The following is a 55,163-nucleotide window of genomic DNA, read 5'->3' on the forward strand; positions in this document are numbered from 1 at the left end:
TGCTGCCAAATGCGCAGCCGCTTCCAGATAGCCATAGCCAGCTTTTGGCTTCATTTTGTAGGCAACCAGAATGTGCCCACCACCTGCGATCAGGTCTTCTTCTTTCAGGCTCAGATCCGCGTAACGTCCAGATTGGTCCATGACTCTCTCCTCGATTGAATAAAAAGGTTTCAATAACTCTCAATGGGCGCAAGTATAAGCGATGCTTAACATAATGGAAACTCATTTATTCTTACTTAAACATCAGGTTTGGTTATGTTATGATGTTGGCAATAAACCCTGAATTTCCGAATGGATTAGTCAACATGCACATCTCATTCCGCCAGATCCAGATCTTCCAAACCGTCGCTCAAACGGAAAACTTCACCCGCGCCGCCGAAGTGTTGCACATGACCCAGCCTGCCATCTCGATGCAGGTCAAGCAACTCGAAGAAAACGTGGGTTTGTCATTATTTGAGCGACAGGGTAAGCGCATTGTGCTGACGGCAGCGGGGCGGGCAATGCATACCTACACGTGCGAAATTGCAGCGAAATATCAGGGCATGGTGGAAACGCTGGAAGAGCTGAAAAATGTGCATCAGGGCTATATCAAAGTATCGGCGGCGAATACCTCGATTTACTTCATTACGCGGATGTTGGCGGGATTTTCGCAGCAGAATGAGGGAATTACGGTTTCCCTGAATATTACCAACCGTAAGACATTGGTGGAACAGTTGCAGAATTATGAGGCAGATTTGGTGGTAATGGGTGAACCACCCGCCAATCTGGATTTGCATTCGCAACGCTTGATGTGTAATCCGCTGGTGTTGATTGCGCCTGCCAATCATCCGCTGGCAGGGCAAAAAGACATTCCGGTATCCGCGATTATTGGCGAAAAGTTTGTGGTGCGCGAACCGGGGTCGGGAACACGGGCGGCGATTGAGCGGTTCTTTGCCGAACACGGGCATACCTTTTCGAGTACGCTGGAAATGGGCAGCAATGAGTCGATCAAGTATTCGGTGATTGCAGGGCTGGGGTTGGGGATTGTGTCCTTGCACAGCATCCAGTTGGAAATAGAAACGCACTCGCTGGCGATCTTGGATGTGGTCGGTTTCCCCATCCAGCGCTATTGGCATATCGTGACGCGGGAGGGGAAATGGCTTTCCCCAGCGGCGCAGGCGTTTAAGGAGTATGTGATTGCGGAAGCGGCGACGTATTCGCAGGATTATCAGCAGTTGTTGTTGGCTTGATTTTGATGATCCATCGTGAGCGACATATCGCTTGCACTCCACCCAGCCTATACTTACACTGGCGTTATTACATTCGTACTAACGGACGACTACATCATGCTCCAAGTCAAACTCACCGCTATCGGCAACTCTGTTGGCATTGTCCTTCCCAAGGAAGCCTTGGCAAAACTGAAAGTGGGCAAAGGCGATAACCTGTATCTGGTGGAAAGCCCGGAAGGTTTCACCCTGACCCCCTATCAGCAGGATTTCGATGAGCAAATGCAGATCGCCGAAAAAGTGCTGAAGAAATACCGCAATGCTTTCCATGAGTTGGCAAAATGACTGAACCGAGATGGGTGTTGGCAGAGGTTACGCTGGCAGTGCATCAACTGTTGCTGGCAGAACACGGCGGTAGTCCGGGCATCCGTGACAAGTCGCTGCTGGATTCTGCCCTCGCCCGCCCCCAGCAACGGTTAGCTTACGAACCGGATTCAACATTGTTTGAACTTGCCGCTGCCTACAGCTTCGGCATTGCTAAAAATCACCCGTTCATTGATGGCAACAAGCGGGTAGCCTTGGCAGTGGGGGCGGTTTTTCTGGAACTCAACGGCGTTAAGCTGGATGCTCCCGAACCCGAAGCAGTCATCATGTTTGAGCAATTAGCAGCGGGAAATATTGCAGAGGCAGCACTTGCTGAGTGGTTTGAGCGATCATGTGTAGTTGAGTAATGATATTTGTTGCCTGAACCGTCCGTTTAATGATCAATCTTAAGACCGTAGAACTAAAGCATGAACGCACACGTAATGACTCTTAATGAAATCCGTCGGGTGGACATCAAAGTTCTCATTCAGGGCTTGGGCGCGGTTGGCATGGTGCGCTTTCTCCAGCAAAGCGAAACAGGTTGGGGGGACTACACTAAAGAACGCAGTCAATGGTTGGGCAATCCGACACTGGCAGAAGTCAGGGCGGATATTCTCAGGTTGAAGCAAGACCCAAGCAACCCCTTGCGGCAGCGAGTTAAATAAACACTTGCACGGGGACGCCGAAACGTTCGCTCAACGCTCGAACTTGCAAGGTATTGGCGGCAGATGAGCTTCTTCGTATTGGGCAACCAATTCACCCATGTGATCCGCCAGTGCAGCCAGAGGATGGGTTTCATCCGCTCCGCCTGCATCCAGCACGGTATCTAAGGCTTCAACCAGTGCGTTGTAGTCATCTTCGGTTTGGGGCAACAGTAGCAGCGGCGCAACATAGCACCAGTGTTCCATTGCAGTTTTAACGGCGATTGCACCCATGAGATTAGTCCTTTCAGTTGTCTTGATCGTATTCATTGATGATCAACCAGCCACTAACTCATCTCCCTCACACGGCTCTTGCCCACCTTGGCGAGTCAGAATGCGCTTGAACGCATCCGTATCGGCTCTTTGTTGACGTTCAGTGAAAAAACGGGCGGTTTTCATTGCAGCCAGCTTTTCCGCTACGGCGATAGCGATAAATTGATTGATGCTCACACCGTCATTGTTTGCCGCTTCATTGACCGCCTCTTTGAGAGAGCGGGGTAGGCGCAGAGGGTAAGTTGCAGTTTGTTGTTTCATATGCGAATTCTCCTAATGGCATCAGCGGGACGCATGGCTTGGATACCGAAACGGGCGGGGGCATCGCCATAATCGCGCAGATTGAAGGTAACAAGTATGTCTGCCCTGCCATTGATAGCGGTTTCTAGCACCATTTCATCGGCTGGGTCATGCAATTGTGGTCGCCACAAAAAGTCCATGTGGACGGGTTCGACTAATGCGATCACACCATCGACAAAAATGCTGGCTTCTTCCTTGCTCAACTGGGCTTCTGTCCAATGGCGAGTTTCCAGACATTTAGCTTCATATTCCAGTGCTAACGGAACGCTTGCCAGCAAACGGACTTGTGATGTATCCGCTGCGATTTGCAAAATAGCCGCAGAAGCTCCCGTTGGGCTACGCATGGCAGCGATGATCACATCTGTATCCAAAACACAGCGAAGCATAACATTCCTTGTTGTTTTCATCTTATATGACATCTTATATAATATCTAAGATTATGGCAAAGAGAGTTTTTGAGCAGTGAAGGGGGTGGAAGAAAAAGACATCGTGCTGGCGTTTTTGGGATAGCCGGAAATGGTAGCCGCAGCTTGACGAAAATGAATACATTAATGCACGAATTTTATCTTTATGCTAATATTTTCTATTGTTTTTATCGGATTAATTGTGGGGGTTTTATGAGGAAGGCTATATTAAGCATATTTTTGCTAATTATTTCGGCTAATAATATGTGTTTCGCGAATAAATTTAATGACCTGAAAAGTAGTTATAAAACACAACTAACAAAGTTAGGGGAGTCACCGCAAGCATATACAAATGATACTCCATCTTCTGGAGTAGAAGCTATTCAATATGATTCCAATGGGTTGAAGTTAAAAGCTTGGTTTGCGCGACCAGATAAAAAAACTAGTGAAACAGTTCCGGCAGTTATTTATCTACATGGCGGCTTCTCTTTTGGGAAGCAGGATTTTGACGATACAAAAGAGTTTTTAGATAATGGTTTCGCCGTGATGACTCCGATTTTTCGTGGAGAAAATGGCAATATGGGTAGTTTTGAATTATTTTATGGCGAAGTTGATGATGCTTTAGCGGCAGTAGATTGGCTTCAGAAACAAGATGGTATTGATAAAGATAGAATATTTATTTTTGGGCATAGTACTGGTGGTGCGATTTCAGAACTAACATCACTCTCAGATAAAAAAGGTGTTCTTCTTTCAGGAAGTTCAGGGGCTCTTTATCCGCCTCAAGTGTTTACCTCTTGGGGTGATATTATTCCATTTGATTTAAATAATAAAAGAGAGGTTTTCTTAAGAACTTTTATGTTAAATACGAAGTATATGGAGAGAAAACACATTGCCTATTTAGGGAAGGACGATATTGATAATCAACTTGTGAGTACCTATCAGAAAATAATAAGTGAAGATAAAGCTCCTTTGGAAATAAAAATGATGGATGGGGATCATTTTAGTAGCCTGCATGACTCAATTAAACAGTTTATTGTAGAAGCTAATAAGTTCTAACTACGTTAAAATCAAGGAGACTGTAAACTGAACTGTGTAACTGCTATATAACAGCGGAAACACCCGCCAAGGAGCAGTCACATGGAACCCCTGAATCCCGTCCTGATGGATGAGCTATTAACCGATTGCAAAACGCCTGCTGATGTAAAGAACCTTTACAGCCAGCTCCTGCAACGAGACTGTAAACTGAACTGTGTAACTGCTATATAACAGCGGAAACACCCGCCAAGGAGCAGTCACATGGAACCCCTGAATCCCGTCCTGATGGATGAGCTATTAACCGATTGCAAAACGCCTGCTGATGTAAAGAACCTTTACAGCCAGCTCCTGCAACGGATGATCAACCGCAGCCTCGAAGCCGAACTGGACGCGCACCTGAAATACGACAAGGGTGAGCGTAGCGATATAGGGCAACGGCGCAGCAACACCCGCAACGGTAAAGGCAACAAGACCATCAAAGGCGAGTTTGGCGAGTTGCAGGTGGAAACACCGCGTGACCGTGACGGCAGCTTTGAGCCAAAGCTGGTGCAGAAACGCCAGATACGGCTGGCAGGGATGGAAGAACACATCCTGACACTGTATGCCAAAGGCATGACCACCCGCGACATTGAAGACACGGTTAAACGGCTGTACGGGGTCGACATCTCGCACACGCTGATTAGCGAAGTGACTGAAGCCGTCCAAGGCGAAGCCAAAGCTTGGCAATCACGGGCATTAGACAACATCTACCCGATTGTCTGGCTTGATGGGATTATCGTTAAAGTTCAACAAGATAAGCAGGTCATCAACAAAGCGGCGCATGTGGTGCTGGCGGTCAACCTACGCGGTGAAAAGGACGTGTTGGGCATCTGGTTAGCAGAAAATGAAGGGGCGAAGTTCTGGCTGTCGGTGTTGACTGAACTACGCCACCGGGGCGTGCAGGACATCTATGTGGCTTGCATGGATGGCTTAAACGGCTTGCCGGAAGCGGTCAATGCCGTCTTCCCCAAAACATTGACCCAGTTGTGCATGGTACACATGGTTCGCGCCAGCTTGCGCTACGTCACTGCCAAAGACACCAAAGGTGTGGTGGCAGCCCTCAAACGCATTTACCAATCCAGTACCGCTGAAGAAGCGGAACGCGAACTGGAAGCACTGGAGACTGAATGGGGCGACAAATACAAAGCGGTCGTGCGTCTATGGCGCGGCAACTGGGCGAATGTCATCCCCTTCTTCCAGTTCCAACCCGAAATCCGCAAGGTGATTTACACCACCAATGCGATTGAGTCCCTGAACATGAGTTTGCGCAAGTTCACCCGCAATCGGCGCATCTTCCCCAGTGACAGTTCAGCCCTCAAAAGCCTGTATTTGGCGGTGCGCGAAGCCTCGCAAAAGTGGTCGGTTATCCACCACTGGAAGCCTGCTTTGCAGACCTTTTTACTGATGTTCGGCGAAGAGCGCGTCCCGCTCTCCGCCCTATGAAAATTTGTTACACAGTTTATTTGACAGACTCCCTGCAACGGATGATCAACCGCAGCCTCGAAGCCGAACTGGACGCGCACCTGAAATACGACAAGGGTGAGCGTAGCGATATAGGGCAACGGCGCAGCAACACCCGCAACGGTAAAGGCAACAAGACCATCAAAGGCGAGTTTGGCGAGTTGCAGGTGGAAACACCGCGTGACCGTGACGGCAGCTTTGAGCCAAAGCTGGTGCAGAAACGCCAGATACGGCTGGCAGGGATGGAAGAACACATCCTGACACTGTATGCCAAAGGCATGACCACCCGCGACATTGAAGACACGGTTAAACGGCTGTACGGGGTCGACATCTCGCACACGCTGATTAGCGAAGTGACTGAAGCCGTCCAAGGCGAAGCCAAAGCTTGGCAATCACGGGCATTAGACAACATCTACCCGATTGTCTGGCTTGATGGGATTATCGTTAAAGTTCAACAAGATAAGCAGGTCATCAACAAAGCGGCGCATGTGGTGCTGGCGGTCAACCTACGCGGTGAAAAGGACGTGTTGGGCATCTGGTTAGCAGAAAATGAAGGGGCGAAGTTCTGGCTGTCGGTGTTGACTGAACTACGCCACCGGGGCGTGCAGGACATCTATGTGGCTTGCATGGATGGCTTAAACGGCTTGCCGGAAGCGGTCAATGCCGTCTTCCCCAAAACATTGACCCAGTTGTGCATGGTACACATGGTTCGCGCCAGCTTGCGCTACGTCACTGCCAAAGACACCAAAGGTGTGGTGGCAGCCCTCAAACGCATTTACCAATCCAGTACCGCTGAAGAAGCGGAACGCGAACTGGAAGCACTGGAGACTGAATGGGGCGACAAATACAAAGCGGTCGTGCGTCTATGGCGCGGCAACTGGGCGAATGTCATCCCCTTCTTCCAGTTCCAACCCGAAATCCGCAAGGTGATTTACACCACCAATGCGATTGAGTCCCTGAACATGAGTTTGCGCAAGTTCACCCGCAATCGGCGCATCTTCCCCAGTGACAGTTCAGCCCTCAAAAGCCTGTATTTGGCGGTGCGCGAAGCCTCGCAAAAGTGGTCGGTTATCCACCACTGGAAGCCTGCTTTGCAGACCTTTTTACTGATGTTCGGCGAAGAGCGCGTCCCGCTCTCCGCCCTATGAAAATTTGTTACACAGTTTATTTGACAGACTCAAATCAAGGTACATGCTCGATTTGATGGGGCGTTTAGGTATAGTCTAAACGCCTATTTTAACTGTAAATGTCTCTCTAATCCAATTCCTTGCAAAACTCAAGCAACAGCATCACCACAATATTGCGCCCACGTTTACTTCGTCAAACTCGCAAACAACACCGGCAACTGCTCCGGCAACCGATCCACATGGTCAATCACCGTGTAATTATTCTGCCCGAAAATCCGCTTTACATAATCATCGGCGTGCGGGTCAAGCGTCAAACAATACGTCTGCACCCCTTGGCTATACAATTCTTCCACCGCCTTTTTCGCATCGAAGCGCAAATGCTGCGGGTCGCGCTCGTCAATATCCGCCGGTTCGCCATCCGTCACCAACAAAATCAGCTTGCGGCGTTCCGGTTGCTTGTGCAAATGGTACGCGGAATGGCGCAACGCTGCCCCCATGCGCGTGGAAAGCCCCCCCTTCATCCCCGCCAACCGCGATTTTGCTTCATCATCAAAATGCTGATTAAAATCCTTCAAGCGGAAATACTGCACATCATGCCGCCCATCCGACGCAAAGCCGTGAATCGCATACGGGTCGCCAATCCCCTCAATCGCCGTCGCCACCAGCGTGGAGGCTTCACGGGTCAATTGCAGCACCGTTTTGTCCGAACCCTTCATCGCCTCATTGGTGGATTGCGACAAATCCAGCAACACCACCACCGCCAAGTCACGGTTTTTAATCACATTACGCATGGTAATACGCGGGTTCGGCTGTTCGCCCATGCGGATCGAAATCATCGCATCCACCGCCGCATTAATGTCGATTTCGTCGCCATCTTCCAAGCCGCGTTGGCGTTGCACCCCATCGGGAGTCAGCAAGTCGATAATCTGCTTGATGCGATGCGCCACCGGACGGTAAGCGTCAATAATTGCCCGAATATCATCAGGATCACCGCGTTGCTGGCGGCGTTCGTACACCGTCACCCAATCGGGGCGATGCAACTGAATGTGGTAATCCCATTCGTGATAATGGAATGGCTCAGAAACCGGCTCTTTGCCCCACATTTCATTGAAAGTTTTGGTGTTATCGGTCAAATCGTCTTCATATGGGCGCATTTCGGTGGAACACGTCCAGATTTCCTGCGCGTCATCGCCCGCGAGTTCGCAATCAACCTCGTTCGCCATCATCATCACATTGACCTGACGACGCACCTGTCGCTGGCTGGCGGGGACGTATTCAAACCCAACATCCCACGTCATTTCTTCCATCGTCCAAACGTAGCGGTTGTCATCGCGGTACGGGATGCGGATGCGCTCCAGAATCCGCAAACTCGGCACTTCCCGCCGCCCCGCAAACAGGTTGTAAAGCTCCACGCCCATTAACCACGAGAACTGCCCATCATCCTGTTTTTCCGCGATATTGGCGTGGAATTTCGCCACGAATGCACCAATCGCCTCGTCACCCTTGCCCGTAACCTGCTCATCCAGCAACATCAACGCAATGTTTTCCAGCAAACGCATGGTCGGGTGTTCCACCGCCCCGTCATAATTCGCCGTCAGCAGCCGACTCCACAAGGTTTTCAACCCCGGAAAGGCTTGCGTGGCTTTGTATTCGACCCGCGCATCTTCCATAAAGCCAATGAAAAACAATTGCGCAGGGCTAAGCTGTTCCGCCGACAACGCCTTGCGGGTATACATCAAATGCGCTGCCATGTGCGCGGCGGTAGCGCGGTACAACTCCAGCCCCGGAATATCGCCGATGTCATCCACCGCATCCGGCATGTGGAAAATTCGGTGTTCGATGTAGGGGCGAAAATCGGTGTAATCCGCACCCGTCGGACGCAGGAAAAAGTCACGCGCCCACAACGCCCGCAGGTAGAAATTCAGTTTGCGCTGGGTTTTGACGAATAACACCCCACGCCGTTCTTTCTGCAAAGTAGCGCGACTGTCCGCCGATTCCAGATCAAAATATTTGGTTAAATTATTGAAATCACGCCGGTAGGCTTGCGCCCCAAAATTCGCCCAACGCCGCAAGCCGCTTAACGTGAGTTTGGAAAGCAATTCATCCATGTGATTCAGCATCGGGCGCAAGCCGCGTGCCGCCGTCGAGGCAAACTGGTGAATAAACGTCAGGTAGCCGCGCACCAGTTCCGCATCCCCCAAATGCCGCGACGCGGTAGGCAGGCTGGAAATCATCAGCGTAATCACTTCGCCCGACACCATCGACGACAGTTTCATCGCGGACGTGACTACATCGGGGATAATGTCTTCGCCGCATTCTTTGGCAACGGCAGGCATTTCCTGCAAATAGGTAATGATCAGCTCTTTGCCGCGCCCCAGCTTCTGGATGGCTTTCGCACCGTCCAGATAATCCTGCAATCCGGCTGGCGACATTACCCGTGTGGCTTCCTGATACGAACCATCCAGTACGTCATGAACTTCTGGGGTCAGTTTTTCCAGAAACTCGCGGTATTCCTCAAGATGAATTGCCATAGTTGCTACCTGTTGATACTTGCACTCCGAACCTTTCCCCCCATCCCCAGCCCTTCCCCCGCAAGGGGTGAAGGGAGCAAGATGGAAGAGGGGCGTGCTTCTTGTCCCTTCCCCCCTTGCGGGGGAAGGTTAGGATGGGGGTCTTCTTCTTTTTTACCCAAAGAACGTCTGCACCGCCGCATTCAGCGTATCCCGCATATCGGGATCGTCGGTCAACGGTGTCACCATCGTCATCGAGCAGGCAGCCAGCGGCGTAACGCCCTTGCTAATCAATTGTCCTGCGTACACCAGCAAACGGGTGGAAATCCCTTCATCCAGCCCGTGACCTTTGAGGTTACGCGCCCGATGGGCAATTTGTACCAGCTTGGCGGCAGTCTTTTCATCCACGCCCGATTCTTTGGCAACAATCGCTACTTCAATCGCTTCACGCGGGTAATCAAAATCCAGCGCACCGAAACGTTGCTTGGTCGATTGCTTCAAATCCTTCATCAAGCTCTGGTAGCCGGGGTTGTAGGAAATCACCAACTGGAAATCAGGGTGCGCTTCGATCAACTCGCCTTTTTTATCCAGTGGTAAACTGCGGCGGTGGTCGGTCAGTGGGTGGATGACGACCGTGGTATCTTGCCGCGCTTCCACGACCTCATCCAGATAGCAAATCGCACCAATGCGGGCTGCGGTTGCCAATGGGCCGTCTTGCCATTTCGTGCCATCTTTGTCGAGCAAGAAACGCCCCACCAAGTCGGAGGCGGTCATGTCTTCGTTACACGCCACGGTGATCAGTGGGCGTTTCAGCCGCCATGCCATGTGTTCGACGAAACGCGATTTGCCGCAACCCGTGGGGCCTTTGAGCATCATCGGCATCCGTGCGCTGTACGCGGCTTCGTAAAGCGCGATTTCATCGCCGACGGCTTCGTAGTATGGCTCGTGTTTTACGATGTACTGGTTTGGGTCAACGGATGCAGACATGGCTAATCCTCTTATTTGTCGTCTTCGAGTTCGTGTTCGCCGCACCAGCCTTCCGCACGGGCTTGTTCGATGGCAGCACCGTGAATGCGTTGATGGCGTTCGGCTAAATCGGGTGGTAAGTGGCTGACTAAACAACCGTATTTGTCCCACTCGGCATTGACCTTCTGTAACACGGAGTCAATCCCGGCTAGGTTCCAGCCTTCACAGGTTTGCGTTTCTGGCAAAATGCCAAAGACCCAAGCGTCGCGGATAATCTTGCCGATGGTGGTCATGCCACCTTGCAGATCCTTGTCGATACCGATGTAAGTGTTGGGTTTGTTCATGATTGCCTTTCTGTATTTTGTAGATGGGGCGTAGGGGCAGACCCCCGTGTCTGCCCTGATTAGGGCGCACACAGGGGTGCGCCCCTACGGGAAATTACCTAGACGGTTTTACCCCGGAAGATAACCATCGAAGCACCCGCACATTGTGCGTAGTTGTCCAAACCGAGCAAACGAACGTGGTTGTTCGGGTGCGCCGCATGGCAGTTTTCGAGTTCTGCCAGAATGGTATCGACGTTGGTTTCACCGAACATTGGCAGCTTCCACATATACCAGTAGCTGCCAAACGCATTTTCTGGCTCAGTGTGTTCGATGGACGGGTTCCAGCCTTTGTTAACGATGTACTGGATTTGCTTGCGCGTTTGCTCCGCACTCATCGCTGGCAGGTAAGAGAAAGTTTCAAACTTGCGGCTGTCTGTATTGCTCAAGCTTGATTTGTAATCTTGCATATCACTCATGTGATGTACTCCAAAATAAGGGTTAAATAATCAATTACTTGTGAGCAACGTCAAGTTTGTCAACGGTGTCGAACTCGAACTTGATTTCCTTCCAGGTTTCCATCGCGATTTTCAGCTCTGGGCTTGATTTTGCCGCGTTGGTGAGGATGTCCTTACCTTCTTTTTCCAGTTCACGCCCGCAGTTACGCGCTTCGACGCACGCCTCAACCGCAACACGGTTGGCCGCAGCACCAGCCGCATTGCCCCACGGATGCCCTAATGTGCCGCCGCCGAATTGCAGTACCGAATCATCGCCGAAGATGTTAACCAGCGCAGGCATGTGCCAGACGTGGATACCACCCGATGCAACAGGGATGACACCCGGCATTGAACCCCAATCTTGGTCGAAGAAAATACCGCGTGAACGGTCTTCTTTGATGAAGGAATCACGCATGATGTCGATCCAGCCCAAGGTGGCTTCGCGGTCGCCTTCCAGCTTGCCGACAACCGTGCCGGAGTGCAGGTGGTCGCCGCCGGACAAACGCAATACTTTAGTCAGTACGCGGAAGTGGATGCCGTGGTGCGGGTTGCGGTCGAGTACCGCGTGCATTGCACGGTGGATGTGCAACAACATGCCGTTGTTTTGGCACCATTGCGCCAATTGGGTGTTCGCTGACAGACCGCCGGTCAGGTAGTCGTGCATGATGATGGGTGCACCGATTTCTTTCGCGTATTCGGCACGGCGCATCATTTCATCAGACGTAGGCGCAGTAACGTTCAGGTAGTGACCTTTGCGCTCGCCGGTTTCCGCTTCCGCTTTGTGGATCGCTTCCATTACGAAGTCAAAACGGTGTCTCCAGCGCATGAATGGCTGTGAGTTTACGTTTTCGTCGTCTTTGGTGAAGTCCAAACCACCGCGCAGACCTTCGTAGCACGCACGACCGTAGTTCTTCGCAGACAGACCCAACTTCGGCTTGATGGTGCAACCCAACAGTGGACGACCGTATTTGTTCATAATGTCGCGTTCGACTTGGATACCTTGCGGTGGACCATTACACGTCATGACGTAAGCGATGGGGAAGCGGATGTCTTCCAAACGCAGCGCACGCAGGGCTTTGAAACCAAACACGTTACCCACCAAGGAAGTCAGTACGTTAACCACTGAACCTTCTTCAAACAGGTCAATCGGGTATGCCACGAATGCGTAGAAGCACGTGTCATCGCCGGGTACGTCTTCAATCGCGTAAGCACGCCCTTTGTAGTAGTCCAGATCGGTTAACAGGTCAGTCCAAACCGTTGTCCATGTACCTGTGGAAGATTCTGCCGCCACCGCTGCTGCCACTTCTTCACGCGGTACGCCCGCCTGAGGAGTGATTTTGAAGCAAGCGAGGATGTCGGTGTCTTTCGGGGTGTAATCCGGCATCCAGTAAGTTTCGCGGTATTCTTTAACACCTGCGCTGTAATTCTTTGCCATGAAGTAAGTGCCTCCAACGAGCGTGATTAACAAGGTTTCTGTGTAAACAACAAGCAAATACTGTTGATGGATTTAGTATGGCAAACAGTAGGTATAATTGAAACTCAATAATGAAACTGTTAAATATAAGCAATGCTGATGTTTTTTAGGAGGGACAGATGCCGTACTCATTAAGCCAAATCCGCATTTTTGAAGCGGTAGCACAATACGAAAGCTACACCCGTGCGGCGGAAAAGCTGTTCATGACCCAACCTGCGGTTTCCATGCAAATCAAGCAGTTGGAAGACGATAGCGGGCTGGCATTGTTTGAACGCCAAGGCAAAAAAATGTGCCTGACCCCGATAGGCAAGGAAATGTTGCACTACGCCAGCCGCGTATTACAGGCGCACGGCGACATGCTCGGCGCGATGAAGGAACTTAAAGGCACGAAGGGTGGACACTTGATTGTGTCGGTCGCCACCACGGCTAATTATTTCGTCACACAGTTGCTGGCAGAGTTTTCGCGCTTGCACGAGGGCATCAATATTACGCTGGATGTGACCAACCGCCACACCTTGCTGGATCAGTTGGAAAACCACGAGCCGGATATGGTGATCATGGGAGAACCGCCCAAAGGACATGGTTTGCAATCCGAGCGTTTGATGGCAAATCCGTTGGTGGTGATTGCCGCGCCGACGCATCCGCTGGTAAGCATTGGTCGCCCGCTGTTGCTAAGTGATGTGTTGGCGGAACGGTTTATTGTGCGCGAAAAAGGGTCGGGGACGCGCAGCGCGATTGAGCGGCATCTGCATAAACACAATGCCAGTTGTAAAAATTCGCTGGAAATGCGCAGCAATGAAACCATCAAACATGCGGTAGAAGCGGGTTTGGGTCTGGGGATTGTGTCGATGCACACTATCCAGCCGGAACTGGATAGCGGGCGGTTGGTGGTTTTACAGGTGGAAAATTTCCCGATTCATCGCCATTGGCACGTGGTGATGCGCAAAGGCAAACGCTTGTCGCCGATTGCGCGGGAGTTTAAGCGCTTTGTAATGGCGGAAGCGCCGCGTTTCGTGAAGAACAGCGGTGATTAATGGGCAATGAGGTTACGCAGCTCTACCATCGAATCAATGACCGCATCTGGCGCATAGTGGCGAATATCTTCACCGTGGTTGTAACCATACGTCATGCAAATGATTGTAAACCCCGCCGCGCGTGCGGCTTTCACATCGGACTTGGAATCGCCGATCATCACCGCATCTTCCGGCTTCACCCCCAACGCCTCTGCTGCATGGAGTAAAGGCAGGGGATGTGGCTTCTTTTCCGCCAAGGTATCACCACTAATGATGATCTCAAAACGGTCAACAATGCCTAAATCCGTGAGCAAGGGGAGGGTAAATTGCGCGGCTTTATTAGTCACGCAGCCGATTTTCAAACCTGTGCAGCTTTGTAGAAAATCCAGCCCTTCCAGCACACCAGCGTATAAACGGCTGCGTTTCGAGGTGTTTTCCGCATACAGCTCCATGAAAATTGGCATGGCACGCGCAAACAGTTCGGCATCGGGGTAGCCATCCAAATCATTGGTCAAGGCGCGTTCGACCAAACGTTGCACGCCATTGCCAACCCACTGGCGCACGATTGCTTCGCCGCGTACTGGCATAGCCAGTTGCTTCATCATTGCATCGACACAAAACGCTAGATCGGGAACACTGTCAACCAGCGTCCCGTCCACGTCGATCAATACCATTTTGGGATTGAACATACGTATTTAAACCTTTGCCGCTGCCAATTCCTTACGGAACTCCGCAATAATGCTGTTGTAATGGTTCGGGTCAGCCTTGTTGGCGACGTTGAAAATCGCTGAACCAGCCACGAATGCATCCGCACCCGCTTCTTTGATTTCACGGATATTGTTGGCTTTAACACCGCCATCCACTTCCAAACGAATATCCAGACCGGAATCGTCGATCATCTTACGCACTTGGCGCAATTTGGTCAGCGTAGACGGGATGAAGCTCTGACCGCCAAAGCCGGGGTTGACCGACATCAGCAGGATCATGTCTACCTTGTCCATCAAATATTCCAGAATATTCAGTGGGGTAGCAGGGTTGAATACCAAGCCAGCCTTACAACCTTCGTTGCGGATCAGTTGCAGGGTACGGTCAACGTGTTCAGAGGCTTCGGGGTGGAAGGTGATGTAAGACGCGCCTGCTGCGGCAAAGTCAGGGATAATGCGGTCGACGGGTTTAACCATCAAATGTACATCAATCGGTGCAGTCACGCCGTGCTTGCGCAGGGCTTCACACACCAAGGGGCCAATAGTCAGGTTAGGCACATAATGGTTATCCATGACATCGAAATGCACGATGTCCGCGCCAGAGGTCAGGACGTTAACCACTTCCTCACCCAAACGGGCAAAGTCAGCGGATAGGATAGACGGTGCGATGAAATCAGTTTGACGTGCCATAAACATTCTCCTCAAAACGTGGTGCACAAAACACAAAAGTGCGCCCACTTTACCGGAAAGGCTGTAGCAATACAGCCCTGCCGAGGGAGATAGGTTTACAGGGTGGAATAGCCCAAACCGAGGGAATACAAGTCCGCATCGGTTTCGTAAGCGGAGTCCGCGCCGATGTTAAAAACGTGTTCCCATTCGCCGCGCACATGCAAATTGCTGTTGAGTTTGAACTGTGCACCGCCGCCGACCAAAGCGCTCGTACCGCTGGCGGTTGCCGTTTCGGTGCGCGTGCCGGAGGTTTTGCTGGTCTTATTCTCCCAAGCGATTGCGCCCGCTTTGCCGAAGGCTTCGACTTGCGAAGACAAGGGGACATAGCCCACGCCCATCACCGCGCTGCCCGTTGTGCTGCTGTCGAGTTTAGCGACGCTACCGCCCGTCGTGCCCTTCATGCTGCTGTCGCCGAGGGCGTAGTAACCCAGCTCCACCCCCATCATTGGGTTGAAGCGTGCGCCACCGAAGGCTTTCCACGCCAAGTCTTCATTGTTGCATTCGCCGCTGAAAAACGGGTCATTGCAGGTATCGCCTTGCTTGGAACTGCCTGCACTGCCACCAACATACAATTTCGGACCGTAGCTGAAATCCCCGCCCACCATTGCATTATCGGCTTGCGCCGTGCCGATTAAGCCCCATAACAGGCATAACGTCAGTTTGCTCTTCATGTCTGCCGCCTAGTCGTCGTATTAGTAGGTGGAAAAAACTGCGCCGACGCTGAGTAAATCTGCATCCGATTCGTAAGCGGTATCCGCCGCCGTGCCTAAAATGCGTTCGTATTCACCGCGTACTGCGAGGTTAGGCGTGACGTTAACTTGTGCACCACCGCCCAATAAGACACTCACGCCGCTGTTGCTGGATGAGGTGTTGAAGTCAGCATCTTCCGTGACGGTTTTGCTGCCATTCTGTTTCCAGTAGGCTGCGCCGACTTTGCCGAGCAATTCGGTACGCGGTGCAACGGGTACGTAAGCGACCCCTGACAGGTAATTAGCCGATAATTCGCTGCGTAACTTACTGTCAAAGCCACCGGGTGCAGCGCGACCGACGTGCCCTTTAGCGGTGTTTTCACCCAGATCCATGTGACCGAATTCCACGCCGATTGTGGGTAACGATGAGGCAGGAATAACGCCAGTAGGTGTCGCTAAAAAGCCTTGGTTATTGGGTGTGGCGCGTACCCCTGCAAAATATTTGCTACCCGTTGGGCTATCTTCACAATCCGTCGAAGTGACATCCGCAAGGCACGCGCCTTCATTCGTTGCCATGCCCGCACTCGCGCCACCATAGACGGAGATATTGGAAGGAATGCCATAGCCTTCCATGCCGCCTGCAAATACCGTGTTCGCCAATAGCGCCAAGCCTGCTAATGAGCAGGAAATAATGATTTTCATACAAGCCCTTTTCTAGAATATCCCCCCGCTAAGCGGGGTGTTGTTATAACGATGAGAAAATAAACCCTAAACTCAGCAAATCAATATCGTTGTTGTGAGTGGCATCGCTGCCTACGTCTTTATAGCGTTCCCATTCTGCCCGCACGCCCATATTATTGCCAAAGTCGTAATCAGCACCTGCGCCAATCAGCACATCTGTGCCAGTGGTTTCCGTCGTCGCCGTGGCGGTGTTTTCGACACTCCAACGGGCGATGCCTGCTTTGCCAAACGCTTCGATTTGGTCATTGACGGGAACACCGGCGAGTGCGGTGGCGGTAAAGGCGCTGGCTTGCTGGCTGATGGTAACGCCGTTTGCCATGCCGGATTGTGTGCCGAAATCGACGTAGCCACTTTCCAACACAATATTGTCGTTCATGCGTACCCCAGCAAAGGCTTTCCAGCTTTTGTCGGTGCTTTCACACGCTGCCAAGCCATTGCAAAAGCCGTCGGTCGTGGTTGAGCCGATACTTGCGCCTAAATAATTGGGTGCTTTGGCATTGTTTTGCCCACCATTAATGGCTGCCATGGGTGCGCTTTTGGCAAAGGCAGAATTGGCGGAGGCTTCCACGAAGACATTGCCGGTCAACACCAGTAAAGTGTATCCGGCAAGATAACGCGCCTTATAACTGACCTTAGAAATCGTCATGATGTGTAGCCCCGATATATTATTATTGTGGTGGGATAGCTTTTAACATGACTGTAAATGACTGGCAGGCAACCTGCCAGTATTAACCGATAATCGGGAGGCGGGAATTAACGCAATTGCGCTTTGAGGGCAGCAGCACGCTCAGGGAAGTTCAATTCCAGCACGCGCAAATTATCTGCCGCAAGGTCTGATTTGCCAAGATTATGTGCCGCTTTAATCTTGACTTCCAGCGCATCCACAATCGCAGGTGAGCCTTGGTAATGCTTAACGGCGTATTCGGCACGGTTAAAGGCTGCCAGCCATGCGCCCCGCATCATGTAATATTGTGCTACGTTTAGCTCAGATTGTGCCAAACTGTTGCGCAAGTGTTGGATGCGTTCTTTCGCATCGGGCGCGTATTTGCTGTTCGGATGGCGCGTCAACAAGTGCGAAAAGTCTTGGAAAGACTCTTTTTGACGCACTGTGTCCAAATCCGCAATGCTACGCGGGAAGACTTTATCCACGATGCTATGACCACGGTTAAAGTTTACCAATCCACGCAGATAGAGTGCATAATCCGCATCCGCACTGGTTGGGTTCATGCGCAAAAAGCGGTCAATCGCATCCAGCGCAGAATCGGGTTCGTCGTACTTGTAGTACGCATACGCCGTTTCCAATTGCGCTTGCTGGGCAAAATTCCCCAGTGGGTAACGTGCCTCAAGGGATTCGTACAAGCTAATGGCGCGTTCGTAGTCGCCTGCCGTCATCGCTTCCCGCGCCGTTGTGTAAATTTTATTGGCTGACCAGCCCTCTGTCAGGTCTTTTTCCGTCTGGGAAAAGATCGAACAGCCGCTGACACTAGCAGAAACTGCCAGTACGCCCGCCAGATACACACTGGCTTTGAGTCTTTTTGTACTTATCGACATTTGCTTAACAACACATGATGATAGAATGAGTTTGCAAGTATAGCGTATTCAACCGGATTAAGAATGTCTCTAAACCAACAGATCGTCAGCAGAGTCCCACTCAATATGGAAGGTCAGCGCCTAGATCAGGCTGTTGCCAACCTGTACCCGCAATATTCCCGCAGCCAGATTCAGAAATGGATCAAGGCAGGGTGCGTGTTAGTGGATGATAAAATCCTCAAACCCAAGGAACGCTTAATCGGCGGTGAGGAATTAACCCTAAATACGGTGCATGAGCCGCAAACCGAATTTGAACCGGAAGATATTCCGCTCAATATCGTCTACGAAGATGATGACATTATCATTATCAACAAACCCGCTGGGCTGGTCGTCCACCCCGGTGCGGGCAATTGGTCAGGCACACTGGTCAACGGTTTGTTGCACCATGACCGTTCGTTGGAAATGTTGCCGCGTGCGGGAATCGTGCATCGCCTCGACAAAGACACTACCGGCTTAATGGTCGTCGCCAAAACCTTGGACGCGCACAGCAAACTGGTCGAACAGTTGCAGGAACGCGATGTCAGCCGCGAATACCTCGCGTTGGTTGCCGCACCCGTGGTGGCGGGAACAACGATTGAAGGCAATATCGGGCGGCATCACATCGACCGCAAGCGCCAAGCGGTGCACGATGGCGGCAAAGAGGCGATTACGCATTACCGAGTGGAAGAGCGTTTCCCGCACCACACGCTGTTGCGCGTGTCGCTGGAAACGGGGCGTACTCATCAGATTCGTGTGCACCTGAGCTGGAAGCACATGCCGATTGTGGGCGATCAAACCTATGGCGGTCGTCCGCGTGTGCCTGCGGGAGTGAGGGAGGAATTGCGCACAGCGATTCAGACGTTCCCGCGTCAGGCGTTGCACGCGACGAAGCTGGGGTTGACGCATCCAGCAACGGGTGAGGCGATGGCGTGGGAAGCGCCAGTGCCGGAAGATATGGGGGCGTTGTTGGCATTATTCCGCGAGGCAGCCCCGCGTGAATCCTAATTGGCTTATCCCCGCATGGCCTGCCCCCGCCAACATTCGTGCCGTTTGCACCACCCGCCACGGCGGAGTGAGCACAGCACCGTTTGATAGCCTCAACCTCGGCGATCATGTCGGCGATAACCCTTATGCCGTTGCTCGCAATCGCATGATTGTCGGCGATACCCTGCAACTGCCTTCCGAACCGTTGTGGCTCAAGCAAGTTCACGGTGTCGATGTGTGCGGGATGGATGTGGGAACGTGTTACCCAACCGGCGATGCCTCCAGCGCGTTCGGCAAGGGGCAAGTGTGCGTCATCATGACCGCCGATTGCTTGCCCGTGCTGTTTTGCGATAAAGCGGGGACGCGAGTAGCGGCTGCTCATGCCGGATGGCGTGGGTTGGAAGCAGGGGTGTTGGAGCGCACGGTCGAATCCCTGCAATGTCCGCCCGCCGATGTGCTGGCGTGGCTGGGGCCTGCGATTGGCGCGACTGCGTTTGAAGTGGGCGAGGAAGTCCGCGAGGCTTTCATGCAACATGACCCCGCTGCCGCCAGCGCTTTTCAACCTTCTGGCAATGCGGGCAAGTGGTTGGCAGACATCTACCTGCTGGCGCGGCAACGTTTGAATGCGGTCGGTGTTCACGCTATTTACGGTGGCGATCTTTGCACGTATACGGATGCGGAGCGCTTTTTCTCCTATCGTCGTGACGGGCAAACCGGGCGCATGGCTTCGCTGATTTGGATAGCGGAATGAGCGTGCCGCTACTGGCAGTACGCAATCTCAGCGTGCGTTTTCGTCTCAAAACCGGGCAGACCTTACAGGCACTCACCGACGTTTCTTTTGAAGTGCCTGCTGGTGAAACCTTGGGGATTGTCGGTGAATCGGGTTGTGGCAAATCCACGCTTGCCCGCACGATTTTGCAATTAGTGACACCGACGCAAGGCACGGTCGAATGGCAAGGACAAACGCTGAATCCGCACGACAAATCCAGCATGAAAGCCTATCGCCGTGCGGTGCAATGTATTTTCCAAGACCCGCTGGATGCGCTGAATCCGCGCATGACGGTGGGCGATATTGTGCAAGAACCGCTATTGGCATTACGCCCAGAATTGGGTAAAGCGGCGATTCGCCAGCGTGCGACTGAATTGTTGCAGGCCGTGGGCTTGGAGAGTGGGATGCACAATCGTTACCCGCACGAGTTTTCCGGTGGGCAATGCCAACGTATCGGGATTGCACGAGCGTTGAGCGTGGAGCCGCAATTAATCTTGTGCGACGAGCCAGTGAGTGCGTTGGATGTGTCGATTCAGGGGCAAATTGTGAAATTGCTGGCGGATTTGCAGCGTGAACGCCACCTGACGCTGTTGTTCATTTCGCATGATTTGAGCGTGGTGAAAGCCTTGAGCCAGCGTGTGCTGGTGCTGTATTTGGGGCGGATTATGGAGGTGGCGGATACGGCACGTTTGTATGCAAAGCCGCTGCATCCGTATACGCGCATGTTGTTGGCGGCGATTCCGTTGGCTGATCCGTTGCAGGAGCGGGCGCGGTTGGCGAAGATTACGGTGGGGGCGGGGGAGTTGCCTTCGCCGCTGAATCCGCCGTCGGGGTGCGTGTTTCATACGCGCTGTCCGCAGGTAGCGGCGGTGTGTCGGGAGAAAGTGCCAGCGTTGCGGGAGATCGGTGACAGACAGGTTGCCTGCCATTACGCCGCTTTCTGAATTTTGGGGGTGGTATTCTCCAATGTATCAAACAAGCTGTCAATCACGTTATCCTTACCCGCAAACAGTGCATCGGGGCTGCCGGAGTAAAAGTCGATGAGCCGTGTATACTCTTCCAGTAACCAGTAACACGATGGATACTTAAAATGGACAAAAAAAATCATTCCATGCAACCGGAAGCAACCCTCGACACCGACTTAATGGCGCGTATCCGTGACATCTGGGAAGCATCACGCCAACAAGCCATCCGTTCCGTCAACTCGGCTCATGTGTGTGCCAACTGGCTAATCGGCAAACAGATTGTCGAAGCCGAACAAGGTGGCGAACAGCGGGCAACCTATGGCAAAGCCCTGTTGAAATCCCTCTCCCAACAACTAACGGACGAATACGGCAGCGGATTTTCAGAGTCTTCCCTGAAATACATGCGGCTGTTTTTTCTAACCTATCCCGACTTACTCGAAAAAAGTCACGCACTGCGTGACCAATCTTGCCTGAAGCCCCGCAATGGCAGGAAAGCCAACTGGAGCAAGCCCTATTGTCGCAATTGCAGGATTTCTTGCTGGAACTGGGCAGTGGTTTTGCTTTTGTCGGGCGGCAAGTACGCCTAACGCTGGATGGCGACCATTTCTACCCCGATATGGTGTTTTACCACGTCAAACTGAAATGCTATGTTGTCATTGACCTGAAGCTGGGCAAGTTAAATCACGCAGACCTAGGGCAGATGCAGCTCTACGTGAATTATTACGACCATGACATTGCCAATGCGGATGATAACCCCACAATTGGTTTGATTCTGTGCAGTGAGAAAAATGATGCCGTGGTGCGCTATGTATTGGGGGATCACAACCAGCAAATCTTCGCTAGCCGCTATCAATTGCATCTGCCCACGGAAGAACAGTTGCAGCAAGAGTTACGCCGTGAATTGGATAAGTTGGCTTTGCCAAAGCCACCTCTGAAATGACAGAGGCGGCTTTTTAAGTTATCAGGCGATCACGCCTTTTTCACGCAACAACGCCTCAATCTCCGGCATAATCGTCACGTCATCAATGGTGGAAGGCACCACATACGGCTGCCCATTCACCATCTGCCGCAAGCTCTTCCGCAAAGTCTTACCCGAACGGGTTTTCGGCAAACGCTTAACGATGTGCGTTTCTTTGTAGCAAGCAATCGCGCCAATGCTGCTGCGGATCATCTGCGTCAGTTCCTTCGACAAGGTTTCCTCGTCGATGTCCGCACCCGTTTTCAGCACGACCAGACCCATTGGCACTTGTCCTTTCAGGTCATCATCGCGTGCAATCACCGCGCACTCAGCAACAGACGGATGCCCGCCCACGACTTCTTCCATCTCGCCAGTAGACAAACGATGCCCCGCCACGTTCATCACGTCATCCACGCGACCCATGACGAATACATAGCCGTCTTCGTCGATGTAGCCGCCGTCGCCGCTAGCATAATAACCATCAAAGGTTTGCAGATAGCTGGATTTGAACTTCTCGACATCGCCCCAAATCGTTGCCAAACAGCTTGGTGGCAATGGCAATTTCAGCGCAATGAAGCCTTGTTCATTTCTGCCCAACACTTGCCCGTTTTCGTCCAAAATCTGCACGTTGAAACCGGGGGTCGGCATGGTGGAAGAACCCAGCTTGACGGGCATTGGCTCAACCCCTTGCAGGTTGGCAGTAATGCCCCAACCCGTTTCGGTTTGCCACCAATGGTCGATCACTGGCTTGCCGGTTTTTTCCATCATCCACTCTTGAGTCGGTGGGTCAAGGCGTTCGCCCGCCGAGAAGATGGTCAGCAAGCTGCTGATGTCGTAGTTGTTGATCAGATCAGCATTCGGGTCATCTTTCTTGATGGCACGGAACGCGGTTGGTGCTGAGAACAAGCCTTTCACGCCGTACTCTTCAGTAATACGCCAGAATGCACCCGCATCCGGTGTCATAACCGGCTTGCCTTCGTACACAATCGTGGTGCAACCGCGCAGCAGCGGCGCGTACACGATATACGAGTGACCGACTACCCAGCCCACGTCAGACGCAGCCCAGAACACATCGCCGGGGTTCATATTGTAAATCGCCTGCATACTGTAATTCAGCGCGACAGCATGACCGCCATTCTCACGCACCACGCCCTTAGGCTTGCCAGTTGTGCCAGACGTGTAAAGGATGTACAGCGGGTCAGTGCCTTTTACCGGAACGCAATCCGCCGGAGTAGCCGTTGCCATCAACGCATCCCAATCGTAGTCACGCCCTTCAATCAAGGGTGAAATGGCTTGCGGACGTTGGAAAATAATGCAGCTTTGCGGCTTGTGTGCTGACAAATCAATCGCTTTGTCGAGCAACGGTTTGTACTCAATCACGCGCTTGATTTCGATCCCGCAAGAGGCAGAAATCATCACTTTCGGTTGCGCGTCTTCGATCCGCTGTGCCAATTCAGGGGCGGCAAACCCACCAAATACCACGGAATGGATAGCACCCAAACGCGCAGTTGCCAACATGCTGATCACTGCTTCGGGGATCATTGGCATGTAAATGATAACGCGGTCGCCTTTTTCCACGCCCAAACCCGCCAACATACCCGCCGCTTTAGCGACTTCATCGCGCAATTCGGTATAGGTGTAGGTTTTCTTGGTGTCGGTAACTGGCGAGTCGTAAATGATCGCGACTTGATCGCCACGCCCATTTTCAACATGGTAATCCAGCGCCATGTACGCGGTGTTCATTTCACCATCGGCAAACCAGTGGTAAATGCCGTGTTCGTCTTGCGACAGGATTTTCTCGGGGGCTTTGAACCACTTCAGATTGTCAGCTTTCTCTTTCCAGAAACCTTCTGGATCGTTCATCGAGCGGTCGTATTCTGCTTGGTAACTCATTGTAAACTCCTCCTCCTAACTATTAAAAACTGTCGCCCGGAATGCGTACCCAGCCTTCCATCAACACCCGCGCACTGCGGCTCATCACCACTTTTTCCACTTTCCAATCGCCGTTGGTTGCGCTAGCAGCCGCACCCACTTTCAAGGTACCGGAAGGGTGTCCGAAGGTCACAACACTACGATCACCACCGCCAGCGGCGAGATTAACCAAGGTGCCGGGAATCGCAGCCGCCGTGCCAATCGCCACCGCCGCCGTACCCATCATCGCGTGGTGCAATTTGCCCATCGACAAGGCGCGTACATTCAGGTCGATGTCAGTGGTATTAATCTGTTTGCCGCTGGATGACACGTAGGCGTGGGGTTTGCCAACAAACGCGACTTTAGGCGTGTGTTGACGACCTGCCGCTTCTGCAACGTCCGCAATCAGCCCCATTTTTACCGCACCGTAAGCACGGATGGTTTCAAACATCGCCAGTGCTTTTGCATCGCCATTGATAGCTTCCTGCAATTCGCAGCCGGTGTAACCAATGTCTGCCGCATTCAGGAATACGGTGGGGATACCCGCATTGATCATGGTGGCTTGGAATGTGCCAACACCCGGTACTTCCAGCTCGTCCACCAGATTGCCAGTGGGGAACATTGCGTCGGTAGCATCCACCGGGCTGATGAATTCCACCTGCACTTCTGCCGCCGGGAAGGTCACGCCATCCAGCTCGAAATCGCCAGTTTCCTGCACTTCGCCGTTGGTCATCGGCACGTTGGCGATGATGGTTTTCTGGATGTTTTTCTGCCAGATACGCACCACGGCAATGCCGTTTTGCGGTAAGCGTTCGGCATCCACCAAGCCGTTATTGATGGCGAAAGAGCCGACCGCAGCGGTTAAATTGCCGCAGTTGCCGCTCCAATCCACGAACGCTTTGTCGATGGCAACCTGCCCAAACAGGTAATCGACATCGTGGTCGGGTTGCTCGCTTTTCGCCAGAATCACGGTCTTGCTGGTGCTGGAAGTCGCGCCACCCATGCCGTCGGTTTGTTTGCCGTAAGGGTCGGGGCTGCCGATCACGCGCAACAGGATTGCGTCACGCGCTGCACCGGGGACTTGCGCCACTTCTGGCAAGTCGGTCAGTTTGAAAAACACACCCTTGGATGTGCCGCCACGCATATACGTAGCGGGGATTTTGATTTGGGGGACATGGGACATTACGCTGCTGCTCCTTCGAGGAAGTCCTGCGCGAAACGTTGCAATACACCGCCTGCGTTGTAGACGCGCACTTCCGCCGCAGTATCCAGACGGCAAGTCACCGGAATACGCACAGTTTCACCGTTTCTGCGATGCATCACCACGGTCAGCTCAGCACGCGGCGCGAGTTCGCCTTCCACGTCATAGCTTTCGGTGCCGTCGATGGCGTAAGTCTTGCGCGTTTCGCCCGCTTTAAACTCCAGTGGCAGCACGCCCATTCCAACGAGGTTGGTACGGTGGATGCGCTCGAAACCTTCCGCAACGATGGCTTCGACACCTGCCAGACGCACGCCCTTAGCTGCCCAGTCACGGCTGGAGCCTTGACCGTAATCCGCGCCCGCCACAATGATCAGCGGTTGCTTGCGTTCCATGTAGGTTTCGATGGCTTCCCACATACGCATGACTTGGCCTTCTGGCTCGACACGTGCTAAAGAACCTTGCTTCACGTTGCCATCCACCACCGCCATTTCATTGATCAGCTTGGGGTTGGCGAAGGTGGCACGTTGCGCCGTCAAATGGTCACCACGGTGGGTGGCGTAAGAGTTGAAGTCTTCTTCCGGCAAGCCCATTTTGTGCAGGTATTCACCCGCTGCACTGTTCATCATGATCGCGTTGGAAGGCGACAAGTGGTCAGTGGTGATGTTGTCGGGCAACACCGCTAACGGCAGCATCCCTTTCAGCGTGCGCTCACCTGCTAATGCACCTTCCCAGTAAGGCGGGCGGCGGATGTAGGTGGACATAGGCCGCCAGTCGTACAGCGGGCTTTTCGCCTGTTCGATCACGCCGAGGTCAAACATGGGGATGTAGATTTGCTTGAACTGTTCCGGCTTAACGGAGGCGGCAACGATTGCATCGATTTCTTCGTCAGCAGGCCAGATGTCTTTCAACGTGATGGGGTTGCCATCTTTGTCCGTGCCCAGCACATCTTTTTCGATGTCGAAACGGATTGTGCCAGCAATTGCGTAAGCCACCACCAATGGAGGCGAGGCGAGGAACGCTTGTTTGGCATACGGGTGGATACGCCCGTCAAAGTTACGGTTGCCAGACAATACAGCGGTCGCGTACAGGTCGCGGTCGATGATTTCTTGCTGGATAACCGGGTCGAGTGCGCCTGACATACCGTTACAGGTGGTGCAAGCAAAGCCGACGATACCGAAACCCAGTTGTTCCAGTTCCGTCAGCAAACCCGCTTCTTTCAGGTACAGCTCAGCAACTTTAGAACCCGGTGCAAACGAGGATTTGACCCACGGTTTGCGTACCAGACCCAGCTTGTTGGCATTGCGTGCCAGCAAGGCAGCGGCAACCACGTTGCGTGGGTTGGAGGTGTTGGTGCAAGAGGTGATTGCAGCGATGATGACTGCGCCGTCTGGCATTTTGCCTTCAGCTTCTTCGGCAAGGGCTTTATCCAGATCAACCGCAATACCGCGTTCTGCCAAGTCAGACGTTGGCAAACGACGGTGTGGGTTGGAAGGGCCTGCCATATTGCGCACCACGGTCGACAGGTCGAATTCCAGTACACGCGGGTATTTGGCGTTAACCAGTGCATCCGCCCACAAGCCGGTGGTTTTGGCGTAGTTTTCTACCAGCGCCACTTGCTCAGGTTCACGACCAGTCAGTTTCAGGTAGTCGATGGTTTGTTCGTCGATGTAGAACATGCCCGCAGATGCACCGAATTCCGGGGTCATGTTGGAGATGGTCGCACGGTCGCCGATGGTGAGGTTTTTCGCACCTTCGCCGAAGAATTCCAGCCAGGCAGAAACCACCCGTTCTTTGCGCAGGAATTCAGTGATGGCCAGCACGATGTCAGTAGCAGTGATGCCCGGTTGGCGTTTGCCCGTCAGTTTCACACCGATAATGTCCGGCAGACGCATCATGGAAGGCAGACCCAACATGACGGTTTCCGCTTCCAGACCACCCACTCCAATCGCGATAACGCCGAGTGCGTCAACGTGTGGGGTGTGCGAGTCAGTGCCGACGCAGGTATCCGGGAACGCTACGCCTTCACGCGCCTGAATCACCGGAGACATTTTCTCCAAGTTGATTTGGTGCATGATGCCGTTACCGGCTGGAATCACGTCGACGTTTTTGAACGCAGTCTTCGTCCACTCGATGAAGTGGAAACGGTCTTCGTTACGACGGTCTTCAATGGCGCGGTTTTTGGCGAAGGCATCGGGGTCAAAGCCACCGCATTCGACTGCCAGTGAGTGGTCAACGATTAGCTGGGTTGGTACGACCGGATTAACTTTCGCAGGGTCGCCGCCTTGGTCAGCAATCGCGTCACGTAGGCCAGCCAAGTCAACCAGTGCGGTTTGACCGAGGATGTCGTGGCACACCACGCGGGCGGGATACCACGGGAAGTCCAGATCCTGCTTGCCTTCGATGAGCTGCTTCAGGGAATCAGTCAGCATCGCTGGTTCGCAACGGCGTACCAGTTGTTCTGCCAATACACGTGAGGTGTAGGGTAGGGTGTCGTAGCTGCCCGGTTGGATGGCTTCGATTGCCGCACGAGTATCGAAGTAGTCCAGCGCAGTGCCGGGTAACGGTTTACGGTATTCAGTATTCATAATATTCCTTACCCACGCTCTGCCAATGGCATAAATTGCAGGTTTTCTGGACCCACGTAATTCGCACTAGGGCGAATGATCTTGCCGTCTTCACGCTGTTCGATGACGTGCGCACCCCAGCCAGTCACGCGGGAGATGACGAAAATCGGTGTGAACATATCGGTCGGTACGCCCATTTGTCCGTAGGACACTGCTGAGAACCAGTCCAGATTCGGGAACATCTTCTTCAGTTCCCACATGGTGCTTTCCAGACGATCAGCGATGTCGTACATCTTCATGTCGCCGTTTTCTTCGGCAAGCTGCTTGGCAACGCGCTTGATGACCACGTTGCGCGGATCAGCAATGGTATACACCGGATGCCCGAAACCGATGACGATTTCTTTCTTGGCAACGCGCTCGCGGATGTCAGCTTCGGCTTCGTCAGCACTGTTGTAACGGGTCTGAATACGTTGCGCTTCTTCGTTTGCGCCGCCGTGTTTGGGGCCACGCAATGCACCGATAGCACCCGTAATGCAGGAATGCATGTCAGAGTTCGTGCCAGCAATCACGCGTGCAGTGAAAGTAGATGCGTTGAATTCGTGCTCTGCGTACAGGATCAGCGAGGTGTGCATCGCACGTACCCATGATTCGCTGGGCTTTTCGCCGTGCAACAGGTGCAGGAAATGTCCGCCTACAGTTTCGTCGTCCGTTTCCACTTCGATGACTTTGCCATTGATGGCGTAGTGATACCAGTACAGCAGCATGGAACCGAAGCTGGCAATCATGCGGTCGATGATGTTGCGGGCATCAGCGGCGGGGTGATGCTCTTTTTCAGGCATACATGCACCGAGCACGGAACAGCCAGTACGCATCACATCCATCGGATGCGTGGACGGTGGCAGCGCTTCGAGAGCCTGTTTGACGGGCATCGGTAAGCCGCGTAAAGCTTTCAGCTTGGTTTTGTACGCTTTCAGCTCAGACGCATTCGGCAATTTGCCGTGCACGATCAGGTGAGCAATTTCTTCAAACTCAGCTTTTTCCGCAAAATCGAGGATGTCATAACCACGGTAATGCAGGTCGTTACCTGTGCGCCCAACGGTACAAATGGCGGTATTGCCAGCAGCCGTGCCGGAGAGGGCAACGGATTTTTTAGGCTTAGGTAATGTTTGTTCTGACATGGGTACTCCTCTTACTCTGCGCCTTTCTCGGCGAACAATTGATCCAGTTTCTGCTCGAAAGCGTGGTAGCCGATGGTGTCGTACAGTTCCATACGGGTTTGCATGGTGTCGATGACGTTCTTTTGCGTGCCTTCATTCAACAGGTGGGTGTAAACGTTTTCAGCCGCTTTGCACATGGCGCGGAAGGCGCTCAGTGGATACAGCACCAATTGCACGCCAACCGCTGACAGTTCAGCCGTGGTGTACAGCGGGGTAGCGCCGAATTCGGTGATGTTGGCCAATACCGGTACTTTAATCACACTGGTGAATTCTGCGTACTGTTCCAGTTTGTTCATGGCTTCCGGGAAGATCATGTCGGCACCCGCTTCCACACACGCCATGGCGCGGTCGATGGCGGATTGCATCCCTTCCACCGCGAGTGCGTCGGTACGTGCCATGATGACGAAGCTGTCATCGGTACGTGCATCCACGGCAGATTTCACGCGATCCACCATTTCGGAGAGGCTAACAATCGCTTTATTGGGGCGATGACCGCAACGCTTTTGCATCACTTGGTCTTCGATGTGGAAACCAGCCACACCCGCTTGGATCATTTCGCGGGTAGCGCGGGCAATGTTGAATGTGCCGCCCCAGCCCGTATCAATGTCGACTAACAGCGGCGTAGAAGTGACCGCCGTAATGCGTTTGGCATCTTCGAGCACGTCGTGCAGGGTGGTAATGCCAAGGTCGGGAATGCCCAATGAGGAAGCTGCTACACCACCGCCTGACAGGTACAGGGCTTTGTGCCCAACCTTTTCCGCAATGATGGCACTGTTGGCAGTGACGGCCCCGACGACTTGCAGGGGAGCGTTGTCTTTAACTGCCTGACGCAGCTTTTGACCGGGTGATAAGTTTTGGTTTGCTGTCATTTTCCTCATCCATCATTTCACTGATACTTTTCCATGCCCCGCTGATATGGCGACGCATGAGGATTTCCGCCAATTCACCGTCCCGCGCTGTTAGCGCATCGACGATGTGGCGGTGCTGTTGCAAAGCAGGGCGAGTCCGAGCGGAAAGTCGGCTCGTGCGGTAACGGCACATGCGCAACAATTGGTATAACTCGCCTGCTAGCAGGTCGATCAACATCTGGTTACGGCTGCCCAGTGCGATCTGGTAATGAAAGTCGAAATCGCCTTCGCTCTGGACATAAATTTGTCCATCGGTAGCTTCAATTTGCTCGGCGTGTTTTTCGAGCAATAGCCGCAGTGTGTCAATTTCTGCATCCGTCATGCGTAACGCAGCGGTGCGGCACGCCATACCTTCGAGTGCTTCACGTACCGCGTACAAGTCCGCCATCATGTCGCGGTCGAGCGTAACAACGCGTGCGCCCGCGTGTGGAATGCGTTTTACCAAGCGCATTCCTTCAAGTTGGCGTAAGGCTTCGCGCAAGGGGCCGCGCCCAATGCCGTAGCGTTCCGCCAAATCGGATTCGTTCAGTTTTTGTCCTTGGATGAGTTCACCCGTGATAATGGCTTGTGTCAATTTGGTTGACGCCACATCCGCCAGTGTCCCTTCCGGGGTGTGTAGTGCTAACATGGTGCTATTCTCAATGATTGTTGACAATCTTTTTCCAAATAATAACATTACAGGGGAAAAAGTGAAGTTTTTATTTGCTATTGTAGACAAAACAGCGGGGAGCGTTGCTGCTGGTGATCAAATGACCGTCAAGCGGTAAGTTTTGACATAACACCCTCAGAACAGTGATAAAATGGCGCTGGTCGTCTTACTGATAGATTTCAAAGGAAACCTTGTTCATGAATAAACATAAAGTCCGCAAGGCTGTCATTCCGGTTGCTGGTTTGGGTACGCGCATGTTGCCCGCCACCAAAGCTATCCCGAAAGAAATGCTGCCGATTGTTGACAAACCCTTGATCCAATACGTCGTGAATGAATGCGTGGCGGCGGGCATCAAAGAAATCGTGCTGGTCACGCATTCCAGTAAAAACTCCATCGAAAACCATTTCGATACCAGTTTCGAGCTGGAAACCATGCTGGAAAAGCGCGTTAAGCGCCAGTTGTTGGATGATGTGCGTTCGATTTGCCCGCGTGACGTGACCATTATGCACGTTCGCCAAGGACAAGCGAAAGGTTTGGGTCATGCGATTATGTGCGCTTACCCGATTGTGGGGAATGAGCCATTCGCCGTGGTGCTGCCGGATGTGATCATTGATGATGCCGCCAGCGACCTGAAAACAGATAATCTGGCGGCAATGTTGGAATTGTACGATGAAACCGGCTACAGCCAGATCATGGTTGAACCCGTGCCGATGAATAAAGTGTCATCTTATGGCGTGGTGGATATTAATGGGCAAACCTTGGCTGCTGGTGAATCCATTTCCATGACCGCGATTGTGGAAAAGCCGCCAATCAATGAAGCGCCGTCTAACCTTGCCGTGGTCGGGCGTTACGTCTTAGCGCCGCATACATGGGGTTGGCTGAAGCGCACGCCACTGGGTGCAGGCGATGAAATCCAGCTCACGGATACCATCGGTTTGCTCATGCGTGAATACCAAGTCAACGCGTTCCATATTACCGGCAAAAGCCACGACTGCGGCTCGAAAATGGGTTACATGATGGCGAACATTGAATACGCATCGCGTCACGGTGAAATCGGTGACCGCTTCAATGCGTTCCTGAAAGAGTACGTGAAAACGCTGTAATGCCAGAGATTGCGCTTCCTCTCCATCCGCTCGATGAGCAGCTTGCCCGCTTGCTGAAACGGCTGGAGGGGGGCGCAAGTCCGCGTGGTTTGACGGCATTGGTACGGCATGTGAGTGCGCGTACCCGCGAAGGCGTGATTGCTGTGCCGTTAGCGGCTGCGCCAGCGGTGGATGTGGAGGTATTAATCGCCTCTGCTGTGGTGGGGCGCGAGGGGGATTACAAGCCGTTGATCCTCAGCGATACTCACGCATGGCTATACCGCTATTGGTCGTATGAACAGCGGCTGGCAACGTGTATCCAAACTCGTATGCATGACGATACCTTGCTGATTATTTCCGGTGGCCCTGGTACGGGCAAAACCACCCAAGTCACGGGGATGCTGGCTGACTTTATCGCGGGTGGTATTGCTCCGCAGCGTATTTTGCTGGCAGCCCCCACGGGCAAAGCGGCAATGCGGATGCAGGAATCCATTCGTGATACGCGCCAACGCGAGAACATCACTTGCCCAATGCCGGAGCAAGCCAGCACCTTGCACCGCTTGCTGGGTTTTATGCCTAACCGTGTCGGGTTTCGCCATCACGCCCACAATCCTTTGCCTGCCGATGTGGTGATTGTCGATGAAGCGTCGATGATCGACATTTCCATGATGACGCATTTGTTTGAAGCCGTGCCGCCTCGCGCCAAGCTGATTTTGCTGGGTGATAAAGATCAATTGGCATCGGTGGAAACGGGGTCGATTTTCCGCGATTTATGCAGTGGTAATGCCTTGGCAAAGCAGATGTTGTTGCTGCAAACCAGCTACCGTTTTACCGACACCGATGGCATTGGACAGCTTGCTCAAGCGATTCGTGCGGATGATGAAATACGTTTGCTGGAGGTGTTGGCGTCGCCTGCTTTTCCCGATGTGATCTTGGATGAATCACCGACGGGGTTGGATGCGGAATGGGTGCGTGCGGGGTGGCAAGCGTATGTGGCAGCGGTCAAGACGGGTGAGATGGACGCTATTTTTACCGCGTTTAACGCCTTACGCATCCTCACGCCGTTACGGCAAGGGCGGCAGGGTGTGGAGTCGTTGAATGCGTGGGTGGATGGGATGATGCAACGCTTGCTGCCGCTGCATGAGGGGGCGCAACGTCCGTGGTACGTCGGCAGACCGGTGATGGTGACGCAAAACGATTACCGTCAGAATTTATTCAATGGCGATATTGGGATTGTGTTGCCGAATGAGGCGGGGGAATTGCGGGTGTGGTTTCCGGCGGGGGCGGCGGGGGAATACCGTGCGGTTGCGCCAATCCGCTTGCCTGCGCATGAAACGGCGTGGGCAATGACCATCCATAAAAGCCAAGGCTCGGAATTTACGCGGGTGTTGCTGATTTTGCCGGAAGCAGAAGACTTACCGTTGCTAGGGCGCGAATTGCTGTATACGGCAGTGACACGGGCAAAGCAAGGTATTCACATCCTCGCCAGCCGCGCTATGTTAGCGAAGGCGTTACACACGGTAACGCCACCGTCGTCACAATTACAGGAACGCTTGCTGGCTTAGGCCGTTTTCGCGCCCGGTAATTTGGCACATTCATGGAAAATGCGTTTGTCGCAGGTCGCGCAAATGCTGTGATCCAGCCGCTTGGTCAGCGATTTGAGTGCGGCTTCTTTGCTGGAAAATACATTGCCCTGACCAAATTCTTCCACAAAATCAATCCTGTCCATAAAATCGTAGACCTTGTTTTTTGCGCCTTGCAAATACAAGCCGCCACCAAGAGATTTCAGGCGTTTGGCTTCCTGAAGCAGCATTTCTGCCCCGGCAAGATCAATGAAATTGATGCTGTCACCCACAATGAGTACATGCTTGATATGCTGGCGTTCGGCAATGCAAGCCAGTTCGCGCTGCACTTTGTCGAGTGAACCGAAGTAGATCGACATATCCACCCGCACTAATTTCAATTGCGGACATTCTTTCAGCCCGTATTCGCTGACTTCGGCAAATTTGTGGCGCGGCTCGGCAGGGTTTGGGGCTAAATCCACAATGTTTGGCATCGACGTGCGCATCAGGAAAATGATCAACGACAGCAATACGCCCATGTAAATGGCAAATTCCAGCTCCATGAACAGTGTGGCGAAAAACGTGGTAGCAAGGATCGAGGTTTCGGTTTTGCTGCTGTGCAAAATGTGCTTGATATGGTGAAAGTCGATCAGGTTGTAGGCTACCAACATAATGATGCCGCCCATTGCTGCGACGGGTAAATATGCCGCTAAGGGTGCAACCAGCAACACGATGATTGCCAGCAAAATCGCCGCAAATACCGCCGACAACGGGGTTCTTGCCCCGGCAGAATAGTTAATCCCCGAACGGGTAAACGAGCCAGAACCGGCGTAGCTGGATAAGAAACTGCCTGCAATATTCGACAACCCTTGCCCGACGAATTCCTGATTGCCATCCAGACGTTGCTGCGATTTGGTGGCAATCGAGCGGGCAATCGACACCGCTTCAATCAGCCCCAGCAAGGCGACCGCGAACGCCCCGGACGCGAGTTGTTTCAACGAGGATAAGGACAAATCGGGCATGGACAGTGGCGGCAATTGCCCTTTGATTTCACCCACGTAAGTGAGACCGTGCGCTGCACCGCCGATGGCGATACTGGCAAGGCTACCCATGACCATGCCAAATAACAAATGCGGCATTTTGGGCAGGAAGCGTTTTAGCAGTAACGCTGACAGCATGGTGAAACCGGCAATTGCCAGAATGTACAGGTTGATTGCACCGATACCGACACCCACATCCACCCATGTATGCAGAAACGATTCGCCTTTGGGAATGGGGATACCGGTCACGTATTTGATTTGGCTGGTGGCAATCAGAATCGCTGCCCCAGCCGTAAAGCCGATCACCACAGTATGCGATACAAAGTTAACCAACATGCCCAAGCGCATTAAGCCGAATACCAACTGATAAACCCCTGCGAGGAAGGTCAGCGTTAGCACCATTTGAATAAATTGCTCCGACCCCGGCTCGGCATAACGGCTGATGGTGGAAAATACTACCAAGGAAATCGCAGTGGTAGGGCCGGATACCAAATGCAGCGACGAGCCAAACAAGCCCGCAATAATCGGCGTGACCATTGCCGTGTACAAACCGTATTCCGGCGGCAAGCCTGCAATCGCCGCAAACGCCACGCCTTGTGGTAACACCACGACTGCGCCAGTAAGTCCCGCAAAGAAATCGGCTTTGAACGTATTAAAATTGACTAGACCTAGCCAAGTAAGAAAGGGGAAGAAAAATTGTTTCATGCGCTCACTCTGTGCATACCCGAAATAAGCCGAGAATGTTACAACATTAGTGAGTACTAATTAATTGCGTGAAATCATTAATGGGGTGAAGTCGCGGTAAATACTGCCTCGTGTTTCAGTCTGCAACTTGGGTGTTGCAAACTGAAACAGTAATTGAGATCAAAGCTATGGCTTAGTGTGAGTCGCCACCGTACCAGAACATTCTTTGAACAAGTGAGTGGTACAACCTTCACACAGGCTCTTATCCAGCTTTTGGTAAATGGCGTGGATCGCGGCGGACTTGGACTGGAACACATTGCGTGAACCTTCCTTGTCGAAACATTCGCAGGCTTCTAACGCATCCCACAAACCCTCCTTGACATTGATCAGGTACAAATTGCCGCCGTCTGCCTGCCGTTGTTTGGCTTCCTTGTACAGCGCGTGGCTGCCCTGCAAATCGGCAAAGTTGATGCCTTCGCAAATCACCGCCAAGTGCTTTTGCTGTGGGTGTTCTGCACGGATTTTGCCGAACTTTTCTTCCATGTGATTCACCGAGCCGAAGAATAGCGAGCCTTCAATACCCACGAAGCGCAATTGCTGGCATTGGGGTAAATCCGGGTCAGTGGAAAACGCATGGTTAGGCAAATTCTTGTCGGGCGTGCGGGTCAGGATGCGCGGTTTGGACACTTTCTCCAGATACAACACCAAGGACAGCATCACGCCAAGGAAAATCGCAAACTCCAGATCAAGGAACAACGCACTAAAGAACGTGACGGCTAATACCACCGTTTCGCGTGTCGAGAAGCTGATAATCTCACGGATTTCATGCCAGTCGATCAAGCCCCAAGCCACCAAAAACAGTACGCCAGCCATGGCTGCTTTGGGTAAATACGCAGCGTAAGGCGCAACCAGCACCACCACAAATATCAGCAATAATCCTGCAAATACTGCCGCCATCGGGGTTTTCGCGCCGGATTCGTAATTCACCCCCGTGCGGTTAAACGAGCCGGTCGAGACATAACCGGAAAAAAACGACCCGGCAAGATTGGATAAGCCTTGCCCAATAAATTCCTGATTGCCATTGATGCTATAGCCGCCGCGTGCCGCCATTGCCCGCCCAATAGATACCGCTTCGGTCAAGGCAAACAGCGTGACTGCCAAGGCAGCGGGCGCCAGCATTTTAATATTTTCCAGCGTCAACACGGGCGCGGACAGCGGCGGGAAAGAATCCGGCAACGCACCGACCGTTGCGATATGGGTCATATCGATGCCCAACCACGCATTTAAGCCGACACTGAGCAAGCTACCAACCAGAATAGCCACCACCATGTAAGGCACTCGTTTCAACCAGCGTTTAGTCGCCATGCCACTGAGTAAGGTGACGACAGCAATTAAGACTGCATAAGCGTTAATGCCGTCGAGATGCTGGGTAAACCGGAATAACAGTTCGGTCAAATTACCACCGTTATCCATGTCCACCCCGAAAAAATACTTCAATTGCTTGGCAGCAATCAAAATAGCGGCCCCAGCGGTGAAGCCGACCACGACAGCGTGCGAAATGAAATTCACCAACGCCCCCATCCGTGCCAGCCCCAGAACCAATTCAAACAAGCCCACCATGAACGTCAGGGTCAAGGCCAGCGTGACATAATCCGGGCTACCGGGTACGGCATGAATAGATAATGCCGAAAACAGCACCACCGAAGCCGCCGTAGTCGGCCCTGACACCAAATGCCGTGACGAACCAAACAGCGCCGCAATAATCGCGGGAATCATTCCAGCGTATAAGCCGTATTGCGGCGGCATCCCCGCGATGGTGGCGAAGGCCACGCCTTGCGGCAGCACCACGACAGCCCCAGTTAAACCGGCAATGAAATCAGCCCGCAGGTCACGTCCATTGATTTTAGGCAACCAGTTGAGGAATGGCATTAGCCATGTCCAGTAAGAAGGAAGTGCTTGAACGCTCATGATGCTCACTTGGCGTGTAAGGCCATATTAGGGAAAGTTGGAGTGGCGGTGTTGGCAGTGGCTTGCACGGCTTGTTTTTCGCGTTCAATTTCGGTGAGTACCCGTTGCAGGTTGGCTTTTTTCTCTTGCGTCGTCAGCATTTCGCCTTCGTATTGCATCGCCAGCCCGTTAAGGATGGTTTTCAGTGCAGCCGATAAATGGTTCATGAGAAGGATTTCCTTGGTTAAGAACAGTATTTGCTAGTTCTATAGCAAGGAGCGTGCCAGTATTTTGTTGATGGTTAACTAGCTGTTATTTAAGAATAAAAATGAAATATTATCAGTGACGTAAATGTATCTGCTGTTACAGTCTGAAACGGTATGACTCTTCCTTTTGGGCAGGCTGTATAACCTTATTTTTGTTGGTAGCATGGCGGCGCGACGGGAGGTTTAATCTTAAGCAAGTCGCACGTAACGGCTGTATTTTTACTGGATGAGGAGAGTTTGCATGATGATGAAACAAGGTTTATGGGCAATGTGCTTACTGAGTGGCATGAGTTTTGTGGTGGGTAATGTTGCGCTGGCTGAATCCAGTACTCCCACTGCCCCCGTTGCGCCAGTGGCTTCCGTGGCAACACCTGCTTGCGCCCCTGCGGTTGCACCGATTACTGAGCAGGATGTGCAAGCAGCGCAGCAAGCGTGGGCAGACGGTATTGTCACGATTGGCAAAACCTATCAGGACAAAGGCGATTACTCAGCCGCCGCGACCCAACTGCTTGACCAACTTTATGCGTTTGATGAGGGTGAAGTACTGTTCAAGCCCACCAAAGCGGCTGAAGATCAATTCCGTGGCAGTAAAGACGAAGCACTGTCTTATTTTGTGAAAGGCAAAGAAACCGAAGATCACGGTTTTGCCCTGCAACCTTGGTCAAAAGTGCGTTTTGAAAATGAAGCGGTTGCAATCAACCAAGACACGGCGGAAGCAATGGGTAACTATTACTTCACCGATGCTACAACTGGCAAGGAAACCAAAGTGGAATATACCTTTGGTTACAAGCGTGCCAAGACGGATGGGCATTTGGCCATTTTCCTGCATCACTCTTCATTGCCTTATAACCCCGAACATTAAAAGACCCTCTTTCTTGCTCCCTTCACCCCTTGCGGGGGAAGGGTTGGGGATGGGGGGAATATTACGGCACGTCAAAAAACTCGACTTTACCCGTCTCTAACGAATATTCCGCACTCACCACCAGCAAACCTTCGTTAGCAATCAAGTTTTCCAGAATCTCCGAACCGTGGCGCAAGTGACTGGTCGCGGCACGAATATTGGCACGGACTGCGTGTTTCATCAGGGCTTCGGGATCATCGCGCAACGGCGTTTCCATTAAGGTGGCAACGGCGGGGGCAATGCGTTCGACGATAGAGCGTTGGTTGCGGGACGGACTTTGCAGGTTATGGCGTAATTCCTCGATGGTGGCATGAACTGCGCCACATTGCGTATGCCCCAGCACCACCACCAGCCGCGTGTTGTATTGGGTGGCGGCGAATTCCACGCTGCCGATTTGTGAAGGCGCAACAATATTCCCCGCGACCCGAATCACAAACAGCGAGCCGAAACCTTGGTCGAACACCAGTTCCGCCGGAACCCGCGAATCCGAACAGCCCAGAATAATCGCGAACGGGTTTTGCCCCTCGGTCAGGCTGGCGCGTTGCGTATGACTCAATAAAGTATCCAGACTGCGCACATTGTTGGCAAAACGTTGATTGCCTTCTTGTAAACGGGCGAGTGCTTCCGCCCCGCTCAAGTTGCTTTGTTTATTTGGCATGATTGTTCTTCCTAAAACACGAATGTTTGATGGTAAAGAGTACGCATCCGGTTTTCAAAGGATTGCGTGACAGAAGTCTTTCATGTTACACAATGCAACACCCCGTTTCAGATTGAAATAGTGCCATGATCAGTATTCACCGTAAAATTACTTTCGCGTTTTCTTCACTTGCTGTCTTGGTGGTCGGGGTGGCAGCCTTGGCGTTTCTGGATTTGCTGTTTCTGGAACGTCAAGTCGAGCAGGGTATCACCATCACCACCTTGGAAACCGCGATACAGGACATGCGTCGTGAGGAAAAAAATCTGTTCCTCTACCAAGACGTGAGTGCGGGTCAGGCAGCGGATACCTTTGCGGCGACCGCCTTGCAAACCTTGCAGACTTCCCCGCAGACACTCGCAGCAGTGGGCAATGTGATGCAAGTCACGCAATTACAAACCACGTTACAAACCTACCGCCAGCTATTAGCCAGTCATTTGCAACGTTTGCCTACTGATAGCACGCTGGAAAGCAGTGTTCGTGAACAGGGGCATTTGGCTTCGCAACTTGCTGAATCGTTAACCTTGCAAGAACGCCGTTTGCTGAACACCGTGCTTGCGGATGCGAAATGGGCGCAAGTACTGGGTGTGGGGATTTTATCCGTGCTGCTGGTGCTGATTGGCTGGTTGTTGGATCGTTCGGTGATTACCCCGATGAAACGTCTGATGGCAGATCGTAAGCGTTCACGCCGTCTGTAGCGGGTTAGAAGCTAACGGTTGAGCCAAAGGGAAGCGCACCGAGACAGACTTATGAGCCAAGCCTTGTGAGCAAATGTCCCGCATCAATATCGCCATATTCATCCCCAATTGACGTGCCGTCCCCAGCACGGTCATCACCGTTGGACGGAATCTGTCACCTTGTGCCGACTGGCTGGCAAAGCTGGTTTTCCGCCATTGCACATACGGCCTGATCACCCGCTCGGCACGGTTATTGGTGAGGGGAATGCGACTATCCTTGAGGAAAGTCCAACACATCGCCTCATCCTTGAGCAAATGCTTGCATTGGTTGGTGGTGCGTTTGCAATTCTCCAATGCCAAGCCTTTGTTGAGCGTGGCTTGGAAGCTGCGGCGCAAGCGGAGTATCCGCCGTTGGTAGCGAGCGGCTTCATCGGGTTGTTGTTGCCAGCGGTGATGGGTGCGGACGGTGGTATAGGCGAGTAACAACAGGCGTTTGCCCACGCTTCCCCCTTCGCCGCAACGCCCCGCCATTTTGCGGAAGTGGCGGATCAAATGCGCCCAACACAGTTGCCGCCGTTCGGGTGGGACGTTGCCGTAACCACTGAAGTGGTCGGTGACCAGATAGCCAGTAAAGCTGCCCAACAAGGCATCGGCGGCGGCCTTGCCGCGTGAGTAATGGGTCATGAAGTAACTCACGCTATGGTCAGCCAATGCCCATAACCAGTAAGTGTTCGTACCGCGATAATGGCGGGTTTCATCGGCGTGGCATACCGCTTGTCCGCGTACATACTGACCTACTTGACGGTATAGCGGCCCCATCCACGGAATGGCTTTGCCTTGCGCCTTGCTGATAGCCCCAGTGCTAAAACGCACGTGGCACATTTCCCACAACAGAACCTGGATCTGGCGCATGGATAGGCGGAACTGACCACTCAAAATCACCACCCAGGCGATCACGCCTGCACCCATTTGACCGCTCGGCACCCAATCCGGCCACTGGCTGTGGTGCTTGATGCCGCAGGATTGGCAAACACCCTGATAAAACTGGTGTTCCGTCACGTCCGGTGGCGGCGGTGGAGCAATATCCGTGACCTGATGGCGGTAAGGGTTTCCCCAATCAATCGCCACTGCCCCACCACAGGAACAGGTGCTTTCAGGGAAATACTGTTCGGTACGGGTCACTTGTTCGGGAGGATATAACGCCCGTTCGTGACGCGGATGCCCCGGTTGCCCACCGTGTGGGCGGCTACTCCCCTTGCGTTTGGGACGCAACGCCCGTTGTTCCGGGCTGTCGGAGGACGGCGCTTTGGAACTGTTACGCGAACTGCTGCCGAATTTGGCAACCAGTTCTTCCAGTTGTTTTTGCAGCATTTCGACTTGTTGCTCCAGCACCGCCACCCGTGCCACTTGCTTCTCCAACTCAGTTATCCGTTCCTGTTGGCGCACGATCACCTGATGCGCTTCATCCAGTGTCGTGGGTAAGGTAGGAACGGCGGCTAACAAGGGGTAAATGACTCGCTGTTGGGATGGGGTGAATTTACTACAAGTTCGCTGGAATGCCTAATAGAGGGCGTGAACGCTTACTGGCAGATCTAACCCCGATTGCGGAAGGGCGTTTCGAGCGGCTGGATGTCCGCGCCCGTAGCAGCGAAATGGTCAGTTTGCGCGAAGCCTTTAACCGTTTATTAGGCGAACTTGAAGCCCGCCGCCGCCGCCTGATTCAGTCAGAAAAACTCGCCGCGTTGGGGGTGTTGGTCTCCGGTGTGGCGCATGAACTCAACAATCCGCTCTCCAATATTTCCTCATCCAGCCAATTGTTGCTGGAAGAACTCGACAGTGCGGAGCCAGACACCTTGCGCGAATGGGCGCACACCATCGACAGCGAAACCGAACGCGCCCGCCGTATTGTCGATGCGTTGCAAGATTTCGGGCGCAGGCAAGAGCCGCATCTGGAAACGGTCAACCTTGCCGACTTGCTGGAACGTACCCTGTTGTTATTGCGTGGGCATTTGCGCAAAGCCGGAGCGACGGTCGAAAACCATGTACCGTTGGATTTAACCTTGCCCGCTGATGCGCAACGTTTGCAGCAAGTGTTCATCAACCTGTTGCGCAACGCGGCGGAAAGCGGCACGAATTTGACGCTGCATATTCGCGCTCAGGGGTGCAGCTTGTCGGGTACGCCCTTACCGCCGGATGCCACGGTGGTAGGGGAACTCGGTTGTCAGGTGCGCCAACGCCAACCCATGATCGAAATCAGCATTGAAGACAATGGCGCGGGGATTCCGGCGGCAGTATTGCCACGGGTGTTTGAGCCGTTTTACACCACTCGTGCTCCCGGTCAGGGCATGGGGCTGGGGCTGTATATTGTGCAGGAAATTATTCAGGAACATGATGGTTGCATCGCCATTGCCAGCCAGCCGGGGCAAGGCACGCGCGTGGTGCTACGCTTGCCATGTGGAGGACATTACCCGTGAAAGAACGCATTTTAATCATCGACGACGAACCCATAGCGGTGCGCAATCTGGCGTATGCCTTGCGCAAAAATGGCTACGAAGTGACCACCCGCGAAAGCGGCACGGGCGGTTTGGAAGCCTTGCAAACCCAAACGTTCGAGCTGATTCTGACCGATTTGCGCATGGAACGGGTGGATGGCATGGCGATTCTCAAGCGTGCGTTGGAAACCGACCCTGACATGGCAGTGGTGTTAATTACCGCACACGGCACGCTGGATTCGGCGGTGGAAGCGATGAAAGCGGGCGCGTTTCACTACGTTGCCAAACCATTCCGTTTGGATGAAGTGCGTAGCATTGTGGCAAACGCGCTGCAACTGGTGCAGCTCAAGCGTGAAAACCGCCGCTTGCGGGCGCAGGTAAGTAACGGTTTGCATACCCATGCCGGATTGGTGACGCAAAACCCCGCGATGTTGCGCCTGCTGGACACGGCGCAACAGGTGGCGGCAACCGACACTACCTTGCTGATCAATGGGCAAAGCGGCACGGGCAAGGAATTGCTGGCGCGTTACCTGCACCAGCACAGCCGTCGCAGCCAAGGCGCATTCGTCGGGGTGAATTGCGGCGCATTGCAGGAAGATTTGCTGGCAAACGAATTGTTCGGGCATGAAAAAGGCGCGTATACCGGCGCGGGTGAAGCACGGGCGGGTTTGATCGAAGCCGCCAACGGTGGCACGTTGTTTCTGGATGAAATTGGCGAAATGTCGCTGGCAATGCAGGTGAAATTGCTGCGCGTGGTGCAAGAGCGTGAAGTGCAACGGCTGGGGGCGCAAACCGCCGTGTCAGTGGATGTGCGCTTGATTACCGCGACCCACCGCGATTTACGTGCGGAAGTGGCAGCAGGGCGTTTCCGGCAGGATTTGTATTTCCGGCTGGACGTGGTGGGGCTGCATTTGCCGAGTTTGGTGGAACGGCGCGATGATATTCCCTTGCTGGCGTTCTTTTTCTTGCGCAAACACGCGCTGCGCATGGGGCGCGAGGTGGAAAATATTGCTCCGGCGGCCATGTCGGTGTTGTTGGGGTATCACTACCCCGGCAATGTGCGCGAGCTGGAAAACCTGATTGAGCGCGGCGTGGCATTGGCGCGGGGCAATGAATTGACGCTGGCGGAATTGCCTGCGGCCTTGGCGGCGCAAGCGATTCATGCCTTGCCGGAAGCCCCGACGGAATTGCCGTCGCTGGTGCAGCGCGAAGAGGAATATATCCGCTACGTGCTGGAACATTGTGACGGCAACCGCACGAAGGCGGCGCAAATTTTGGGTATCGATCGCGTGTCGCTGTGGCGCAAGCTCAAAAAGTACGGGTTGGCAGAGGGCGAAGAGTAAGCTTATTTACTCCTCGTTCGTGACCGATTCCGCGCCTTCTTTGGATTGAATCTTGTCTTCTTTGCCCGACAGTAAGTTGCGGATATTGGATTCGTGCCGCCAGAAAATCAGCAATGCTATGAAGAGTACGCCGAGTGTCAGCCAGCCATTGCCGTTACTGAGTACCCAGAAATACACGGGGGAGAGTGCGGTGGCAATCAAGGCGGCTAGCGAGGAAATCTTGAAGCCTTTTGCCATAATCAACCACGTTGCGACGAAGGCTAGCCCACCCCACAGATTTACGCCAAGGAATACGCCGATGGCGGTGGCGACACCTTTGCCGCCTTTGAATTGGTAGAAGACGGGGTAGAGATGCCCTAAAAAGGCGGCGATACCGATGATAATCAACCACGTTTCCGTCAGCCCGAATGCTTTGCCAATCAGTACCGGAATCAAGCCTTTCAAGCCGTCACCGAGCAGGGTAATCGCAGCGGCTTTCTTGCCGCCGTGGCGTAACACGTTGGTTGCACCGGGGTTGTTTGAGCCAACCGTGCGCGGGTCTGGCAGCCCCATCAATTTGCAGGTGATGATGGCGGCGGAAATTGAACCGAGCAGGTAGGCGAGTACAATCAGCAGATAAGCCATGATGTGTCCGTGTTTGATGATTAGGTTGGTTGAAAAACGTAATCCTACCAAAGAAGGGGGCGTGATACCCAGTTTTCCGTGGTGTTAGGTTGAACTTACTTTGGCTCAATCACTCGCGGTGCTAACCCCAACCGTACCGCGCAGCGCGAAAATTTGCGCTCATCAAACGTTGCTAAAATCAGCGTGCGTCCGATTCTATTGGTCTTGAAGGTGGAAATTCCTACCCTAAGAGATGCGCATTTTCTCTACAAAAAAGCTGGACTTTTCAGTAATCCATTGCGTATATTCATCATTCATTAATCTTATATTCTATCCCGCAGGGCTTGCTGGATTGTTCAAAAGGATGTCTGTATGAAATTACCTGTCTTGTTTGCAGTGCTGATGCTCGCTGGTTGTACTGCTGTGCCATCTGTAGAGAGTTCTATTCCATCATCCTCAATATCGGCTAAACCCACAGTAACCAGCAAGGTGTCCGCGACGGCTACGTCACCTCGACCCTTGTTACCCAAGCCGGTGGTAGTTATACCAAAACCATCATCCGCCGTAGTCAAGCAGCAGGCAATTGGCAATGCTGGCTCTTCTCATTTTGTTGGTCAGTGCGGCAGTAAGCGTTATTGCACTGATATGCAATCCTGCGAAGAAGCACGGTTTTATTTGTCCGAATGCGGGTTAAACAAGCTGGATAAGGATAGTGACGGCATACCCTGCGAGAGCTTGTGCGGTAACTGATTTTTAGCGTAAAAAATATTTTTTTATTGGGGAATTGCCATGTCATTTGCGGACTCTTTTGAGCGCCGATTTCTGTTCGTGCTTACCCGTGGGCTGGCATTGCTGTTTATCTTTGGCTTATTGGCAGCGATCGTGATCGGGGGAATCATCGTTAGCGATAAGTTGATGCCAAAGGAGTCAACAAGCGTTTCAGCGCAGGAAGTCGTTGAGGCTATTACACCGCCACAGCCAGAGACACCAGCAACGGCTGATACTGCTGCGGTAGCTTCACCGCCGCCAGACCCTATGATTTTACCCGGCATCAAACTCCCCTTTGTTTTGCAGAAACATTTCAGTGCGCCCGAACGTATCAAGTTGTTACGTGATTGGTTGTCAGGGTTGGATGCCAGCCAACGGCAAGTTTTTCTGGAGGAAATGGCTGCTGCTGTTACCGAAGCGGAAAGCCGGGGCGTTGATGCGTTGGAAGCTATCGACAAGTACAAGGAAATCAAGTTTGACAAGTTGAAGCAGGAAGAGTTGGCAGCGGCTAAATTGGCAACGCAACGGATGACCTATGCAGGTGTGGCGTTTGGTGCCATTCTGTTGATTGCCTTGTTCAGCTTGATTCTGGTGTTGCTGGCGATTGAGCGCAATACCCGTCGGGGGCAAGCATGAAACGGATCGTGATGGGCTTGTTGTTAGGCACGGTATTGGTTGCCTGCAACGAATCAGCCGAGAACAAACAGGCAAATTCAACCGAGCGTTTTCCCGGTTTTACCCAAGTTGGCACGGATGGGGCGAGTGCCCGTTTGTATATCGACTTGAGTAGCGTCAAGCAAACCGACAATCTGGTGCAACTCAAGCTGGTGAAGGCACTGGATGCTGGGTATGTGATTCAGGATGCGATCACTAACTGTCACGACAGTTTCAAGGCGTTGGAAGGTGTGCAGTATCGGGATGACGGCACGAGCGACAAGCAATATCCGGGCGATGACCAGCCGTTACCGTTTGCGAGTAAGCCGGACATCGCTGCTTTGGTGAAAAAAGCGTGTGACAAGGCGGGTGTGGCGCAACAGGTGGCAACGCCTGCGGCTGAAAAGCCAAGGTCTGACGACAAGCCAAAGACTGCGGAAAGTGCTTTGCCCGAAGAAACACCCGACAAACTGAAAACCCGTGCCGGATTGCTGGAAATAGCGCGTAGTGACTTCCATTCACCGCCTGATTCGCTGGCGTTAAATGGGAAGGTGATATTCAAAGACGAAGGCTCTTATCTGTCGTTATACCGCGTATTTAGTTTCGCTGACCATGATGCGGTGCTGTTTGCATCCAACTGTGGTGGTTCGGGATGCCCAATGAATGATTTTGCTTTCATGGTGGTGAAGCAAGGCGTTGAACCAACGGTCATCAAAGCAGATGACTTTTATGCGTATCCGAGTGCGGTTAAAACAGCGCAGGACGGTAATACGGTCAAGTTGGATTTGGGTTTTTCCGGGGGGAAGCGCAAGCGGGCTACGCTGGACGGGGAGCAGGTGACGGTTCGGTTGGAAGACGTTCCGCCGCAGCCGTTGGAGGAAGCGCAATGCAAGTGGTTGTATACCGATATTATGCCCGCCTGTGTGGAGGCGCGAAGCAGTAATCCTGATTGTGCTGAGCCACAGGGGAGTTTTGGCGGGTTTGCAATGCGGGGCGTGGCAGCAGCATCCGATTATCCGGGCTTTGTGCAAAGCGGGTTTGATCAGCAGTGCCAACAAACTTGTCGGGATGGCAAAGCCAGTGATTACGCCGTGTTTGGTGGCGAAGTGTGTTCCAAGCCTAAACCAGCAGGCGCAATACCTGCACCCTCTACCAGCCCAGCTTCAGCCGATAAGGCCGATGCTTTAAAAGGTTGTGAAAACCTGATGAATACGGCGGGGCAGGCGTTGGAGTGCATCAAAGGTAATTTGCAGCCGGAAAAAGATCGGCTGAATGCGGCCTACAAAACCCTGTTTGATGCGCTCCCCGTGGAAAAACAGGCGCAACTCGAAGCCGAGCAAAAAGCATGGTTGGCAAAGCGTGATAGTGAATGCGGCAAACTGACCGATGAAACGCCAGCCTCGGATGGCATGGGTATGGCGGAATGTATTTTCAAATCCGTGAGTACACGGGCGGATGAACTGGCAAAGATTCCTGTATCTGCGGCTAGTGCTGCCAAAAATGACGGATTGCCCCGTGTTAAAGAAGGTGATGACTATGCCAATGTCCGCAAAGCCTTATTAGCGGATGGCTGGCAACCGTATCACGCGCCTGATGCTGATACTTGTATGGATGGTGATACTCGTTGCCAAGGCAGACCTGAAATGGAAGCCTGTGCGGGAACGGGTATGGCTAATTGCAACTTCCTCTGGAAAAAAGACGGCAAAACCATCGCGGTTCACACCATTGGCGAAGGCGAACCCGGTGTGACGGGTTTATCCCTTGTGCCATCTGAAGAAAAACCAACGGCTGCCAATACGCAGGGCGAGTGGTATGTGAGCACTGCCAAGCCTGTTTTGGTGGTGCGCAGTACTCCCGATGTCACGGGCGAAAAGATTGGGACTGTGCCAGAAGGTGGCAAAGTCAAAGTACTGGAAAAGAATATCAAACCGGATTCTATCAGTGGTCGTTCGGGTTCATGGGTGAAGATCGAATGGCAGGATGGAGTTGGGTATGTGTTTGATATTTTCTTGACTCCAATTTAACTATTTTGATAAGGATTGGTTATGAGATTCAGAAGTCTTCAAAAATGGGATTTAAATCCATCTCTGGATGGGTTGTTGTTTTTTGCACAAAGACTAGATGAGTTATTATTCGATTACACGCTTGATAGCTATAAACCATCTGCTCTAAATGCACCATTTTTGTGCATTGAAGCATTGAAGTTAATTCGAGATATTGAAGAAGAACGCATTGAAAAAACAAATTTATCTCATGTTATGAGTGAACTGGAATGGAGTGTTAATAATGATGAAATTGCAAAAAAATTATTGGATTTAAATGCTAGTTATTACATATTAAAAGATGATAGCGTACCATTGGTTGAAAAACGCCATCGTTTGAATATTTTAGGAAAAACTCTTGAGCCAAGCCGATATTTGAAACGATGTAAGGAAGAACTTTTTGATGCAATTGAAAATTCAAGAAAAAAAGAAATTGATTCATTTGCTAGAAATTTTACTACAACATTGATTAATTTTGGTTATAGTCGAACATTTCTCTATAATTCGACATTAGATTTTTTCTTCTTTGGCAATGATAGAAAAATTAACTCGGTAGAGTTGCTAAATGTATTTTTTGATAAGTTTTGTGCTAAAGCGCATACTTATGAAGTGTTATTTCTAGTTTCTCCTTTGATAAAAGTTGTTATTGATTCGGTAAAAGCGTTTAATATAGAAATTACCGATAATATTCCTGAGCATTTCTCTTCTCTTGTTGAAAAGTATAAGTTTGAAAAAGAAAATGATGATCAAGAATATGTTTTAGTAAAGTCTGTCAAGGCATTAGATCATCATGCAGCACGTTTGGTTGCTGAAAAAAAATTAGATAACTTAACTGATCTTTTTTCTCTTTTTTACCATAAAAATCAAATATCTTGGAATGAAAAAGTCATTGTTGTAAAAAAATGTTGCGATAAAAAATCTGCATTGGTCAATCTTCCGAAAGGGGTTATGGAAAAAGGCTTTGATCAGAAAGAAGGTAAGGCATCTAAAGAACTTAATAGATTGATTAGTAACTTTTCTATGATAGATAGAGAGAGCTTTCAAAAGTTCAATCGAGTCGCAGATTTACATGGTGTGTGTATTTCAAATAATATTGTCGAGAATCAATTGGTGAATTTATGGACATCAATTGAGACGCTGGTTCCTTCGCGTGTTAATACAACAAAAATAAACTCAATAGTATCATTTATTATGCCATTTGTGGTAATTAATTATATAAGAAGAATTATTGAGAGGTTGGTTTCTGATCTATTCGGTTGGAATAAATGGGCATATAAGAAAATTCTTAGAAAAGTTGGCTCTGAAAAGGGAGATAATATTTACCAAAAGACATTAAGTCTTTTGGTTTTGGATAAAGATGATGATTTAATAAAAGAACTTTATGCTGAACTAAAAGACTTTCACCTGTTAAGGTATCGATTCTTTTCTCTGTCTAAAGTTTTTAGTAAGCCAAGTCATATAAAGAAATTTATAGAAAATCATAAAAAGAAAGTTGATTGGCAAATTCGTCGGATTTACCGAACAAGAAACTTGATTGTTCATTCGTCAGCAAGGCCAACATATATTGAGACTTTAATAGAAAATGGTCATGACTATCTTGATCAAATGATGTTTGGGATAATGTTATTTTCTTGTGGCGAGTATCGTGTAAGTACATTAGAACAGGCATTTGAACTTGCAAAGATAAAACAAATAAAATTTGATAGGAAATTAGAAGATTTGCAGAAAAGCACAAGTAATGATAAGGAATTAGAGAGTTCGGAAAAAAGCAAAAGTAATAATTTATTTTTTCTATTAGAAATATAGGTTGTTAAGTGGATGGGTGAAAGTTTTTCAGCATTTCAATGGGTAGGATGACATTCAGGGCATCCCAATCCTTGTCGATGATGCGTAACAGTCGGGCTTTTGGGGGAGTCTGTCAAATAAACTGTGTAACAAATTTTCATAGGGCGGAAAGGTAATTGATCACATCCCCACCCCTTGCGGTAAAGCGGGCAGGGCAAAGCCAGCGCGGGCAGCGGTAATAACACTGGCAAGATAAGCCAAGGCAGACTGTCCACGTTTGCGGCAAGTACCGATGATGCTGGCCAGCATGGCAAACGCACGGCTCCCCGTAGCACTCTTTGTGCCATGGTTGGTTTTGCGCAGGATCACCCAATGGCGCAACGCCCGCTCAGCCTCATTATTGGTCAAGGGAAGCCACGGGTGGTCAAGGATTCGGAAAATGGCATCCCAATCATTGATGAACTCTTTCGCCAGTGCCGCCGTCTTGTCATGGGCAGATACGGCATGGATCAAGCATAATGCCCTGAATTCCAGGAGTTTTGCCTGATGGCGTTGACGGATCACGTCGGTTTGCGTCCCCACCGTGCCGCCTGCTGCCCGCCAAGCGTAAATGTCGTCCTGTAATACCCTCAGCCAAGCGAGGGTGAAGTTGCCAAACGTCCGCCCGTCTTTGTCCAGTGATTCTGCCAGCCCACGGGCTTTGCGGATCAGGTGCGCCCAGCAACGCAAGCGTTTGGGGTGGTGGCGGTAAGCGGCATAGCCATCACTCATCAGCCAGCCCCCAAAGTGGGGGCTAATCACGTTGTCGAGCATTTCAATGGTGCGCTGCCCTACGTAGAAACAAACGCTGAGGGTGGTGACGAATGTCCATAGCCACAGGGCTTCGCCACGCTCTTTCCAAGAGGTTTCATCAATATACAGCACCCCGCCGTCAGCGGTGGCTTCTGCCAACAGCCCTTCCACCAAGGCATCTTCCAATGGAGAAGCACTCGCGGCTGCTTCCTCAAAACATTGCTGCAACACCCCGACACTTAGGGGAATGCCCAACACCTCCCGCAACAGTTCTTGTGTGCCACGCAGTGACAAGCGTGAGCGCAGCCGTAGGTGGACAATAAGTGCCGCCAGATTGCCCCCAATCAGCCGCCACTCGCCCACATCAACCTCCGGGTATAACGGGTCGGGAGCTTGGCGATGCGGGATATGGCGGCTCACATGACCGCAGGTGCATACGCTATCGTGAAGGTGGTGGCGGGTGGTGATGACGGTCAGTCCGGGGTTCCCATCCGTGCCAAACTGGATGTCCACACTGTCATAGGCGGTATAAATACGGGAGACAGCCGCATCCAGGGACCTGCCACAGGCTTCACATCGGCTGGGGTAATGGTGTTCGTCTGCATTGATGGGCGGATGCCATACCCGACCATAACCCGGTGCGCCGGGTTGTTTACCCGCTTTGCGTTTGGCTGGTTGGGCTGGCTTTGTGCCCGCCACAGCTTCTGGTTCCGGGGTTGGCTTTCCTCTGGCTGCACCCACCCCTTCTGTTTCGGGCAAAGCCACCGTTTTGGGTGACGTTTCCCACGGGAAACCGCTGCTGGGTGGTTTGGAGGAGTTGTTGGAGTTTTGGTTGATCTGTTCCCGCGCTTCTTTCAGGTCATGCAACAACTTGGTCGACAGGTGCAGCAGTTCCTCCGGCGTGAGCTTGGCAAGGTACTGGCTGTTAAGCTGTTTGAGGCTGTGGTCTTTCAGTTGTTGGGTCATCGGGGGAGTGTCGCAAATTTAGTGCGTTTGGGTAAGGGGGGACTGTTCAGTTACGCGGAAAGCGGAACGCGCTCTTCGCCGAACATCAGTAAAAAAGTCTGCAAAGCAGGTTTCCAGTGGTGGATAACCGACCACTTTTGTGAGGCTTCGCGCACCGCCAAATACAGGCTTTTGAGGGCTGAACTGTCATTGGGGAAGATGCGCCGGTTGCGGGTGAACTTGCGCAAACTCATGTTCAGGGACTCAATCGCATTGGTGGTGTAAATCACCTTGCGGATTTCAGGCTGGAACTGGAAGAAGGGGATCACATTGTCCCAGTTGCCACGCCATAGGCGCACCACCGCTTTGTATTTGTCGCCCCATTCAGTCTCCAGTGCTTCCAGTTCGCGTTCCGCTTCTTCAGCGGTACTGGACTGGTAAATGCGTTTGAGGGCTGCCACTACACCTTTGGTGTCTTTTGCGGTGACGTAACGCAAGCTGGCTCGCACCATGTGTACCATGCACAACTGGGTCAATGTTTTGGGGAAGACGGCATTGACCGCTTCTGGCAAACCGTTTAACCCATCCATGCAGGCCACGTAGATGTCCTGTACGCCCCGGTTGCGCAGTTCAGTCAGCACCGACAGCCAGAACTTTGCCCCTTCATTTTCTGCCAACCAGATGCCCAGCACGTCCTTTTCACCGCGTAGGTTGACCGCCAACACCACATGCGCGGCTTTGTTGATGACCTGCTTATCTTGTTGAACCTTAACGATAATCCCATCAAGCCAAACAATCGGGTAGATGTTGTCTAATGCCCGTGACTGCCAAGCTTTGGCTTCACCTTGGACGGCTTCGGTCACTTCGCTAATCAGCGTGTGCGAGATGTCGACCCCGTACAGGCGTTTGATCGTATCTTCAATGTCGCGGGTGGTCATGCCTTTGGCGTACAGGGTCAGGATGTGTTCTTCCATCCCTGCCAGCCGTATTTGGCGTTTTTGCACCAGTTTTGGCTCAAAGCTGCCGTCGCGGTCACGCGGTGTTTCCACCTGCAACTCGCCAAATTCGCCTTTGATGGTCTTGTTGCCTTTACCGTTGCGGGTATTGCTGCGCCGTTGCCCTACATCGCTACGCTCACCCTTGTCGTATTTCAGGTGCGCATCCAGTTCGGCTTCGAGGCTGCGGTTGATCATCCGTTGCAGGAGCTGGCTGTAAAGGGTCTTTACATCAGCAGGCGTTTTGCAATCGGTTAAAAGCTCATCCATCAGGGCGGGATCAAGGGTTTCCATGTGACTGCTCCTTTGCGGGGGTTCCGCTGTTATATAGCAGTTACACAGTTCAGTTTACAGTCTCTTTTGGGGGGCATCCAGACGTTGTATCTATTGGGCTTTTACTAAGCTTCTTCTGTTAAGCGAATACGCTGCGCGGCAGGCAATCCTAGTTTTTTGCCAGCTTGCCCACGTCGTACCCACGCTAATTTATCCAGCGGTTGTGAAGCGCGAAGTTGCAAGTTGGGTGCTAACTGCGTCAAACGCGCTACCGGATTGCCGTGGGAGGTGACGATGATTTCTTCACCAGCTTGGGCATATTTGAGGTATTTGGAGAAGCAGTTTTTTAGTTCGCGGATAGAGACGTGCATCGTGTTGCCTCACATGCGTTTTCGCTCTTGGCTGCTTCGTGGCGTTCCTGAATCAGTTCTTGCACAAGGTCGCGTCCTGCGGGGATTTTTTGTGCTTCTTTGCGGATACTTGCCCAGAGTTGCGCTTGGGGTTTTAGCACCAACTGACCGTTTTCAACCCATGCAATCAGGCGTGTTCCCGCTTTCACATTGAGTTGTGCGCGTAAAACGGCAGGTATGATAATACGCCCCTGCTTGCTGACGGAGAATTGTACTGCCTGCTTCATGCTTACTCCGAGGTTGTTGCTAGAGCTTTGAGTGTACAAGCAATTAACGGTGTTTGCTAAGGATACGGATTTCACGCAGCCGTATTTGAGCATGGTCGGGTAGACTAACTTGAGATTGAATTTTACCGGAGAATCTGGGGTGTTCTTTGTGTTTACGGTGCGTTAATCTGTAAACTGCTTACGTGATTGATAGGATATTTCATCATGTCGATAGCTGAATTATTACCATCTGTAGCCTTACTGCCCCACGCGGATAAATTTCGCTTGGTACAGTTGTTGCTGGAGCAATTGGCGAAAGAAGAGGGGATTGTTTTGCATGATCCTGCCACTACCGCTTCCCCCGTTCCCGTGGGTAGGGTGTATCGCAGCGGACGTTCTGACGTATCCGCCAAAGCCCGTTCATTACTCTTGTCTGGACACACATTCGCCATTTGCATCTAACGGATGAATGTAGTCTGATCCATTCATTTGGGATTTTTATGAGTTGAATATATCTAACCATTTTTTCCTTCTTTTGATGCTTTGTTTATCAGCACGCAAAAAATAGAAGAAATCTTCGTAGTGTGGAATTACCATGTCCTTGTGCTGTGTTTCTTCGTCATGGGTTCTATGTGCCATTGATTCAAGTAAGAAGTGGATTGGTTGCAGTATTTCAATCAGTCGCCAGATGATTAAAGGAGTACTTTTCTGGACGACATACTGACGATATAAACAATCAAACACCGTCATTGGATGATCATGTTCATCGAGATGAGGAGTGAAGTCGTTACGAATTCCTTTTCTATCCATCCGATAAATTAAGTTCAGGGCGGATCGTTCCCGTATTTGGTGTGATGTGTACTCTTCGTAGATGTCACTTGCTACCTCTAACCCATCTCCTTATACACAAATCAATCCATTCCCAACTCACTAGCCATCTGAATACCATAAATACAGTCCAGCACTCGTGAATAGCCCAACCAGATACTTTTAGCCCCCGGTTCGCCATCGGATTTTCTGCCCAAAAAGCCACCCAGTTCTGCCAGATTGCGGATCACTTGATTGAGGGTAGGTATGCCATCGGGTAGTGCTTTTTTGCCGAGCCGGAAGGATACTTTCCATTCCAGCGGGTCAAACACCAGATCAGCCGGAAGTTCTGGGCAGGTACGCCCCAACCGCATCAGAAACATAATCCGCCAAGCCACCATGATGTAGAGCGCGAGGGCTTTTTCGATGCGCTCTTTGGTCTCCAGTTGCAGTTTTTCGACGCGACAGCCAACTTTCAGGACATCAAAAAACATTTCGATTTCCCAACGCGCTCGATACCAGTCGATAAGTTCACAGGCAGCATCGGCTGTTTCCACACAACGGTTGGTGACTAAACGCCAAATGAGGGGCGATTTTCCGGCGGGTGGGTTAATTTCTTTGGCTTGAACCAAGGTCAATAGCATCGGATGCTGACTCTTGGGACGCAAGGTATAACGTAACACCTTGATTTCTTGTACCACTTTGCGGGGCTTTTCACCCTGCTTGCGCGGTTTGGTAAAGGTGATACGGGTCAACGCCTGTTGTTGCTCAATGGCATCCCACAGTTTGAGGTCATCTCCTAATGCACGGTTATGTTGCGCCCGTATCAGCAGGTCAGCCGGGTAATTCAAGGCTTGCGCCCGTTGGAGCAAGTCGTAAAAGTCGCTTTCACGGTCGCCAGCATAGATGAAGCGGTGTTCAGGGCAGCGTGCCGCCAGTTCGGCTACCCGTTCATACCCTTCAATCCAACGACGGCTTTCTTTGATGCTGGGGTTGGCTTGGTCGGCCGCTTTGCTCAATCCCCGTGACCACATCCACGTATCGGTGATGCCCAACGGCAAACGTTCTGGGGTAATACACAAGGTCGGATGCAGGTACATCCCGCGTTGCTTATCGTAGGATAACCGCCCCAAGCCCTCGGTTTCCTGTCCATTGAAGTCCAGTTCGGTCGTATCTTGAATACACAGGATAATCCGCGAGTCTTGTTGACGAATTCGGCACTCTGTCGCTTCAAAGTGGGATGCCATCAAAGCATCATGGCTCACCGCTTCATTCCAGAAGAAACGGTACGTCGCCAAGGTGCTTGACCAACTCTGGCAAGCCTTGGGGATACTGGATTGGGGCACTTTTAGCATGGCGTTGAGAATATGGGCTGCGCGTGTTTCGAGGCGCTTGTCTCCCAAATCAAGATCGGTGAGTTCGCTAGATGACCAGTTCATGGGTGTAAATTGCTTATCTTACATCAGCTTGGGAACTTGTGTATAAGGAGATGCCTCTAACCACTTGTCTAGTGGGCTTCTGTCCTGTTTTGCTTCACACACTTCATTCAAGTTGAAGTACCGACTACCAACACCGTATTCTGTGAAGAAATCAATCAATGCTTCATCGTTTTGTGTGCTAGACGGTGTTGCAGCATTTGGATGAAGATAGATAGGTAATAGTTTCAATGACTCAGTGTAAAGTGTTCTGATGTCGTGTCCGAAGTCTTTCTTTAACTGTTTGATGGTTGGTGTCTGATAGTTATTCGTTAGCATATAGTGGGTAACAACTGCTAGTTTCAGAATTCGTTCCATGCCAATGGATATATGGAAAAAAGCTGAGTAAAAATAACCGTCTTTGTCCTGAAAAAAGTTTGCTTTTAATAGCAAATCAAAACCAGATAAAAGTGTGTTTTTGGCAAGATGTGCTTCTTGAGCGAGTAAAGAAAACTTTTTGTCAAAACCAATTTG

60 protein-coding genes (1 of these 60 running past the window's edge) are annotated in these 55,163 nt (G+C 51.9%); 25 read left to right on the top strand and 35 right to left on the bottom strand.

Annotated features, from left to right (window positions below; genetic code table 11):
* A protein-coding gene (locus J1836_RS12610; RefSeq protein ID WP_207251413.1) for a ribulose-bisphosphate carboxylase crosses the window boundary here: on the bottom strand, window positions 1-141 show its 5' end (the start). It extends 1,239 nt beyond the left edge of the window; the window shows 141 of its 1,380 coding nt (coding positions 1-141); it begins with the start codon at window positions 139-141; its stop codon lies beyond the left edge, outside the window.
* 164 nt (window positions 142-305) lie between these two features.
* On the opposite strand from J1836_RS12610, the gene J1836_RS12615 reads away from it, so the two are divergent.
* From J1836_RS12615 to J1836_RS12630, 4 genes are all read left to right on the top strand, one after another.
* Window positions 306-1,229, top strand: a complete 924-nt coding sequence (locus tag J1836_RS12615; protein ID WP_207251414.1) for a LysR family transcriptional regulator — start codon at window positions 306-308, stop codon at window positions 1,227-1,229.
* 96 nt (window positions 1,230-1,325) lie between these two features.
* A complete protein-coding gene (locus tag J1836_RS12620; RefSeq protein WP_207251415.1) occupies window positions 1,326-1,550 on the top strand; it encodes an AbrB/MazE/SpoVT family DNA-binding domain-containing protein in 225 nt (74 codons plus the stop codon).
* Entirely contained in the window at window positions 1,547-1,936 is a 390-nt protein-coding gene (locus J1836_RS12625) for a type II toxin-antitoxin system death-on-curing family toxin (RefSeq protein WP_207251416.1), read from the top strand. Before J1836_RS12620 ends, J1836_RS12625 begins: the two co-directional genes overlap by 4 nt.
* Before the next feature lie 60 nt (window positions 1,937-1,996).
* Window positions 1,997-2,233 (top strand): hypothetical protein, encoded by a 237-nt coding sequence (locus tag J1836_RS12630; RefSeq protein WP_207251417.1) that lies wholly within the window; start codon window positions 1,997-1,999, stop codon window positions 2,231-2,233.
* Window positions 2,234-2,263: 30 nt separating this feature from the next.
* On the opposite strand, the gene J1836_RS12635 is transcribed toward J1836_RS12630, so the two are convergent.
* Genes J1836_RS12635 through J1836_RS12645 form a run of 3 tightly spaced genes read right to left on the bottom strand, consistent with a single transcriptional unit; the run spans window position 2,264 to window position 3,228 of the window.
* Window positions 2,264-2,503, bottom strand: a complete 240-nt coding sequence (locus tag J1836_RS12635) for a hypothetical protein (protein ID WP_207251418.1) — start codon at window positions 2,501-2,503, stop codon at window positions 2,264-2,266.
* A 42-nt stretch (window positions 2,504-2,545) separates the two neighbouring features.
* Window positions 2,546-2,803, bottom strand: coding sequence for a toxin-antitoxin system HicB family antitoxin (locus J1836_RS12640; RefSeq protein WP_207251419.1), 258 nt, complete (start codon window positions 2,801-2,803; stop codon window positions 2,546-2,548).
* Window positions 2,800-3,228 carry a putative toxin-antitoxin system toxin component, PIN family gene (locus tag J1836_RS12645; RefSeq protein WP_207251420.1) on the bottom strand — a complete coding sequence of 143 codons (429 nt, stop codon included), beginning with the start codon at window positions 3,226-3,228 and terminating at the stop codon, window positions 2,800-2,802. Before J1836_RS12645 ends, J1836_RS12640 begins: the two co-directional genes overlap by 4 nt.
* A gap of 69 nt (window positions 3,229-3,297) precedes the next feature.
* Here J1836_RS12645 and J1836_RS12650 point away from each other — a divergent pair, with 69 nt between their 5' ends.
* The 3 genes from J1836_RS12650 to J1836_RS12660 all read left to right on the top strand — a co-directional run bounded on the left by J1836_RS12650 (window position 3,298) and on the right by J1836_RS12660 (window position 6,929).
* A complete protein-coding gene (locus J1836_RS12650; RefSeq protein ID WP_207251421.1) occupies window positions 3,298-4,302 on the top strand; it encodes an alpha/beta hydrolase in 1,005 nt (334 codons plus the stop codon).
* A 240-nt stretch (window positions 4,303-4,542) separates the two neighbouring features.
* Complete coding sequence (locus J1836_RS12655; protein WP_207249428.1) at window positions 4,543-5,763, top strand: IS256 family transposase; 1,221 nt, start codon at window positions 4,543-4,545, stop codon at window positions 5,761-5,763.
* 20 nt (window positions 5,764-5,783) lie between these two features.
* Window positions 5,784-6,929 (top strand): IS256 family transposase, encoded by a 1,146-nt coding sequence (locus J1836_RS12660; protein WP_307792577.1) that lies wholly within the window; start codon window positions 5,784-5,786, stop codon window positions 6,927-6,929.
* Between the two features lie 164 nt (window positions 6,930-7,093).
* Here J1836_RS12660 and J1836_RS12665 read toward each other — a convergent pair whose 3' ends face one another.
* From J1836_RS12665 to J1836_RS12685, 5 genes are all read right to left on the bottom strand, one after another.
* Window positions 7,094-9,439: a nitric oxide reductase activation protein NorD gene (locus tag J1836_RS12665; protein WP_207251422.1), complete on the bottom strand. Its 2,346-nt coding sequence runs from the start codon at window positions 9,437-9,439 to the stop codon at window positions 7,094-7,096.
* A 153-nt stretch (window positions 9,440-9,592) separates the two neighbouring features.
* Window positions 9,593-10,405 (bottom strand): CbbQ/NirQ/NorQ/GpvN family protein, encoded by an 813-nt coding sequence (locus J1836_RS12670; protein ID WP_207251423.1) that lies wholly within the window; start codon window positions 10,403-10,405, stop codon window positions 9,593-9,595.
* Window positions 10,406-10,416: 11 nt separating this feature from the next.
* On the bottom strand, window positions 10,417-10,728 hold the full coding sequence (locus tag J1836_RS12675) for a hypothetical protein (protein WP_207251424.1): 312 nt from the start codon (window positions 10,726-10,728) through the stop codon (window positions 10,417-10,419).
* A gap of 98 nt (window positions 10,729-10,826) precedes the next feature.
* The gene (locus tag J1836_RS12680) at window positions 10,827-11,183 is read right to left on the bottom strand and encodes a ribulose bisphosphate carboxylase small subunit (RefSeq protein WP_207251425.1); all 357 of its coding nucleotides are present in this window, start codon (window positions 11,181-11,183) and stop codon (window positions 10,827-10,829) included.
* Between the two features lie 34 nt (window positions 11,184-11,217).
* Window positions 11,218-12,636 (bottom strand): form I ribulose bisphosphate carboxylase large subunit, encoded by a 1,419-nt coding sequence (locus J1836_RS12685; protein ID WP_207251426.1) that lies wholly within the window; start codon window positions 12,634-12,636, stop codon window positions 11,218-11,220.
* Window positions 12,637-12,794: 158 nt separating this feature from the next.
* Between J1836_RS12685 and J1836_RS12690 the strand changes: the two genes are divergently transcribed.
* Window positions 12,795-13,709 (top strand): LysR family transcriptional regulator, encoded by a 915-nt coding sequence (locus tag J1836_RS12690; protein ID WP_207251427.1) that lies wholly within the window; start codon window positions 12,795-12,797, stop codon window positions 13,707-13,709.
* Here J1836_RS12690 and J1836_RS12695 read toward each other — a convergent pair.
* The 6 genes from J1836_RS12695 to J1836_RS12720 form a co-directional block, all read right to left on the bottom strand.
* Window positions 13,706-14,377, bottom strand: a complete 672-nt coding sequence (locus tag J1836_RS12695) for a phosphoglycolate phosphatase (protein WP_207251428.1) — start codon at window positions 14,375-14,377, stop codon at window positions 13,706-13,708. The genes J1836_RS12690 and J1836_RS12695 overlap by 4 nt on opposite strands.
* A gap of 6 nt (window positions 14,378-14,383) precedes the next feature.
* Window positions 14,384-15,082, bottom strand: coding sequence for a ribulose-phosphate 3-epimerase (gene rpe / locus J1836_RS12700; protein WP_028487627.1), 699 nt, complete (start codon window positions 15,080-15,082; stop codon window positions 14,384-14,386).
* A 95-nt stretch (window positions 15,083-15,177) separates the two neighbouring features.
* A complete protein-coding gene (locus tag J1836_RS12705) occupies window positions 15,178-15,792 on the bottom strand; it encodes an outer membrane beta-barrel protein (protein WP_207251429.1) in 615 nt (204 codons plus the stop codon).
* Between the two features lie 21 nt (window positions 15,793-15,813).
* A complete protein-coding gene (locus J1836_RS12710; protein ID WP_207251430.1) occupies window positions 15,814-16,512 on the bottom strand; it encodes an outer membrane beta-barrel protein in 699 nt (232 codons plus the stop codon).
* A gap of 43 nt (window positions 16,513-16,555) precedes the next feature.
* On the bottom strand, window positions 16,556-17,197 hold the full coding sequence (locus J1836_RS12715) for an outer membrane beta-barrel protein (RefSeq protein ID WP_207251431.1): 642 nt from the start codon (window positions 17,195-17,197) through the stop codon (window positions 16,556-16,558).
* Between the two features lie 107 nt (window positions 17,198-17,304).
* Window positions 17,305-18,102, bottom strand: a complete 798-nt coding sequence (locus tag J1836_RS12720; RefSeq protein WP_207251432.1) for an outer membrane protein assembly factor BamD — start codon at window positions 18,100-18,102, stop codon at window positions 17,305-17,307.
* A gap of 63 nt (window positions 18,103-18,165) precedes the next feature.
* Here J1836_RS12720 and rluD point away from each other — a divergent pair, with 63 nt between their 5' ends.
* Genes rluD through J1836_RS12735 form a run of 3 tightly spaced genes read left to right on the top strand, consistent with a single transcriptional unit; the run spans window position 18,166 to window position 20,817 of the window.
* Window positions 18,166-19,125 carry a 23S rRNA pseudouridine(1911/1915/1917) synthase RluD gene (rluD, locus tag J1836_RS12725; protein WP_207251433.1) on the top strand — a complete coding sequence of 320 codons (960 nt, stop codon included), beginning with the start codon at window positions 18,166-18,168 and terminating at the stop codon, window positions 19,123-19,125.
* Entirely contained in the window at window positions 19,115-19,855 is a 741-nt protein-coding gene (gene pgeF / locus J1836_RS12730; RefSeq protein ID WP_207251434.1) for a peptidoglycan editing factor PgeF, read from the top strand. Before rluD ends, pgeF begins: the two co-directional genes overlap by 11 nt.
* Window positions 19,852-20,817, top strand: a complete 966-nt coding sequence (locus J1836_RS12735) for an ABC transporter ATP-binding protein (protein ID WP_207251435.1) — start codon at window positions 19,852-19,854, stop codon at window positions 20,815-20,817. Before pgeF ends, J1836_RS12735 begins: the two co-directional genes overlap by 4 nt.
* On the opposite strand, the gene J1836_RS12740 is transcribed toward J1836_RS12735, so the two are convergent.
* Window positions 20,802-20,981, bottom strand: coding sequence for a hypothetical protein (locus J1836_RS12740; RefSeq protein WP_207251436.1), 180 nt, complete (start codon window positions 20,979-20,981; stop codon window positions 20,802-20,804). The genes J1836_RS12735 and J1836_RS12740 overlap by 16 nt on opposite strands.
* A 3-nt stretch (window positions 20,982-20,984) precedes the next feature.
* Here J1836_RS12740 and J1836_RS21570 point away from each other — a divergent pair, with 3 nt between their 5' ends.
* A complete protein-coding gene (locus tag J1836_RS21570; protein WP_242632817.1) occupies window positions 20,985-21,425 on the top strand; it encodes a DUF1016 N-terminal domain-containing protein in 441 nt (146 codons plus the stop codon).
* Window positions 21,374-21,778, top strand: a complete 405-nt coding sequence (locus J1836_RS21575; protein ID WP_242632842.1) for a PDDEXK nuclease domain-containing protein — start codon at window positions 21,374-21,376, stop codon at window positions 21,776-21,778. Before J1836_RS21570 ends, J1836_RS21575 begins: the two co-directional genes overlap by 52 nt.
* A 21-nt stretch (window positions 21,779-21,799) precedes the next feature.
* On the opposite strand, the gene J1836_RS12750 is transcribed toward J1836_RS21575, so the two are convergent.
* From J1836_RS12750 to J1836_RS12775, 6 genes are read right to left on the bottom strand one after another with little or no spacing between them, the layout of a single operon-like run.
* A complete protein-coding gene (locus tag J1836_RS12750; protein ID WP_207251437.1) occupies window positions 21,800-23,689 on the bottom strand; it encodes a propionyl-CoA synthetase in 1,890 nt (629 codons plus the stop codon).
* Between the two features lie 22 nt (window positions 23,690-23,711).
* Window positions 23,712-24,890 (bottom strand): 2-methylaconitate cis-trans isomerase PrpF, encoded by a 1,179-nt coding sequence (gene prpF / locus J1836_RS12755; protein WP_207251438.1) that lies wholly within the window; start codon window positions 24,888-24,890, stop codon window positions 23,712-23,714.
* Entirely contained in the window at window positions 24,890-27,493 is a 2,604-nt protein-coding gene (acnD, locus tag J1836_RS12760) for a Fe/S-dependent 2-methylisocitrate dehydratase AcnD (RefSeq protein WP_207251439.1), read from the bottom strand. The genes prpF and acnD overlap by 1 nt, the downstream gene beginning before the upstream one ends.
* 8 nt (window positions 27,494-27,501) lie before the next feature.
* On the bottom strand, window positions 27,502-28,650 hold the full coding sequence (prpC, locus tag J1836_RS12765) for a bifunctional 2-methylcitrate synthase/citrate synthase (protein ID WP_207251440.1): 1,149 nt from the start codon (window positions 28,648-28,650) through the stop codon (window positions 27,502-27,504).
* An 11-nt stretch (window positions 28,651-28,661) separates the two neighbouring features.
* The gene (gene prpB / locus J1836_RS12770) at window positions 28,662-29,558 is read right to left on the bottom strand and encodes a methylisocitrate lyase (RefSeq protein WP_207251441.1); all 897 of its coding nucleotides are present in this window, start codon (window positions 29,556-29,558) and stop codon (window positions 28,662-28,664) included.
* Window positions 29,506-30,225, bottom strand: a complete 720-nt coding sequence (locus J1836_RS12775; RefSeq protein ID WP_207251442.1) for a GntR family transcriptional regulator — start codon at window positions 30,223-30,225, stop codon at window positions 29,506-29,508. Before J1836_RS12775 ends, prpB begins: the two co-directional genes overlap by 53 nt.
* A 13-nt stretch (window positions 30,226-30,238) precedes the next feature.
* On the opposite strand from J1836_RS12775, the gene J1836_RS21810 reads away from it, so the two are divergent.
* From J1836_RS21810 to recD, 3 genes are all read left to right on the top strand, one after another.
* On the top strand, window positions 30,239-30,364 hold the full coding sequence (locus tag J1836_RS21810; protein WP_278189481.1) for a hypothetical protein: 126 nt from the start codon (window positions 30,239-30,241) through the stop codon (window positions 30,362-30,364).
* Window positions 30,365-30,443: 79 nt separating this feature from the next.
* Window positions 30,444-31,349: a UTP--glucose-1-phosphate uridylyltransferase GalU gene (gene galU / locus J1836_RS12780; protein WP_207251443.1), complete on the top strand. Its 906-nt coding sequence runs from the start codon at window positions 30,444-30,446 to the stop codon at window positions 31,347-31,349.
* Window positions 31,349-32,893 (top strand): exodeoxyribonuclease V subunit alpha, encoded by a 1,545-nt coding sequence (recD, locus tag J1836_RS12785; protein WP_207251444.1) that lies wholly within the window; start codon window positions 31,349-31,351, stop codon window positions 32,891-32,893. Before galU ends, recD begins: the two co-directional genes overlap by 1 nt.
* Here recD and J1836_RS12790 read toward each other — a convergent pair.
* The 3 genes from J1836_RS12790 to J1836_RS12800 form a co-directional block, all read right to left on the bottom strand.
* Window positions 32,890-34,635, bottom strand: coding sequence for a SulP family inorganic anion transporter (locus J1836_RS12790; RefSeq protein WP_207251445.1), 1,746 nt, complete (start codon window positions 34,633-34,635; stop codon window positions 32,890-32,892). The two genes, recD and J1836_RS12790, sit on opposite strands and share 4 nt — an antisense overlap.
* A gap of 165 nt (window positions 34,636-34,800) precedes the next feature.
* Window positions 34,801-36,582 carry a SulP family inorganic anion transporter gene (locus J1836_RS12795; RefSeq protein ID WP_207251446.1) on the bottom strand — a complete coding sequence of 594 codons (1,782 nt, stop codon included), beginning with the start codon at window positions 36,580-36,582 and terminating at the stop codon, window positions 34,801-34,803.
* 5 nt (window positions 36,583-36,587) lie between these two features.
* Window positions 36,588-36,788, bottom strand: coding sequence for a hypothetical protein (locus J1836_RS12800; RefSeq protein ID WP_207251447.1), 201 nt, complete (start codon window positions 36,786-36,788; stop codon window positions 36,588-36,590).
* Between the two features lie 280 nt (window positions 36,789-37,068).
* Between J1836_RS12800 and J1836_RS12805 the strand changes: the two genes are divergently transcribed.
* Window positions 37,069-37,689 carry a metal-independent carbonic anhydrase family protein gene (locus tag J1836_RS12805; RefSeq protein WP_207251448.1) on the top strand — a complete coding sequence of 207 codons (621 nt, stop codon included), beginning with the start codon at window positions 37,069-37,071 and terminating at the stop codon, window positions 37,687-37,689.
* 61 nt (window positions 37,690-37,750) lie between these two features.
* Here the strand turns inward: J1836_RS12805 and J1836_RS12810 are convergent, their stop codons facing one another.
* Window positions 37,751-38,386: a carbonic anhydrase gene (locus J1836_RS12810; RefSeq protein WP_093070429.1), complete on the bottom strand. Its 636-nt coding sequence runs from the start codon at window positions 38,384-38,386 to the stop codon at window positions 37,751-37,753.
* A gap of 125 nt (window positions 38,387-38,511) precedes the next feature.
* Between J1836_RS12810 and J1836_RS12815 the strand changes: the two genes are divergently transcribed.
* Complete coding sequence (locus J1836_RS12815; RefSeq protein WP_207251449.1) at window positions 38,512-39,120, top strand: hypothetical protein; 609 nt, start codon at window positions 38,512-38,514, stop codon at window positions 39,118-39,120.
* Here J1836_RS12815 and tnpC (J1836_RS12820) read toward each other — a convergent pair.
* Complete coding sequence (gene tnpC / locus J1836_RS12820) at window positions 39,106-40,602, bottom strand: IS66 family transposase (RefSeq protein ID WP_207250294.1); 1,497 nt, start codon at window positions 40,600-40,602, stop codon at window positions 39,106-39,108. The genes J1836_RS12815 and tnpC (J1836_RS12820) overlap by 15 nt on opposite strands.
* A gap of 53 nt (window positions 40,603-40,655) precedes the next feature.
* Here tnpC (J1836_RS12820) and J1836_RS12825 point away from each other — a divergent pair, with 53 nt between their 5' ends.
* Both J1836_RS12825 and J1836_RS12830 read left to right on the top strand, forming a co-directional pair.
* A complete protein-coding gene (locus tag J1836_RS12825) occupies window positions 40,656-41,573 on the top strand; it encodes a sensor histidine kinase (protein ID WP_207251450.1) in 918 nt (305 codons plus the stop codon).
* The gene (locus J1836_RS12830; RefSeq protein WP_207251451.1) at window positions 41,570-42,934 is read left to right on the top strand and encodes a sigma-54-dependent transcriptional regulator; all 1,365 of its coding nucleotides are present in this window, start codon (window positions 41,570-41,572) and stop codon (window positions 42,932-42,934) included. Before J1836_RS12825 ends, J1836_RS12830 begins: the two co-directional genes overlap by 4 nt.
* Before the next feature lie 6 nt (window positions 42,935-42,940).
* On the opposite strand, the gene plsY is transcribed toward J1836_RS12830, so the two are convergent.
* Window positions 42,941-43,558 (bottom strand): glycerol-3-phosphate 1-O-acyltransferase PlsY, encoded by a 618-nt coding sequence (plsY, locus tag J1836_RS12835; RefSeq protein ID WP_207251452.1) that lies wholly within the window; start codon window positions 43,556-43,558, stop codon window positions 42,941-42,943.
* Window positions 43,559-43,909: 351 nt separating this feature from the next.
* Here plsY and J1836_RS12840 point away from each other — a divergent pair, with 351 nt between their 5' ends.
* Genes J1836_RS12840 through J1836_RS12855 form a run of 4 tightly spaced genes read left to right on the top strand, consistent with a single transcriptional unit; the run spans window position 43,910 to window position 48,807 of the window.
* Window positions 43,910-44,287, top strand: coding sequence for an excalibur calcium-binding domain-containing protein (locus J1836_RS12840; protein WP_207251453.1), 378 nt, complete (start codon window positions 43,910-43,912; stop codon window positions 44,285-44,287).
* A gap of 39 nt (window positions 44,288-44,326) precedes the next feature.
* Entirely contained in the window at window positions 44,327-44,941 is a 615-nt protein-coding gene (locus J1836_RS12845) for a hypothetical protein (protein ID WP_207251454.1), read from the top strand.
* On the top strand, window positions 44,938-46,983 hold the full coding sequence (locus J1836_RS12850; protein WP_207251455.1) for a lysozyme inhibitor LprI family protein: 2,046 nt from the start codon (window positions 44,938-44,940) through the stop codon (window positions 46,981-46,983). Before J1836_RS12845 ends, J1836_RS12850 begins: the two co-directional genes overlap by 4 nt.
* A gap of 21 nt (window positions 46,984-47,004) precedes the next feature.
* The gene (locus tag J1836_RS12855; RefSeq protein ID WP_207251456.1) at window positions 47,005-48,807 is read left to right on the top strand and encodes a hypothetical protein; all 1,803 of its coding nucleotides are present in this window, start codon (window positions 47,005-47,007) and stop codon (window positions 48,805-48,807) included.
* A 159-nt stretch (window positions 48,808-48,966) separates the two neighbouring features.
* On the opposite strand, the gene tnpC (J1836_RS12860) is transcribed toward J1836_RS12855, so the two are convergent.
* From tnpC (J1836_RS12860) to J1836_RS12875, 4 genes are all read right to left on the bottom strand, one after another.
* Window positions 48,967-50,544, bottom strand: coding sequence for an IS66 family transposase (gene tnpC / locus J1836_RS12860; RefSeq protein WP_242632653.1), 1,578 nt, complete (start codon window positions 50,542-50,544; stop codon window positions 48,967-48,969).
* Window positions 50,545-50,594: 50 nt separating this feature from the next.
* On the bottom strand, window positions 50,595-51,812 hold the full coding sequence (locus tag J1836_RS12865) for an IS256 family transposase (RefSeq protein ID WP_207251457.1): 1,218 nt from the start codon (window positions 51,810-51,812) through the stop codon (window positions 50,595-50,597).
* A gap of 104 nt (window positions 51,813-51,916) precedes the next feature.
* Window positions 51,917-52,162, bottom strand: coding sequence for a type II toxin-antitoxin system Phd/YefM family antitoxin (locus J1836_RS12870; protein ID WP_207249430.1), 246 nt, complete (start codon window positions 52,160-52,162; stop codon window positions 51,917-51,919).
* Complete coding sequence (locus tag J1836_RS12875; protein ID WP_207249431.1) at window positions 52,138-52,428, bottom strand: AbrB/MazE/SpoVT family DNA-binding domain-containing protein; 291 nt, start codon at window positions 52,426-52,428, stop codon at window positions 52,138-52,140. Before J1836_RS12875 ends, J1836_RS12870 begins: the two co-directional genes overlap by 25 nt.
* A 204-nt stretch (window positions 52,429-52,632) precedes the next feature.
* Here J1836_RS12875 and J1836_RS12880 point away from each other — a divergent pair, with 204 nt between their 5' ends.
* Window positions 52,633-52,869, top strand: a complete 237-nt coding sequence (locus J1836_RS12880; RefSeq protein ID WP_207249432.1) for a hypothetical protein — start codon at window positions 52,633-52,635, stop codon at window positions 52,867-52,869.
* A gap of 36 nt (window positions 52,870-52,905) precedes the next feature.
* Here the strand turns inward: J1836_RS12880 and J1836_RS12885 are convergent, their stop codons facing one another.
* The 3 genes from J1836_RS12885 to J1836_RS12895 form a co-directional block, all read right to left on the bottom strand.
* Window positions 52,906-53,217, bottom strand: a complete 312-nt coding sequence (locus J1836_RS12885) for a hypothetical protein (RefSeq protein WP_207249433.1) — start codon at window positions 53,215-53,217, stop codon at window positions 52,906-52,908.
* A gap of 101 nt (window positions 53,218-53,318) precedes the next feature.
* Entirely contained in the window at window positions 53,319-54,653 is a 1,335-nt protein-coding gene (locus J1836_RS12890; RefSeq protein ID WP_207249434.1) for an IS4 family transposase, read from the bottom strand.
* A gap of 18 nt (window positions 54,654-54,671) precedes the next feature.
* Window positions 54,672-55,163: hypothetical protein (locus J1836_RS12895; RefSeq protein WP_207251458.1), on the bottom strand; the 492-nt coding region annotated here is incomplete at its 5' end.

The sequence above is a fragment of the Thiothrix fructosivorans genome (genome assembly GCF_017349355.1).
Lineage (GTDB): Bacteria > Pseudomonadota > Gammaproteobacteria > Thiotrichales > Thiotrichaceae > Thiothrix > Thiothrix fructosivorans.

Bases quoted from the DNA above. Each gene is read 5' to 3' on its own strand.
- J1836_RS12735 (WP_207251435.1), top strand. From the start codon at position 19,852: ATGAGCGTGCCGCTACTGGCAGTACGCAATCTCAGCGTGCGTTTTCGT.
- J1836_RS12720 (WP_207251432.1), bottom strand. From the start codon at position 18,102: ATGTCGATAAGTACAAAAAGACTCAAAGCCAGTGTGTATCTGGCGGGC.
- galU (WP_207251443.1), top strand. From the start codon at position 30,444: ATGAATAAACATAAAGTCCGCAAGGCTGTCATTCCGGTTGCTGGTTTG.
- prpB (WP_207251441.1), bottom strand. From the start codon at position 29,558: ATGACAGCAAACCAAAACTTATCACCCGGTCAAAAGCTGCGTCAGGCA.
- J1836_RS12795 (WP_207251446.1), bottom strand. From the start codon at position 36,582: ATGAGCGTTCAAGCACTTCCTTCTTACTGGACATGGCTAATGCCATTC.
- J1836_RS12880 (WP_207249432.1), top strand. From the start codon at position 52,633: ATGTCGATAGCTGAATTATTACCATCTGTAGCCTTACTGCCCCACGCG.
- J1836_RS12810 (WP_093070429.1), bottom strand. From the start codon at position 38,386: ATGCCAAATAAACAAAGCAACTTGAGCGGGGCGGAAGCACTCGCCCGT.
- J1836_RS12855 (WP_207251456.1), top strand. From the start codon at position 47,005: ATGAGATTCAGAAGTCTTCAAAAATGGGATTTAAATCCATCTCTGGAT.
- tnpC (WP_242632653.1), bottom strand. From the start codon at position 50,544: ATGACCCAACAACTGAAAGACCACAGCCTCAAACAGCTTAACAGCCAG.
- J1836_RS21810 (WP_278189481.1), top strand. From the start codon at position 30,239: ATGATTGTTGACAATCTTTTTCCAAATAATAACATTACAGGGGAAAAA.
- rpe (WP_028487627.1), bottom strand. From the start codon at position 15,082: ATGGCACGTCAAACTGATTTCATCGCACCGTCTATCCTATCCGCTGAC.
- J1836_RS12870 (WP_207249430.1), bottom strand. From the start codon at position 52,162: ATGCACGTCTCTATCCGCGAACTAAAAAACTGCTTCTCCAAATACCTC.
- J1836_RS12640 (WP_207251419.1), bottom strand. From the start codon at position 2,803: ATGAAACAACAAACTGCAACTTACCCTCTGCGCCTACCCCGCTCTCTC.
- J1836_RS12665 (WP_207251422.1), bottom strand. From the start codon at position 9,439: ATGGCAATTCATCTTGAGGAATACCGCGAGTTTCTGGAAAAACTGACC.
- J1836_RS12685 (WP_207251426.1), bottom strand. From the start codon at position 12,636: ATGGCAAAGAATTACAGCGCAGGTGTTAAAGAATACCGCGAAACTTAC.
- recD (WP_207251444.1), top strand. From the start codon at position 31,349: ATGCCAGAGATTGCGCTTCCTCTCCATCCGCTCGATGAGCAGCTTGCC.
- J1836_RS12680 (WP_207251425.1), bottom strand. From the start codon at position 11,183: ATGAGTGATATGCAAGATTACAAATCAAGCTTGAGCAATACAGACAGC.
- J1836_RS12825 (WP_207251450.1), top strand. From the start codon at position 40,656: ATGCCTAATAGAGGGCGTGAACGCTTACTGGCAGATCTAACCCCGATT.
- J1836_RS12655 (WP_207249428.1), top strand. From the start codon at position 4,543: ATGGAACCCCTGAATCCCGTCCTGATGGATGAGCTATTAACCGATTGC.
- J1836_RS12715 (WP_207251431.1), bottom strand. From the start codon at position 17,197: ATGACGATTTCTAAGGTCAGTTATAAGGCGCGTTATCTTGCCGGATAC.
- J1836_RS12710 (WP_207251430.1), bottom strand. From the start codon at position 16,512: ATGAAAATCATTATTTCCTGCTCATTAGCAGGCTTGGCGCTATTGGCG.
- J1836_RS12800 (WP_207251447.1), bottom strand. From the start codon at position 36,788: ATGAACCATTTATCGGCTGCACTGAAAACCATCCTTAACGGGCTGGCG.
- J1836_RS12620 (WP_207251415.1), top strand. From the start codon at position 1,326: ATGCTCCAAGTCAAACTCACCGCTATCGGCAACTCTGTTGGCATTGTC.
- J1836_RS12625 (WP_207251416.1), top strand. From the start codon at position 1,547: ATGACTGAACCGAGATGGGTGTTGGCAGAGGTTACGCTGGCAGTGCAT.
- acnD (WP_207251439.1), bottom strand. From the start codon at position 27,493: ATGAATACTGAATACCGTAAACCGTTACCCGGCACTGCGCTGGACTAC.
- J1836_RS12635 (WP_207251418.1), bottom strand. From the start codon at position 2,503: ATGGGTGCAATCGCCGTTAAAACTGCAATGGAACACTGGTGCTATGTT.
- J1836_RS12690 (WP_207251427.1), top strand. From the start codon at position 12,795: ATGCCGTACTCATTAAGCCAAATCCGCATTTTTGAAGCGGTAGCACAA.
- J1836_RS12885 (WP_207249433.1), bottom strand. From the start codon at position 53,217: ATGGATAGAAAAGGAATTCGTAACGACTTCACTCCTCATCTCGATGAA.
- prpF (WP_207251438.1), bottom strand. From the start codon at position 24,890: ATGTCCCATGTCCCCCAAATCAAAATCCCCGCTACGTATATGCGTGGC.
- J1836_RS12790 (WP_207251445.1), bottom strand. From the start codon at position 34,635: ATGAAACAATTTTTCTTCCCCTTTCTTACTTGGCTAGGTCTAGTCAAT.
- J1836_RS12630 (WP_207251417.1), top strand. From the start codon at position 1,997: ATGAACGCACACGTAATGACTCTTAATGAAATCCGTCGGGTGGACATC.
- J1836_RS12645 (WP_207251420.1), bottom strand. From the start codon at position 3,228: ATGCTTCGCTGTGTTTTGGATACAGATGTGATCATCGCTGCCATGCGT.
- rluD (WP_207251433.1), top strand. From the start codon at position 18,166: ATGTCTCTAAACCAACAGATCGTCAGCAGAGTCCCACTCAATATGGAA.
- J1836_RS12875 (WP_207249431.1), bottom strand. From the start codon at position 52,428: ATGAAGCAGGCAGTACAATTCTCCGTCAGCAAGCAGGGGCGTATTATC.
- J1836_RS12705 (WP_207251429.1), bottom strand. From the start codon at position 15,792: ATGAAGAGCAAACTGACGTTATGCCTGTTATGGGGCTTAATCGGCACG.
- J1836_RS12865 (WP_207251457.1), bottom strand. From the start codon at position 51,812: ATGGAAACCCTTGATCCCGCCCTGATGGATGAGCTTTTAACCGATTGC.
- J1836_RS12840 (WP_207251453.1), top strand. From the start codon at position 43,910: ATGAAATTACCTGTCTTGTTTGCAGTGCTGATGCTCGCTGGTTGTACT.
- J1836_RS12850 (WP_207251455.1), top strand. From the start codon at position 44,938: ATGAAACGGATCGTGATGGGCTTGTTGTTAGGCACGGTATTGGTTGCC.
- J1836_RS12805 (WP_207251448.1), top strand. From the start codon at position 37,069: ATGATGATGAAACAAGGTTTATGGGCAATGTGCTTACTGAGTGGCATG.
- J1836_RS12670 (WP_207251423.1), bottom strand. From the start codon at position 10,405: ATGTCTGCATCCGTTGACCCAAACCAGTACATCGTAAAACACGAGCCA.
- J1836_RS12615 (WP_207251414.1), top strand. From the start codon at position 306: ATGCACATCTCATTCCGCCAGATCCAGATCTTCCAAACCGTCGCTCAA.
- J1836_RS12775 (WP_207251442.1), bottom strand. From the start codon at position 30,225: ATGTTAGCACTACACACCCCGGAAGGGACACTGGCGGATGTGGCGTCA.
- J1836_RS12740 (WP_207251436.1), bottom strand. From the start codon at position 20,981: ATGATTTTTTTTGTCCATTTTAAGTATCCATCGTGTTACTGGTTACTG.
- J1836_RS12890 (WP_207249434.1), bottom strand. From the start codon at position 54,653: ATGAACTGGTCATCTAGCGAACTCACCGATCTTGATTTGGGAGACAAG.
- J1836_RS12815 (WP_207251449.1), top strand. From the start codon at position 38,512: ATGATCAGTATTCACCGTAAAATTACTTTCGCGTTTTCTTCACTTGCT.
- prpC (WP_207251440.1), bottom strand. From the start codon at position 28,650: ATGTCAGAACAAACATTACCTAAGCCTAAAAAATCCGTTGCCCTCTCC.
- J1836_RS21570 (WP_242632817.1), top strand. From the start codon at position 20,985: ATGCAACCGGAAGCAACCCTCGACACCGACTTAATGGCGCGTATCCGT.
- J1836_RS12750 (WP_207251437.1), bottom strand. From the start codon at position 23,689: ATGAGTTACCAAGCAGAATACGACCGCTCGATGAACGATCCAGAAGGT.
- plsY (WP_207251452.1), bottom strand. From the start codon at position 43,558: ATGGCTTATCTGCTGATTGTACTCGCCTACCTGCTCGGTTCAATTTCC.
- J1836_RS12845 (WP_207251454.1), top strand. From the start codon at position 44,327: ATGTCATTTGCGGACTCTTTTGAGCGCCGATTTCTGTTCGTGCTTACC.
- J1836_RS12695 (WP_207251428.1), bottom strand. From the start codon at position 14,377: ATGTTCAATCCCAAAATGGTATTGATCGACGTGGACGGGACGCTGGTT.
- J1836_RS12675 (WP_207251424.1), bottom strand. From the start codon at position 10,728: ATGAACAAACCCAACACTTACATCGGTATCGACAAGGATCTGCAAGGT.